Source organism: Clostridium sp. UBA871 (assembly GCF_002295255.1).
Lineage (GTDB): Bacteria > Bacillota > Clostridia > Clostridiales > Clostridiaceae > Clostridium_J > Clostridium_J sulfidigenes.
This window is the reverse complement of record NZ_DBFV01000011.1, coordinates 173,014-227,443: the sequence shown is the minus strand read 5'-3', so window position 1 is coordinate 227,443 and position 54,430 is coordinate 173,014. Positions and strand designations below refer to the sequence as shown.

The 54,430-nt window shown below is 30.0% G+C and carries 52 protein-coding genes and 4 riboswitches (1 of these 56 cut by a window edge); of the genes, 12 read left to right on the top strand and 40 right to left on the bottom strand.

Annotated features, from left to right (window positions below):
- The 4 genes from B3086_RS14230 to pepT form a co-directional block, all read right to left on the bottom strand.
- Window positions 1-3,166: collagen binding domain-containing protein (locus B3086_RS14230; RefSeq protein ID WP_346893680.1), on the bottom strand; the 3,166-nt coding region annotated here is incomplete at its 3' end.
- A gap of 73 nt (window positions 3,167-3,239) precedes the next feature.
- Window positions 3,240-3,321: riboswitch (cyclic di-GMP riboswitch) on the bottom strand.
- Between the two features lie 183 nt (window positions 3,322-3,504).
- Window positions 3,505-3,586: riboswitch (cyclic di-GMP riboswitch) on the bottom strand.
- A 207-nt stretch (window positions 3,587-3,793) separates the two neighbouring features.
- A riboswitch (cyclic di-GMP riboswitch) is annotated at window positions 3,794-3,876 on the bottom strand.
- A gap of 269 nt (window positions 3,877-4,145) precedes the next feature.
- Window positions 4,146-5,474: a S1C family serine protease gene (locus B3086_RS14225; RefSeq protein WP_346877633.1), complete on the bottom strand. Its 1,329-nt coding sequence runs from the start codon at window positions 5,472-5,474 to the stop codon at window positions 4,146-4,148.
- A 255-nt stretch (window positions 5,475-5,729) separates the two neighbouring features.
- Complete coding sequence (locus tag B3086_RS14220; RefSeq protein ID WP_346847087.1) at window positions 5,730-6,035, bottom strand: hypothetical protein; 306 nt, start codon at window positions 6,033-6,035, stop codon at window positions 5,730-5,732.
- 86 nt (window positions 6,036-6,121) lie between these two features.
- Complete coding sequence (pepT, locus tag B3086_RS14215; RefSeq protein WP_346894096.1) at window positions 6,122-7,339, bottom strand: peptidase T; 1,218 nt, start codon at window positions 7,337-7,339, stop codon at window positions 6,122-6,124.
- Window positions 7,340-7,618: 279 nt separating this feature from the next.
- On the opposite strand from pepT, the gene B3086_RS14210 reads away from it, so the two are divergent.
- A complete protein-coding gene (locus B3086_RS14210) occupies window positions 7,619-8,107 on the top strand; it encodes a thioredoxin family protein (protein WP_346877632.1) in 489 nt (162 codons plus the stop codon).
- A 99-nt stretch (window positions 8,108-8,206) separates the two neighbouring features.
- A complete protein-coding gene (locus B3086_RS14205; RefSeq protein ID WP_346878078.1) occupies window positions 8,207-8,818 on the top strand; it encodes a HutD family protein in 612 nt (203 codons plus the stop codon).
- Between the two features lie 119 nt (window positions 8,819-8,937).
- Here B3086_RS14205 and B3086_RS14200 read toward each other — a convergent pair whose 3' ends face one another.
- Window positions 8,938-10,110, bottom strand: a complete 1,173-nt coding sequence (locus B3086_RS14200; RefSeq protein WP_346878077.1) for an NAD(P)-dependent malic enzyme — start codon at window positions 10,108-10,110, stop codon at window positions 8,938-8,940.
- Between the two features lie 26 nt (window positions 10,111-10,136).
- A complete protein-coding gene (nth, locus tag B3086_RS14195) occupies window positions 10,137-10,778 on the bottom strand; it encodes an endonuclease III (RefSeq protein WP_346878076.1) in 642 nt (213 codons plus the stop codon).
- A 185-nt stretch (window positions 10,779-10,963) separates the two neighbouring features.
- On the opposite strand from nth, the gene hcp reads away from it, so the two are divergent.
- Complete coding sequence (hcp, locus tag B3086_RS14190; protein WP_346877629.1) at window positions 10,964-12,622, top strand: hydroxylamine reductase; 1,659 nt, start codon at window positions 10,964-10,966, stop codon at window positions 12,620-12,622.
- A gap of 64 nt (window positions 12,623-12,686) precedes the next feature.
- Here hcp and B3086_RS14185 read toward each other — a convergent pair whose 3' ends face one another.
- Both B3086_RS14185 and B3086_RS14180 read right to left on the bottom strand, forming a co-directional pair.
- Window positions 12,687-13,079 carry a bacteriohemerythrin gene (locus B3086_RS14185; protein ID WP_346847080.1) on the bottom strand — a complete coding sequence of 131 codons (393 nt, stop codon included), beginning with the start codon at window positions 13,077-13,079 and terminating at the stop codon, window positions 12,687-12,689.
- A gap of 161 nt (window positions 13,080-13,240) precedes the next feature.
- On the bottom strand, window positions 13,241-13,744 hold the full coding sequence (locus B3086_RS14180) for a FliG C-terminal domain-containing protein (protein WP_346847079.1): 504 nt from the start codon (window positions 13,742-13,744) through the stop codon (window positions 13,241-13,243).
- A 342-nt stretch (window positions 13,745-14,086) separates the two neighbouring features.
- Between B3086_RS14180 and B3086_RS14175 the strand changes: the two genes are divergently transcribed.
- On the top strand, window positions 14,087-14,746 hold the full coding sequence (locus tag B3086_RS14175) for an NAD(P)/FAD-dependent oxidoreductase (RefSeq protein WP_414632293.1): 660 nt from the start codon (window positions 14,087-14,089) through the stop codon (window positions 14,744-14,746).
- Window positions 14,747-14,860: 114 nt separating this feature from the next.
- Here the strand turns inward: B3086_RS14175 and B3086_RS14170 are convergent, their stop codons facing one another.
- Window positions 14,861-16,111 carry a serpin family protein gene (locus B3086_RS14170; protein WP_346893678.1) on the bottom strand — a complete coding sequence of 417 codons (1,251 nt, stop codon included), beginning with the start codon at window positions 16,109-16,111 and terminating at the stop codon, window positions 14,861-14,863.
- Between the two features lie 251 nt (window positions 16,112-16,362).
- Between B3086_RS14170 and B3086_RS14165 the strand changes: the two genes are divergently transcribed.
- A complete protein-coding gene (locus tag B3086_RS14165; RefSeq protein WP_346847076.1) occupies window positions 16,363-17,691 on the top strand; it encodes an MATE family efflux transporter in 1,329 nt (442 codons plus the stop codon).
- 64 nt (window positions 17,692-17,755) lie between these two features.
- Here the strand turns inward: B3086_RS14165 and B3086_RS14160 are convergent, their stop codons facing one another.
- From B3086_RS14160 to B3086_RS14130, 7 genes are all read right to left on the bottom strand, one after another.
- A complete protein-coding gene (locus B3086_RS14160; protein WP_346893676.1) occupies window positions 17,756-19,018 on the bottom strand; it encodes an MFS transporter in 1,263 nt (420 codons plus the stop codon).
- Between the two features lie 10 nt (window positions 19,019-19,028).
- Window positions 19,029-19,817, bottom strand: a complete 789-nt coding sequence (locus B3086_RS14155; RefSeq protein WP_346893674.1) for a zinc dependent phospholipase C family protein — start codon at window positions 19,815-19,817, stop codon at window positions 19,029-19,031.
- Window positions 19,818-19,987: 170 nt separating this feature from the next.
- Window positions 19,988-21,274, bottom strand: a complete 1,287-nt coding sequence (locus B3086_RS14150; protein ID WP_346847073.1) for a hypothetical protein — start codon at window positions 21,272-21,274, stop codon at window positions 19,988-19,990.
- Between the two features lie 2 nt (window positions 21,275-21,276).
- Window positions 21,277-21,837 carry a sigma-70 family RNA polymerase sigma factor gene (locus B3086_RS14145; RefSeq protein WP_346847072.1) on the bottom strand — a complete coding sequence of 187 codons (561 nt, stop codon included), beginning with the start codon at window positions 21,835-21,837 and terminating at the stop codon, window positions 21,277-21,279.
- A gap of 197 nt (window positions 21,838-22,034) precedes the next feature.
- Entirely contained in the window at window positions 22,035-22,190 is a 156-nt protein-coding gene (locus B3086_RS14140) for a rubredoxin (RefSeq protein ID WP_346893672.1), read from the bottom strand.
- A gap of 234 nt (window positions 22,191-22,424) precedes the next feature.
- Complete coding sequence (locus B3086_RS14135; RefSeq protein WP_346877620.1) at window positions 22,425-23,348, bottom strand: hypothetical protein; 924 nt, start codon at window positions 23,346-23,348, stop codon at window positions 22,425-22,427.
- Window positions 23,349-23,366: 18 nt separating this feature from the next.
- Window positions 23,367-24,746 carry a bifunctional metallophosphatase/5'-nucleotidase gene (locus tag B3086_RS14130; protein WP_346877619.1) on the bottom strand — a complete coding sequence of 460 codons (1,380 nt, stop codon included), beginning with the start codon at window positions 24,744-24,746 and terminating at the stop codon, window positions 23,367-23,369.
- Window positions 24,747-24,969: 223 nt separating this feature from the next.
- Here B3086_RS14130 and B3086_RS14125 point away from each other — a divergent pair, with 223 nt between their 5' ends.
- From B3086_RS14125 to B3086_RS14110, 4 genes are all read left to right on the top strand, one after another.
- Window positions 24,970-25,140 (top strand): spore coat associated protein CotJA, encoded by a 171-nt coding sequence (locus tag B3086_RS14125; RefSeq protein ID WP_150844121.1) that lies wholly within the window; start codon window positions 24,970-24,972, stop codon window positions 25,138-25,140.
- Window positions 25,141-25,154: 14 nt separating this feature from the next.
- Window positions 25,155-25,403, top strand: a complete 249-nt coding sequence (locus B3086_RS14120) for a spore coat protein CotJB (protein ID WP_035129619.1) — start codon at window positions 25,155-25,157, stop codon at window positions 25,401-25,403.
- A gap of 17 nt (window positions 25,404-25,420) precedes the next feature.
- Entirely contained in the window at window positions 25,421-26,008 is a 588-nt protein-coding gene (locus B3086_RS14115; RefSeq protein ID WP_346847068.1) for a manganese catalase family protein, read from the top strand.
- Window positions 26,009-26,179: 171 nt separating this feature from the next.
- Window positions 26,180-26,551 (top strand): hypothetical protein, encoded by a 372-nt coding sequence (locus tag B3086_RS14110; RefSeq protein WP_346847067.1) that lies wholly within the window; start codon window positions 26,180-26,182, stop codon window positions 26,549-26,551.
- A 153-nt stretch (window positions 26,552-26,704) separates the two neighbouring features.
- Here B3086_RS14110 and B3086_RS14105 read toward each other — a convergent pair whose 3' ends face one another.
- The 6 genes from B3086_RS14105 to B3086_RS14080 all read right to left on the bottom strand — a co-directional run bounded on the left by B3086_RS14105 (window position 26,705) and on the right by B3086_RS14080 (window position 31,845).
- Window positions 26,705-27,142 carry a GNAT family N-acetyltransferase gene (locus tag B3086_RS14105; protein WP_346893670.1) on the bottom strand — a complete coding sequence of 146 codons (438 nt, stop codon included), beginning with the start codon at window positions 27,140-27,142 and terminating at the stop codon, window positions 26,705-26,707.
- A gap of 19 nt (window positions 27,143-27,161) precedes the next feature.
- Window positions 27,162-27,608: a GNAT family N-acetyltransferase gene (locus tag B3086_RS14100; RefSeq protein WP_346893668.1), complete on the bottom strand. Its 447-nt coding sequence runs from the start codon at window positions 27,606-27,608 to the stop codon at window positions 27,162-27,164.
- Window positions 27,609-27,809: 201 nt separating this feature from the next.
- Window positions 27,810-28,811: an alpha/beta hydrolase-fold protein gene (locus B3086_RS14095; RefSeq protein ID WP_346879751.1), complete on the bottom strand. Its 1,002-nt coding sequence runs from the start codon at window positions 28,809-28,811 to the stop codon at window positions 27,810-27,812.
- Window positions 28,812-28,986: 175 nt separating this feature from the next.
- Window positions 28,987-29,844 carry a GNAT family N-acetyltransferase gene (locus B3086_RS14090; protein WP_346879752.1) on the bottom strand — a complete coding sequence of 286 codons (858 nt, stop codon included), beginning with the start codon at window positions 29,842-29,844 and terminating at the stop codon, window positions 28,987-28,989.
- A gap of 423 nt (window positions 29,845-30,267) precedes the next feature.
- Window positions 30,268-31,071, bottom strand: coding sequence for a GNAT family N-acetyltransferase (locus B3086_RS14085; RefSeq protein WP_346877615.1), 804 nt, complete (start codon window positions 31,069-31,071; stop codon window positions 30,268-30,270).
- Between the two features lie 276 nt (window positions 31,072-31,347).
- Window positions 31,348-31,845, bottom strand: coding sequence for an LURP-one-related/scramblase family protein (locus B3086_RS14080; RefSeq protein ID WP_346847062.1), 498 nt, complete (start codon window positions 31,843-31,845; stop codon window positions 31,348-31,350).
- A gap of 259 nt (window positions 31,846-32,104) precedes the next feature.
- Between B3086_RS14080 and B3086_RS14075 the strand changes: the two genes are divergently transcribed.
- Window positions 32,105-33,508 (top strand): APC family permease, encoded by a 1,404-nt coding sequence (locus B3086_RS14075; RefSeq protein ID WP_346847061.1) that lies wholly within the window; start codon window positions 32,105-32,107, stop codon window positions 33,506-33,508.
- 84 nt (window positions 33,509-33,592) lie between these two features.
- Here the strand turns inward: B3086_RS14075 and B3086_RS14070 are convergent, their stop codons facing one another.
- The 14 genes from B3086_RS14070 to yedE form a co-directional block, all read right to left on the bottom strand.
- Window positions 33,593-34,546 (bottom strand): L-threonine 3-dehydrogenase, encoded by a 954-nt coding sequence (locus tag B3086_RS14070; protein WP_346847060.1) that lies wholly within the window; start codon window positions 34,544-34,546, stop codon window positions 33,593-33,595.
- 107 nt (window positions 34,547-34,653) lie between these two features.
- Entirely contained in the window at window positions 34,654-35,847 is a 1,194-nt protein-coding gene (locus B3086_RS14065; RefSeq protein ID WP_035129643.1) for a glycine C-acetyltransferase, read from the bottom strand.
- Between the two features lie 185 nt (window positions 35,848-36,032).
- Complete coding sequence (locus B3086_RS14060) at window positions 36,033-36,731, bottom strand: lysophospholipid acyltransferase family protein (protein WP_035129646.1); 699 nt, start codon at window positions 36,729-36,731, stop codon at window positions 36,033-36,035.
- Window positions 36,732-36,766: 35 nt separating this feature from the next.
- Window positions 36,767-37,756: a tRNA epoxyqueuosine(34) reductase QueG gene (queG, locus tag B3086_RS14055; protein ID WP_346847059.1), complete on the bottom strand. Its 990-nt coding sequence runs from the start codon at window positions 37,754-37,756 to the stop codon at window positions 36,767-36,769.
- Window positions 37,757-37,833: 77 nt separating this feature from the next.
- On the bottom strand, window positions 37,834-38,811 hold the full coding sequence (locus B3086_RS14050) for an NAD(P)/FAD-dependent oxidoreductase (protein ID WP_346878062.1): 978 nt from the start codon (window positions 38,809-38,811) through the stop codon (window positions 37,834-37,836).
- Window positions 38,812-38,884: 73 nt separating this feature from the next.
- Complete coding sequence (gene modB, locus B3086_RS14045; protein ID WP_346847057.1) at window positions 38,885-39,550, bottom strand: molybdate ABC transporter permease subunit; 666 nt, start codon at window positions 39,548-39,550, stop codon at window positions 38,885-38,887.
- A 130-nt stretch (window positions 39,551-39,680) separates the two neighbouring features.
- On the bottom strand, window positions 39,681-40,472 hold the full coding sequence (gene modA, locus B3086_RS14040; protein WP_346877613.1) for a molybdate ABC transporter substrate-binding protein: 792 nt from the start codon (window positions 40,470-40,472) through the stop codon (window positions 39,681-39,683).
- A 241-nt stretch (window positions 40,473-40,713) separates the two neighbouring features.
- Window positions 40,714-41,613, bottom strand: coding sequence for a HAMP domain-containing sensor histidine kinase (locus B3086_RS14035; protein WP_346877612.1), 900 nt, complete (start codon window positions 41,611-41,613; stop codon window positions 40,714-40,716).
- 202 nt (window positions 41,614-41,815) lie between these two features.
- Window positions 41,816-42,580: an ABC transporter permease gene (locus B3086_RS14030; RefSeq protein ID WP_346847054.1), complete on the bottom strand. Its 765-nt coding sequence runs from the start codon at window positions 42,578-42,580 to the stop codon at window positions 41,816-41,818.
- A complete protein-coding gene (locus B3086_RS14025; protein WP_346847053.1) occupies window positions 42,573-43,496 on the bottom strand; it encodes an ABC transporter ATP-binding protein in 924 nt (307 codons plus the stop codon). The genes B3086_RS14030 and B3086_RS14025 overlap by 8 nt, the downstream gene beginning before the upstream one ends.
- A gap of 88 nt (window positions 43,497-43,584) precedes the next feature.
- Window positions 43,585-44,280, bottom strand: a complete 696-nt coding sequence (locus B3086_RS14020) for a response regulator transcription factor (RefSeq protein ID WP_035129662.1) — start codon at window positions 44,278-44,280, stop codon at window positions 43,585-43,587.
- Window positions 44,281-44,413: 133 nt separating this feature from the next.
- Window positions 44,414-44,650, bottom strand: coding sequence for a putative Se/S carrier-like protein (locus B3086_RS14015; protein WP_346847052.1), 237 nt, complete (start codon window positions 44,648-44,650; stop codon window positions 44,414-44,416).
- 1 nt (window position 44,651) lies between these two features.
- Window positions 44,652-44,867, bottom strand: a complete 216-nt coding sequence (locus tag B3086_RS14010; RefSeq protein ID WP_341349071.1) for a sulfurtransferase TusA family protein — start codon at window positions 44,865-44,867, stop codon at window positions 44,652-44,654.
- Complete coding sequence (yedE, locus tag B3086_RS14005; RefSeq protein ID WP_035129665.1) at window positions 44,851-45,948, bottom strand: YedE family putative selenium transporter; 1,098 nt, start codon at window positions 45,946-45,948, stop codon at window positions 44,851-44,853. The genes B3086_RS14010 and yedE overlap by 17 nt, the downstream gene beginning before the upstream one ends.
- A gap of 262 nt (window positions 45,949-46,210) precedes the next feature.
- Here yedE and B3086_RS14000 point away from each other — a divergent pair, with 262 nt between their 5' ends.
- Together B3086_RS14000 and B3086_RS13995 are read left to right on the top strand one after the other, a co-directional pair.
- The gene (locus tag B3086_RS14000) at window positions 46,211-47,386 is read left to right on the top strand and encodes an aminotransferase class V-fold PLP-dependent enzyme (protein WP_346879754.1); all 1,176 of its coding nucleotides are present in this window, start codon (window positions 46,211-46,213) and stop codon (window positions 47,384-47,386) included.
- A gap of 234 nt (window positions 47,387-47,620) precedes the next feature.
- Window positions 47,621-47,803: riboswitch (cobalamin riboswitch) on the bottom strand.
- Between the two features lie 353 nt (window positions 47,804-48,156).
- On the top strand, window positions 48,157-48,777 hold the full coding sequence (locus B3086_RS13995) for a DedA family protein (RefSeq protein ID WP_346847050.1): 621 nt from the start codon (window positions 48,157-48,159) through the stop codon (window positions 48,775-48,777).
- A gap of 81 nt (window positions 48,778-48,858) precedes the next feature.
- On the opposite strand, the gene B3086_RS13990 is transcribed toward B3086_RS13995, so the two are convergent.
- From B3086_RS13990 to B3086_RS13975, 4 genes are all read right to left on the bottom strand, one after another.
- Window positions 48,859-49,677, bottom strand: a complete 819-nt coding sequence (locus B3086_RS13990; protein WP_346847049.1) for a DUF4430 domain-containing protein — start codon at window positions 49,675-49,677, stop codon at window positions 48,859-48,861.
- A 67-nt stretch (window positions 49,678-49,744) separates the two neighbouring features.
- On the bottom strand, window positions 49,745-52,531 hold the full coding sequence (locus tag B3086_RS13985) for a DUF4430 domain-containing protein (protein ID WP_346893665.1): 2,787 nt from the start codon (window positions 52,529-52,531) through the stop codon (window positions 49,745-49,747).
- A 13-nt stretch (window positions 52,532-52,544) separates the two neighbouring features.
- Window positions 52,545-53,234 carry an ECF transporter S component gene (locus B3086_RS13980; RefSeq protein ID WP_346847047.1) on the bottom strand — a complete coding sequence of 230 codons (690 nt, stop codon included), beginning with the start codon at window positions 53,232-53,234 and terminating at the stop codon, window positions 52,545-52,547.
- A protein-coding gene (locus B3086_RS13975) for an energy-coupling factor transporter ATPase (RefSeq protein WP_346893663.1) crosses the window boundary here: on the bottom strand, window positions 53,221-54,430 show its 3' portion. It continues 470 nt past the right edge of the window; 1,210 of the gene's 1,680 nt are visible here — the last part of the coding sequence; its start codon lies beyond the right edge, outside the window; it ends in the stop codon at window positions 53,221-53,223. The genes B3086_RS13980 and B3086_RS13975 overlap by 14 nt, the downstream gene beginning before the upstream one ends.

Here is a 54,430-nt window from a genome sequence, read left to right as displayed (position 1 = left end):
TAGATATACTTTCAGGGTTTGTTTTTACTATCTTTCCATTTTCAGTGATAATAGCAGTTAGTATTTTCCCTGAAGGTATATATCCTTCTGGAGCTTTTGTTTCTTTTATTGCATACTCTCCATACTCCACATTTTTGAAATTTACTTTTCCATTTTCGTCACTTATAGCTATTGCTATAGGATTTGAATAGGAAGTGTCTGAAATCATATAGAGAGTAAACTCAGCTCCCTCAAGAGGGATATTATTTTCACCAGTTTTAAAGAATTCAATTTCACCTTTAATCTTTTCATCTTTATAATTATATGTTATATTCTTTTCATCTTTAGTATTTTTAAGTTGAAATTTATACAATTCACTACTTAATGTATATCCTGTTGGAGCAACCTTTTCTCTAACGTAATAGTCTATATCAAACTTCAATTTACTAAATACAATCTCTCCAGTTAAGTCTGTTGGTTCTGAAGTTTTTATAACATTTTCATACTTATCAAGAAGTTCAAATACAGCTCCTTCCAGTTTAATGTTTTCGTTATTTTTATCTACTTTTGCAACCTTAATGCTACCAGTTTCGCCAACTCCACCACCGCCAGCACCTTGGAATATAACATCAACATTTCCTGAAGAAGAAGTTCCCTCTATTCCTGTACCTTTAAAGGATATAGCGTTAGTAAATGGTGACTTACTTTTGTCCACTACATCAGTTCTAAAGGTTAAAATATATGCTTCTTCAGTTGGAGAAGGTAATATAAAGGTAAACTCTCTTGTTTCAGCATTATATTTTACATTGCTTTGATTTAAAACAACCTCTTCCCCTTTTTCAAGGTTTCCATCAGGTTTTAAAATCTGCTTATACAGTTTTATAGATGTGGTATCAAGTTCAAGTCCCTCTTGAAGGATATCTGTTAAAGCTGCATCCTTAATTAATATTTTGTTAGAGTTAATGGTTACATTCCAATCAATATAAGAATTACCTCTTTCATAGATAGCTTTTTTATCTATTAAAGTACTTTTTATAGTACCTTTTCCTGTACTTTCTACACCTCCAGGCACTAAATCAGTTATTAGCTTTGCAGTATTCTCAACCTGCTTTTCTCCATTAGTGTTAAATATAGAGGTATCTGTAATTTTAGTCTTAAAAGTTATTATTTGCTCATCTTTGATTTCACTAGGGAAATTATATCTTAAGGTTTTGGCAGTTTCATCATAAACATAATTTGATGGCTCTGCAAGAATTCCATTAATCAAAACAGAATTAGGGACAAACTCCTGCCCACCCTTAATATTATCTATTATATAAGCATTAGGAAGAATCATTTTATTTTTATTAACTACAATCTTCCAGGTAATTTCTCTTGTTATATAATCATAATCACTACTAGACTTATTTATAACTTCACTTTTTAAATACTGCCAATTAGAAGCATTAGATTCTTTAATATTGTCCCCTGTTAATCTAGCTTCATTGTAATAATTTTGATTATTGTAACTATATCCTTCCATATTTCCTGCATAAACCTTGGGATCTGTTACTTTTGTTCTAAAGGTTACTGTATAAGTTTCGTTAATATTACCATTAAAGGTATAAGTTAATGTTCCAGTTTTATTAGCATCACTCTCTGCTGCTTTCACATAGTTAAAGCTTCCTCCTGGAACCTCTTTATCTATAGTAGCAGAACCCTCTACATACTCTTTTCCTAATCTTATTTCATCAGTAACCACTGGATTTTTTATTGCTATCTTATTACTATTTATAGTAACCTTCCAAGTAATTTCTCCTGTAGCTGGATTATATCCTGCGCCTTGTTTAGAAATAATGCTAGTAGGTACTCCAACACCCTTTTCATCTGAAGCATCGCTTGGTACTCCATCACCAGTTAAAGTTGCTTTATTGTTATAGGTTTTCCCTGTATTGGAATTAAAAGCATCTCCATCAGTTACATCTGTTGAAAATTGGATTATATGTGGCTCATTAATAGCACTTGGGAAAGTATAGGTAAATTTTTGTCCAACTAAAGAGTAATTATCCTCAGTTTGGTTTCCATCCATCTTAACAGTACCATCTACAAAAGTTAACCCTTCTGGTATATCATCAGTAACTACAGCATTGGGAATATTTTGAGCATTCTTATTTATATAAATAGTCCAATTAATTCTCTTTGCCTCTACATCGTACTTTCCATCTTTTCTAATAAAGTCTGTATAAATAGCTACTGATGCCTCATTAGATTCTATAAAAGTTCCATCATGATTAAAGATTGCTTTATTCTTCTCATATACTGTAGCTCCCTCAGATTTAAAAACTTCTGGATTTACTACCTTAGTTTTAAAGGTAATTACTTGCTCTGTTTCTATTACACTTGGGAATTTATAAGTTAATCTATTATTGTTATAATCATAGTTATAATTTGCTGTATCTGCACTAACTCCATTTATAGTAACAGAACCAGGTATAAATTGTTGTCCCACTGAAATGTTGTCCACAATATCAGCATCATTAACCGTGACTCCTTCTGTATTCACAATTACTTTCCAAGTAATCTCATTTTTAGAAGGGTCATAACTTCCGTACTTTATAGCAGAAGCATCAGGAACTTCCGGTTGTTCAAAGTTTACGTTAATTATAACAGAAGAAGAATTTCCTCCAATTTCAAATGTAATAGGTACTGGACTAGGTCCTCCTATTTGGTCAGGATCAAATTGAGTATCAATAAAAAAGAATCCTGAAACATTGGAATTATTCTCTGCAAATTCATTAAACGTAATGGTAACATTACCATCAGTTTCTATTTTAACATTTGCAATTGTATCACCATTATCAAGAGTAATAGGGAAATTTAGTATACTTATTATTTGGATTTCCTTAGGTATTTTCAAAGTATAAGTATCACCATTTTTTACCGTCCCCTGATTTGGTATAGTAAACTTATAGGTTAGTTTTACCTCTTCATTTTTACTTATGGGATTTGATGACTCATTTATAGGATTCCCATCATTACCTGTTAATCTTACTTCAGTAATAAATGGGAAATCTCCTGTAATATCCATAGCACTAGCTTGCATTGTAGGAACAATATTTAAAACTTGACAAACTACAATAACTAAAGCCATAAAAATAGATAATCTCTTCTTTATCTTAGGTGCAGACATAAATTTCTTCTTTTTCATAATTCTCCTCCTTAATAATTTTTTTCAATAAAAAAAGACCGACCCTATACCAATCTTATATAAATATAAGATTGGTTATAAAGGTCGGTTGCACTACTTACTCCATATATACAAAGTGCCCAAATTAGTATATACTTCAATGTTTCCTTAAAACTATTAGTAAATTGTATTTAATATTTTATGGAACAAAATTAAATCAATCTATGCTTAAATATAAAAACAGATAGTTTCTTCTTTAGTTTGGATATGGATTTAAATTTCTTTTTTAATCTTCCTCCTTAATAATTTTTTGTAATAAAAAAAACGACCCCATACCAATCTTATATAAATATAAGATTGGTTATAAAGGTCGGTTGCACTACTAACTCCGTATATACAAAGTGCCCAAATTAGTATATACTTCAGTGTTTCCTTAAAACTATTAATAAATTGCATTAAATGGTTTGCAAATAGAGCTAATCAACTTAATATTTGTTATTATTTAATATATTTTACCACTTAAGTATAACTCTTTGTTTAGTATTTGTCTATACACTTTTAGGTTTTTATACTAATATTTTCTATATCCAAGTTTTAAACTTATATAACTAAAACCGACCCCATGCAATCTTATATAAATATAAGATTGCTTATAAAGGTCGGTTGCACTACTAACTCCATATATACAAAGTGCCCAAATTAGTATATACTTCAGAATTTCCGTAAAACTTATAATTAATTAATCTACTATTTTATAAGAGGATATTAGCACAAGTATATATAACAGTCAACAATTTAATTACATTAAATACATAATTATCTATAAATATGACTAAAAATAATATATGTATGTTTATTGTTTTAACCTACAATTTTATACATTAACAATATTATATTTTTACCTAAAAACAATAGGCATGAAACATTGATAACTCAAGCTTCACACCTATTTGAAATTTATAATATTATAATTAGGGGATAATTATAAGTATTAACTTTATTATTCTACTACTAAAGTAGCTTGCATTGTTTGACCCTTTCTTACGAATTCTATAGGAATACTATCTCCATCACTGTAGGCTTCTTTTTCCTTATTTAATTCTTCAACGGTCTTAACAGTTTTCTTACCTATTTTAGTAATTACATCTCCAGGTTGTAGTCCTCCCTTTTGTGCTATACTAAAATCTTCAATACTTTGAATATATATACCTACAGGTAAATTATATTGTTTTGATAAATCTTCAGTTATATTTCTAACTGCTATACCAAACTTTATTTTTTGTTTTACTAAGGCATCTAATTTTTCAGTGGCATCATTTATTGGAATTGCAAAACCTATTCCCTCTACTCCAGTAGAGCCTATCTTAGCTGTATTTATACCTATAACTTCACCTTGAGAATTTATTAATGGTCCTCCACTATTCCCTGGATTTATAGCAGTATCTGTTTGGATAAGGTTCATTTTCTCTCCACCTTCAGTTAAAGCTACTCCTCTATTAACAGCACTTATAATTCCTGTTGTTACAGAGCCTAGATATTCTTTTCCAAGTGGATTTCCTATGGCTATAACTTGTTCTCCTGCTTGAAGACTATCAGAATCTCCTAGTTCTACTTTACCTGGCATTTCAACATCATCAGTAATCTTAACAACTGCTAAATCTGCATCTTCCTGATAGTTTACAACCTTAGCACTTACTTCTTTACCTGTGCTAAAGATAACTTTAACTTGACTAGCATTTTTAACTACATGATAGTTTGTAAGTACATAACCATCATCTGAAAAAATAAATCCTGAGCCAATGCCTTCTTGTTCACCCATATCAAATCCAAATACATTAGTTGAAACTGAAGTGGTTGATACACCAACTACAGCTGGGGAAACCTTTGCTACTACTTCTGGTATATTCATACTGCTTATAGGATTAATATTTGTTGTTGTTCCACCGTTATTTGTTTTTGATTTAGCTTCCTTAATTGCTGATTGTATAGTGCCTCTCATAGCTCCATAAGTAACACCTGTACCAATTGCTCCTCCTAATATAGAACATATTAGAGCTATAGCTATATATGATTTAGCTGAACCTTTACCTTTATTCTTTTTATCTTTTTTCTTTTTTTCTTCTTCTTCTTGCCATGATGAAGCATTAACTTCATTCAATTTTAAGTCATCATTTGTTGTATATTCTACATCTTGAATCACAGTGTAGTTTATATTGTCACTAGTATTATTGTCATTATTATCTTTATTAATACCGGTGTTTTCATTTAAGTTATTATTGTTATTAATTTCATTATTATTTAATTCATTATTGTTTATATCTTTATCCATATTAAATCTTCCCCCTTATTAAAAGTTAAGTTGTTTACTATTCTTATCTATATATATTATTATCAACACTTATGTGTCAGTTAAGTGACTAAAATATGAATGAATTCTTAATTGTCCTTAAAGGATTAAAATTTAAAAATACCTATATGTAAATATAATATTCTAAAAAACTACTAAAGCCTTATAGCTTCAGTAGTTTCCTATGTGAACCCTAAATTAACTTAGAGGAAGAATAAATTCTTCCTCTAAGAAATATTAATATAATCTTTTCTTAGCATAATCTCCGTAATCATTACCATGATCACTCATGTCTACTTCATCTATAATGGAGTCAAAGTCAATTTCACTTTCGCTTTTTATATCTTCATTTAAATCATCAAAAGCAATTTCTTCACTAGTCTCCATATTGTAACTTCTTCGACTTTTTGTCTTTGCAGCTTCTATCTCAGCTTCTCTTACATTTTCCCAAACTGAATCAGACATAGGGGTTATGCTTCTAAAATCACCAAAATAGTTATGTGTATCTGGTGGATATATTGGTCTTGATTTATCATTACTCATATTATATCGCCCTCCTCAATCACTTTACTATAGTGTGTATTAAGGAGTTAATTTTTATGTATGAGTATTATAAATGTTAGAATTTTTTATTTTTCTGCATAAAGAGTTATTATCTTAACTATAGTTTCTACTGCCTTTTCCATAGAATCTACAGGAATGAACTCAAATTTTCCGTGGAAGTTATGTCCACCTGTAAATATGTTTGGTGTTGGAAGTCCCATGAAGGATAATCTTGCTCCATCAGTACCTCCTCTTATAGGAACTATAATTGGCTCGATAGCAAGAGCTTTCATTGCTTCAACAGCTGTGTCTACTACATGAATTACAGGTTCTACTTTTTCTTTCATGTTGTAGTATTGATCTTTTACTGAAATTTCTATAGTGCCTGCACCATATTTTTTATTAATAAGTTCTACTATTTCTTTAATTAAAGTTTTCTTTTCTTCAAAGGTATTTCTAAAGAAATCTCTTATGATATAAGACATAGTAGTCTTTTCTACAGTTCCTACCATATCACAAAGCATGAAGAAGCCTTCATATCCTTCTGTGTATTCTGGTCTTGCATTAACAGGTAATAATCCATTTAACTCCATAGCTATTTGCTGAGCATTTACCATTTTATTTTTAGCACTTCCTGGATGAACATTTCTTCCGTTAATAACTATTTCAACACCAGCAGCATTGAAGTTCTCATATTCGATTTCTCCAACAGCTCCCCCATCTACAGTGTAAGCAAAGTCTGCAGCAAATTTTTCTACATCAAAGTGATCTGCACCTTCTCCAATTTCTTCATCTGGAGTAAATCCAACTTTAATTGTACCATGTTTTATATCTGGATTTGCAATTAAATATTCCATAGCAGTAACAATTTCTGATATACCAGCTTTGTCGTCTGCTCCTAATAATGTAGTTCCATCTGTTGTGATAAGAGTTTTACCTATATAGTCGTTTAATTCAGGAAAATCTACTGGAGATAAAACTGTATTTGCATTTAATTTAATATCTCCACCTTCATAATTTACCATTTGAGGCTTAACATCTTTACCTGAATAATCTGGAGCAGTATCCATATGAGATATAAACCCAATAGTTGGTATTTTTTTATCTGTATTAGCAGGCAATGTAGCCATTACGTAATTGTTTTCATCAATAGTAACATCACTCATTCCGATTCTTTTTAATTCTTCAAATAAAACTTCACCTAAAACTCTTTGGCTAGCAGTACTTGGAGTTGTTCCCGTAGAATCACTTGATTGTGTATCATACTTAGCATATCCTAAAAATCTTTCTATAACTTTTGACATAATATCGCCGCCTTTTTTAAATTTTATAAATATTTCATATTGTTTATCATATTTATTTTGTCTCATAACCCTAGTATATAAAACTCTAATTTTTTTTACAAGTTAATAAATTGTATATATCTACTATTTATCAATTTTATTTGTTATAATAATCATGAACAAGTTATATCTATTCGATGCTAACATAATGTATTATATTGAATAATTTTAATTTAATACAATACATTCTAATTTATAAAAGACAAAATTTAGTTATAAGTAATTGGAGGGTAAGATAATATGTTAGATTTTAATAAAGCCTTAAGCTTTGAGGAGTATGTAGAAAAACAACATGCCAAATATGGAAATATCCAAGATAAAACCTATGCAGACACTGAACTTTCTAGTGATACTAAGGAAGAAATAAAAAAACTAGACAAGGTTGTTCATGCTGCAATATTTACAGAAGGTTTTTGCCCTGATTGTATCGTAACTATTCCTTTCGTACAAAAACTTTCAGAAGAAAACCAAAACTTAAAGGTTCATTTATTTCCTAGAACAGGCTACGAAGGTTTTCTTGAAGAAGCAGTAGGCTGCAAAAGTATTCCTGCAGTAATCACTTTTACTGAAGAAATGGATCCTAAGGGTGCCTATGTAGAAATGCCTAAGGAGTTATTTAGAAAACTTCCTGTAATCTCTAATGATGAGAGAAAAGTTCTTGTTGCAGAATATAGATCCGGAAAATACAATGATTTAATAGAAAAAGACCTTTTAGATATAATACTCTAATTTTGTGATACATTTTAAAACTCATTCCTATATTTATTCATATATGGATGAGTTTTTTGTATTAATATTATATATGTTAATTATTAATGGGGTGATATTATGGGTTATAAAACAGAAATAATAACAAAGGATAAAATAAAAACTTCTAATTGGAGTGGGGGAACTACTAATGAAATATATATTTATCCTAAAGACTCTAATTACAAAGATTTAAACTTTAAATGGAGAATTAGTTCTGCCACTGTAGAGTTAGAACACTCCACCTTCACTAATCTTCCAAAAGTTTATAGATATATAACAACTTTGGAGGGTTCCATGGATGTTTGTCACAATAAAGGTCCTCTAATTCACTTAGAACCTTTTGAAGTTCATGGATTTTCTGGAGATGTAAACACAGAAAGCTTTGGAACTGTTACAGACTTTAATTTAATGATAGGACCTGGATGTGATGGGGTAATGAATGCACTAACTTTAAGTGAAGGTTCTTTACTAAAGCTGAATTTAAACAAAAGGAAAAACAGATACTCTTATCATAATTATATATTTTTCTCACCTAATTCAGACCTAACCCTTACAATAGATGGGAACAATATATCTCTACCTAAAAATCACACCTTAATCATAGAAAGTTGTGAAAAGGATAGCCTTTCTTCTATAGAAATTGCCTCCTCACAACCTTGCAATATCATTAGTATAGAAGTAGGCTTTTAAAAGTTATTTATTCAAATCTATGGCTCTGTTGAAAATTACAGTGATAAAATATAAATCTAATTTTTATAAAGTATGGAGCATGTACTTTAATATAGGTACATGCTCCATATTTTTAGTCTCTACAGACTTGCTACTCCCATTTCTCTTGCTATTCTCATAACTTCCTCTGCTACTTTGCCTGACACTCTCTTGTCTAAGGCATTTGGGATTATGTTTTCTTCATTTAATTCTTCTTCTGGAATTAGGTTTGCTAAAGCTCTTGCTGCAGCTAACTTCATTTCATCGTTTATTTCTGTTGCTCTAACTGTAAGAGCTCCCTTAAATATACCAGGGAATACTAGAACATTATTAATTTGATTAGCAAAATCTGAACGGCCTGTTGCTATTACTCTAGCTCCCCCTAATTTAGCTTCATCTGGCATTATTTCTGGAGTTGGGTTAGCCATAGCAAAGATGATTGCATCCGAATTCATAGTTTTTACATCTTCTGAATTTATCATATTAGGTCCAGATACTCCTATAAACACATCAGCTCCTACTAAAACTTCTTTTAATGAACCTGATTCTTTATTTTTATTAGTAACCTTTGCTATTTGCTCATGAGACTCAAATAAACAGTTACCACCATCATAAATAGCACCCTTCCTATCACACATGATAATATTTTCTGCTCCCGCCTTTAAAAGCAATTTACAGATAGCAATTCCAGCAGAACCAGCGCCATTTATTATTATTTTAACATCTTTAATATTCTTCTTAGTTAACTTTAATGCATTATATAAACCTGATAATACAACTACTGCAGTTCCATGTTGGTCATCGTGGAATACAGGAATATTTAACTCTCTTTTTAAAGTTTCTTCTATATAAAAACATTCAGGAGCCTTTATATCTTCAAGGTTTATTCCTCCGAATACAGGACATATTAATTTTACAGTTTTTATTACTTCTTCTGGGTCTTCACTGTCAATACATATTGGGAAAGCATCTACTCCAGCAAATTCCTTAAATAATAATGCCTTTCCTTCCATTACTGGAATTGAAGCTTCTGCTCCTATATTTCCAAGTCCTAATACTGCTGTTCCATTTGATACTATAGCTACAGTATTAGATTTTATTGTATAATCATAAACCTTATCTCTATCCTTAGATATTTCAATGCAAGGCTCTGCAACTCCGGGAGTATACGCTATAGATAAGTCTTCTCTTGTATTAACAGGAATTTTACTTATAACCTCTAGTTTTCCCTTCTTCTCCTTGTGCATTTTTAAAGATTGTTCACCATATGACATAATTAAATCCTCCTAATTAAAATAATCTATTTTTTTGAAGATGCCTTATTTAAGTAATCACAATAAGGTGCTATAGGACATTCATGACACTTTGGCTTTCTAGCAGCACATATTTTTCTTCCATGCCAAATAATATAATGATGTGCATCACTCCACATGTTCTTTGGTATGTACTTCATAAGTTTTTCTTCAACAATTTCTACATTATCTCCAGGTGCAAAACCTGTTCTATTAGAAATTCTAAACACATGGGTATCTACAGCTATAGCAGGCACTCCAAAAGCATTAGATAAAACCACATTAGCCGTTTTCCTACCTACTCCTGGAAGGGCTATAAGTTCTTCCATAGTTCTTGGAACTTGACCATTATGTTTTTCTACAATGGATTTACATGCCCCTAATATATTTTTACTTTTATTTTTATAGAATCCACAACTATGAATCTTTTTACCTAATTCTTCTTCACTTAAAGTTAGTATAGCCTGTGGAGTATTATACTCCTTATATAATTCCTTTGTAACTATGTTAACTCGCTCATCTGTACATTGAGCAGAAAGTATAGTTGATACTAAAAGTTCAAAGGGTGTTCTAAAATCTAACCCGCAGGCAGCTCCTCTATAGGTCTCTTCTAATATTTCTAAAATTTTCTTTCGTTTTTCTTTATTCATAAAATCACCTCAATAAATTTCAATGATTGTAGTATTCCTAGTTAGTTCACTTCTATTATATCAGATTTTTATTATTTTACTTAATTAAATAAGAGTTTAATTAGTATGTATTTATTTATAAAAGAATAATATTATTTTATAAACAAATACTATAAAAAACTTAATACAATAAGGAGGATTATTAAATGGATAATGCAATGTTTTGTTATCAATGTGAACAAACTGTAGGGGGAAAGGGATGTACTAAGTTAGGTGTTTGCGGTAAAACCCCTGAAATATCAAATTTACAAGACTTATTAATTTATCAGTTAAAAGGAATTAGTTGTTATGCTAAAGATTTACTTGATAATGAGCAAGTTATAGATAAATCAGTTGTTAGTTTTGTAGAAAATGCTCTATTTACAACTTTAACTAATGTTAACTTTGATGCAGCAAGCCATTTGAATATGCTTAAAGAATCACAAAAAATTAAAGAAAACCTAAGAAGTAAGGCATCTACCGATAAGGCGTATCCTGATCAAGCAACCTATAATTTAAGCAAAACTAAAGAAGAAATGCTTAAGGATGCCGTTAAAGCTGGAATTATGTATGATGGAGATTTAGATGCTGATATACGTTCTTTAAGACAAACTATTGTTTATGGTCTAAAGGGAGTAAGTGCCTATGGACACCAAGCTAGATTTTTAGGTTACTATGATGACCAAGTTGATAACTTCTATTTTCTAGGATTAGAATGTACAACTAATGATAACTTATCTGTTGAAGAGTTAATTAGAATGACTATGAGAACTGGTGATATGAGTGTAGCTGTCATGAAAAAACTTGATGAAGCTAATACTGAAAGTTATAAAAATCCAACTCCTCATCTAGTTAATGTAAAAGTAGAAAAAGGACCTTTTATAATTGTATCTGGTCACGATTTAAAAGATTTAGAGATGCTATTAAAACAAACTGAAGGTATGGGAATAAATATATATACCCATGGTGAAATGCTTCCTGCTCATGGTTATCCTGAACTTAAAAAATACCCTCATCTAGTAGGAAACTATGGTAGTGCATGGCAAAACCAACAAACAGAATTTGATAACATTCCTGGCTGTATACTCATGACTACTAACTGTCTTATGAGACCTAGAGAAACCTATAAGGATAGAATATTTACAACTAACGTAGTTGGATGGGATGGAGTTAGACATGTCACTCTTAAAGAAGATGGAACAAAGGACTTCTCTGAAATCATAAATAAAGCTTTAGAATTAGGTGGATTTACTGCTTCTGAAGACAGAAAAGAAATTCTTGTAGGCTTTGGTCATAAGGCTACCTTAAGTAATGCTGGTAAAATTGTTGATGCAGTTAAAAAGGGTGAAGTGCGCCACTTCTTCTTAATAGGTGGTTGTGACGGTGCAAGACCTGGAAGAAACTACTATACAGATTTTGCAAAAATGGTTCCTGAGGATTGTATTATCCTTACTTTAGCTTGTGGAAAATATAGATTTAACAAACTTGAATTTGGTGAAGTAGCTGGATTACCAAGACTTCTTGATGTAGGTCAATGTAATGATGCTTATTCTGCAGTAAGAATTGCTACTGCTTTAGCGGATGCCTTTGAAACTGATGTGAATGGATTACCATTATCTATTGTACTATCTTGGTATGAGCAAAAGGCTGTAGCTGATTTACTAGCTTTATTGTCCTTAGGAGTTAAGAATATATTCCTAGGACCTTCTCTTCCTGCATTTATAAGTCCAAATGTACTTCAATACTTAGTGGACACTTTCCAATTAACTCCTATAAGTACACCAGAAGAGGACTTAAAAACTTGTCTTAAACAAAGAGTTAACTAATATATTAAATGGTAGCCCATAGGACTACCATTTATTTTTATATTTTTATATAGTTCACAAAAACTTACCCTTGTGCAATCAGCTTGTCTTTTTCAAGAATGTGACTTACTAACCACTGATTTACGAATTCTAATAAATCAAGAATATATTTATGTTGATTCTCATCAATTTTATTTAAATCTATTTCCTCTAATTTTTTTATAAAGTTATCATGATCTATTTTTTGAGTAAACATTTTTTTATAATTTATACTCTCCATATAGGCTTCTTCATCTCTAAAGTGAAGAGCAGCATACCCTTTTAATTCTTCAATTAAATTTACTATTCTATCATATTTATCAATAATGAACTCATTATTTAATAACTCATAAATTTTATCAGCTATTTCAAAAAGCATTTTATGTTCATTATCAATAATCTCTATTCCTGTTTTAAATTCTTCCTTCATTTCGTACATTTAAATTACCCTCCAACTTCTCTCAATAGTGCTAGTTAAATACGTTCAACATGAATTTTTTGAACTATTTCACTCTAGGACTACATAATACCATATAAGTCAATATTCTTCTATAACTTCAAGTAATAAAATGGTGTATAATCCCTTAACTTAAACTTTTATTACTTATTATTTATTTCCATTATTATCTTATCTTGAGCCTGAAGTATTTCATACAATTGAACACTTCCTAATTTTCTTCTCGCCTCTACAAAATCAATATCTGGAAATATATTTTGAATATAATAAATAACTCTTGGTGAAGCTCCTAATATAGCTTTACATAGAGTATCCATATCTAATTTACACAGAACTGTTTTCACTCTTTCCCTATCTATACTAATAATATCCTCAAAACTAAATAGTTTCATAGATATTTTGTTAAATAAATATATGTCATTTTCTTGTATTGTCATCATTAATCTAGATTTTTCAACATCTTCAAGATTCCTTAGTAATTCTATTATCTGTTCTTCAACACTTAAGAGTTCTTTGTATGTTTTTTCTAGATAGTAGGATATTTCCTTCCAAAGTTCTTCTGTTACTTGTCCATTCCTAATAATTTCTTCATAATATTTGGTCCTTAGTTCTACTGATAGCAATGACACAAAAAAAGTTAAATTCATAATAATTCCCCCATAAACCCCATTGGTATAAATAAATTTATAATTATATACTCGTACCACTTTCCTAAAAATGAAATAATAACCTGTATTTGTTTCAAATAATTAACAATTATTACTGAACTACTTTGTGTGTACAGACAAAAACCTACAATAGGAAATAAATTTAGTTCTCTTTTAAGTATTAAATAAAAATATGGCATAGTAGTTACATGATGACATTCATTCCTTTACAAATTTAAGTACCTTCATTATCATAACTCTTTTGAATTCAGCAAGGTCAAGTAGATTAGTTCTTATTAAATGAGGTATAATATATTTAAAAAATATAGGAGGCAATATGTTTTGGCACATTACGGGAATCTTCAAAAAATAAGGGATGGTAAAAGAAAATATGGTATAACACCTCATATTCCTGGAGGTTTTATAACTCCAGAAAACCTTGAAAAAATAGCTAAGGTAGCTAAGAAGTATAATGGAGTTATAAAAATAACATCTGGACAAAGAATCTTAATAACTAATTTAGAGGAAAATGATCTACCTCAAATATGGGATGAACTACATATGGAACCCGCTGTTAAAACTCAAAATTCCGTTAAAAATGTAGAGATGTGTCCAGCAGGATATTGTAAAAGATCAAAATTTAATACAATTGGTATAGGTATGAAATTATCTAAAAAATATCAATGGATGGATATGCCTTGTAGAACTAAAATAGGTGTAGCTGGATGCAGAAATGCTTGTGGAAGTGTTTATAGTAAAGATGTGGGTGTTATAGCAGATATTAATGGTAAACTCATGGTAACAGCAGGTGGTTCAGCTGGATATAACCCTAGGATTGCAGATATTATAGCTAATGATTTATCAGAAGAGGACACTTTAAATTTAGTAGATGCTATATTTGATTTTTATAAAGAAAATGCTCATGATGGAGAAAAATTAAGTTTTTTTATTGAAAGAATTTCAATAGAAAACTTTAAAAAAGAAGTTCTAAGTAGGTGTTAGAATTTTTTATGATTTTAGTAAATGATGAAGAAAAGATTAACCATGTATTATAAATAAGCTAATTAAAGGCAAATAACAGGAGTTTTTATTAACTCCTGTTATCTTTTCCCTTTATTATTTTTTCACTTCTTCTAGTTTACCCATGAATAGTATGGTTCCACTTTCTTCATCTTCTATAATAAATACAAAAGGTCTATCAGCTATAAACTCTTTAGGGTCATTAATTATTGGCATTGCAGTTTCCCTAACTTCAACTATAGTAACTGCAGCTGCTTCACTTCCCTTTTCATTTACTTCTATTTTCCCTTGATGTAAAACGCTACTAACATATATATTTTCCCTTATTTCACTAAGATTAGCTCTATCACTAAAAATATCCTTCATTCCTAGGGCCACTAGAGATCCTTTTAATTCTTTAGTTCCATATTCCATTTCAAACTTCGGAAAGCTTACATTAACAGCTTCCGGCTCTTTTCCAATGGATTTTTTTATAGAATTCCACTTATTCATATCTAAATTATTTATAAAATTATCTATACTTAAACCTTCCTTTGGTAGTACTGCATACATAGATACTTTTCCACTATCATAAGGCATTTTTATAATTTTAAAATCATCCTTTTCTCCATAAAAGGTTTTATCATCAGCCGCAACCTTCCTCATAAAGTCTATCTCTGTTTTATCTCCCTTTGAATTTGTAAACTCACCTATAGTATTATTGTTTGTATCAAAGGGTTCTTGCCATTGTCCCTTGAAATATATAGCATTAATTAAATACATAATAACATCACCATCAATAGGACCTTTTAGCATATCTTTAATCATGTTATTAGTAGATTTTTCAATCCAATTATTAATTTTATCCACAGATGAGGATTTAGAGAAGTCCAAGTTATCCACTTTTGCACCAAAGATATCCTTATTAATGTTTATAAATTCTTTATTTATATGCTGACCTTCTCTTATCCATATAGAGTTACTTAGATTTAGCTTTACATTTTCATCTACATTCTCCAAATAACTATGAAGAATTTTATAACTATTATTTATCTTATCATCATTCATTCCTTCATAGCCTAGTACCTTATTCATCTCTGCCTTTGTATTCTCTTTAGCTCCATTATAGGTCATAGTAAGTGCCATGGAAATGCTCAAAGGAGATATAAACACATTCTTATTATTTTCATCCTTTGAAATTTCTTTGAATATATTGAATGCAAATTTATTATTGCTCTCAACCACTTCTTTATCCACCTCTTTAGCTGAAATCTCTTCCTTATTTTTACTATAAAATTTCTCACATCCAATTAAAGAAGTAGCTATTATAGCTATAAGCATTAAAGAAATTATCTTTTTTAATTTCATAACCTCACCTCTAAATTTAGTTTCACTTTATATACGCTGTTAAAGTGTTATAGTGCTATTTTTTATATTATTATAAATCTAATAATCAATTGATTAAATTATTTTCTATTGTATAATGGACATGTAATGCCTTAATAATTACCTATATCTTGAAAGCATTTTACTAAATTTAAGTATAGGTATTACTAAATTATGATATAAAAAAATGTTAATGTAGAATAAAAATATTGAATTAATAAAGTGAGGTTTATATGACTAAGGATTTAACTAAAGGAAATGAAACCAAAGCTATAATAAGCTTTGCCATTCCCCTTATTATAGGAAATATATTTCAGCAATTATACAATATCGCCGACTCCATAATCGTTGGTAAATATATAGGAGCATCTGCTTTAGCGTCAGTTGGATCTTCTTTTACAATTATAGTATTTTTAACATCTATTATTCTGGGACTTTGTATGGGCGCATCCGTTGTATTTTCTCAATGCTTCGGAGCTAAAGATAATGCTAAATTAAAAAGTAGTATTTTTACTGCCTTTATCTTTATCGGCTTAATAACTATCATAATTAATTTATGTGCTATTTTCTTTACTGACAATATCTTAATTTTTATGAATACCCCACAGAGTTTATTTAATGATGCTAAACAGTATATAATTATAATCTTTTACGGTATAAGCTTTACCTTTATCTATAATTATTTTTGCTGTTTACTTCGTTCTGTTGGAAATTCCTTTATACCTCTTGTATTCTTAATAATAGCAGCCATAATTAATATAGTTCTTGATATTGTTTTTATAACTGTGTTTAATCTTGGTATTGCAGGGGCAGCTTATGCTACCATAATAGCTCAAGGCATCTCTGGAATTTTAACAGCCATATATTGTTTTATCAAACTACCTGAAATTAGATTTAAAAAATGCGACCTTAAAATAGATATAAAGATTTTAAAGTTAGTAGCAAATTATAGCCTTCTAACAAGTATCCAACAATCTATAATGAATTTCGGAATTTTATTAATTCAAGGCCTAGTAAACTCCTTTGGAGTATCAATAATGGCAGCCTTTGCAGCAGCTGTTAAAATAGATTCCTTTGCTTATATGCCTGTTCAAGATTTTGGTAATGCTTTTTCCACCTATATTGCCCAAAATAAAGGTGCCGGTGAAGCTTTAAGAATAAAAAAAGGAGTAAAATCTTCATTCAAGATTATTACCTTATTTTGCATTATAATATCAGCAATTGTAGTAATATTTTCAAAACAATTAATGACTATATTTATATCTCCATCAGAAGTTGAAATTATAGCTTACGGCTCTCAATATCTATGTATAGTAAGTGTATTTTACTTTCTCATTGGATATCTTTTCATGTTCTATGGTTTTTATAGAGGTATAGGTTCCACTAATATATCTATTTTTCTTACTATTATATCCTTAGGACTTCGTGTCGGAATTTCCTATTGGCTAGCTCCTACCTTTGGTATAACTGCAATTTGGTGGTCTATTCCTATAGGTTGGTTCATTGCAGATATAATTGGCATATCCTTTATAAAAAGGTTTATAAGGAATATAAATAAATAATAAAAACCTCTTACAGATTACTCCTTTAAGTATCTATAAGAGGTTTTTATATAATATTTTAAATTTATAAACTAATAGTAGTTTCTTTTTCTATAGATATATTTACTTTATCTGCTGCTTTAAATATTATAAGTCCAAAAATAAACATTACCACAATTCCTGCTACCCCAGCCTTAGAGTTTCCTGTTATATGGGTTGCTATACTCATAAGCATAGTTCCCATGAAAGCAGCCCCTTTGCCAAATATATCATATAGTCCAAAGTATTCACTAGATTTCTCCTTAGGAATAATTTTTGAGAAATAAGATCTTGATAATGCTTGAATTGCCCCTTGAAATACTGCAACACATACTGCAAGAATCCAGAATTCCCACGCTTTATCTAGCTGTAATGCGAATATGGTTATTGCTATATAACCCATAATTGAAGCTGCTATTAACTTATCACTTTTAAACTTTTTAGATAATCTTCCAAATAAAATAGCACAAGGAAAAGCAACTACTTGAGTTAAGAGTAATGCTAATAGTAAATTACTATCTGTAATTCCAACATCTTTTCCATAGGATGTGGACATGCTTATAATTGTATGAACTCCATCTATATAGAAGAAAAATGCAAGGAGGAATAAAAAAATCTTCTTGTTTTTTCTAATGTTTAAAAGAACCTTACCTAGCCTCTTAAAACTTTCTGCCACTGGCTTATTTCCTTTTTCAACATAATACTTTTGTTTATAGTTCTTTAGTAGGGGCATTGTTATTAGTAACCACCATAGAGCAGTTAATATAAAGGCTGTCCCCGTTGCCATGGCAGTTGTAAGTCCAATTTTATCTGCAAAAAGTACGAGAAGTAAACTTACTGTAAAAGGAATGCAACTTCCGATATACCCCCAAGCATATCCATGAGATGATATCTCATCCATTCTATCATCAGTAGTTATGTCGTTGAGCATGGCATCATAAAAAATAAGGCTTCCTGAAAAACCAACCTTTCCTATGACAAATATAGCTAGGAATACAATCCATGGTACTGGAAGAGCTAAAGCTGCACAACCTAGCACTCCAAACATCATGAATAATGAAAATAGTGGTTTTTTATAACCTTTAGTGTCCGCTACGGTTCCAAGTATAGGTCCAAGTATCGCTACAATAATTGTAGATAAGGATACAGCATAACCCCAGTAAGCTGTTGAATCTGCTGGTGAAATCCCTGATAAACTCGCAACATTTTTAAAGTAAATAGGAATTATAGTAGACACCAACATGGTGAAAGCTGAGTTTCCTACATCATATAGAATCCACTGCTTTTCTAACTTAGTAAATTTACTCATTTTACCCCTCCTATAGAAAATTTCTATTGAAGAATTCCCTCAGGTTGTCATTACTTTTTATAGCACTATAGTACTCTTCAACTCTATGTACTGCCTCATCTATAGCCTCTTCATAAAGCTTTAAAAGCCTTTTATTTATTTCTATACACTTTATATTTGGTTCTACATTAATTATCATACGGCTAAAGCCTTCTCCACCTTTAATTAAGCCTAATAAGCCTTTTATAATCTTTCTTTTCAAATTGTTTTCACATAATAGTAGTTTATTATAAAACCTTACAGACTTAAGGCATTTATATATTTCTTTTCCACTAACATTATCATAAATGCTAGCAATATGTGCTGCTATAACCTTATTAGGAATAATATGAGCTCCTGCACTATGCCTTTGTGGACTTAAATTATTTCTCCTCATTAATGCTCCATCTAACTCTGCTTCTATTTCAGCATGAGATATATTACTTTCCTTCATAGCTTCTGCAATAAAAGGATGACAACTACTATCAAGGACAAAGTGACATACAAATCCTAAAATATAAGAGAGACAAATCTCATCCTTACTTTCTTTAATATACTTTTTCGACCTTTCTAAAAATCCATAGGCCTTTTCATCATGTAATCTATGTCCATACTTAATTATTTCATTCTTAAATAAGGGCTTATAATAAAAAAGTATATCTGGACCATTAAGCCCTATATAATATGCTTCTTTATTTTGGGTTATAATATCTTTTATCCCATGGGGCAGTTTTTCTAAGACAGTATGTCCAAAACTATAGTGAGTATAACTTGCGGGCATATAAATCCACCTTTCAAATTCATTAAATATTCTGACTTCTGTTATAATTATATATTTCTTATGTTTTAAGTGAGTTATATTAAGGTAAAATTCTTGTAAATCCTTATACTATTAATATTCCTAATTTAATTATAAAAGCACCAACTAATTAAAGCTAGTGCTTTTATAATTTATTCCACTATGAACTGCCAATTACCCTCTTGATGAACTAAAATATTATTTACATCTATATATATTTTTCTTAAAAATCTTTCTGTAATACTTAAATCTTCATTATCTAGGTATACCTCACCTTGCTGATTTTCCATATCACCCATGGCACCACCAGTTCTAAAATTTTCTCTTACCATAAATATTGTTCTACTTTCATCATAATTATTACTAAAATAAAAGTGTATAGTATACTCTCCACCTTTATTTGTGATAGAAGCAGCTTTAATACTATCTTGAAGCCCTTTAAGTTTAAGGTCTTCATTTATTTCAGAAGTTTCACCCTTCTTAGGAATTTTTATAGCTAATTTACCTCCTTCTTTTAAAACATAATTTATATCTATATCCTTTATTTTTATATCTAATTTGCCTTTGTAAGGATCTAATATTTTAAAAGCTCTCCCAGTTCCATCATTAGCATTTTCTATAGATAGTAAAGTACCTTCTTCATCCCTAACTTCAACTTTTCCAATGGCATCTAAACTAATGGTGTAATCTTCACGCTGCTGATAATCTATATTGCTCCATATTTTAAAATATCTTTCTCCCTCTTCATAATAACTAGTTGCCCCTAAAAGAACTTCTTTATCTATGGCATTTCCACCAATTTCATCATAACTATTTTTAAAATCTACCTTTTTTAAATTAAACTCACCTATATCTTTATCCTTATAGTGCAACTTAAAATCTGTTATTAAACCCTCACCCTGCTGAAAAGCAAATCCTGCATACCCTCCACTTGCAAAGCTAGTTAATCCTACATTATACATATTTCCATCACTAGTCTTTAATTTTAAGTTGTTTATTATTTCTCTTTGATTCCCAATGTCTTCAGCTTCTGCATCCTGGTTAAACCACATTTCAACATATATATTCTCACCATCATTTGTAATACTTTTTACTAATGCAGAACTATCATCAATATTAATTCTTACTGGTTCTTCTAGCATATATAGCTCTTTATCTACTTGCTGTTTTATAATGCCTTGGGAAGGAGTAAATATTAGTTTTTCAGCTATCTGCGCAATGACTTCCTTGCCTAAAGGTGACATGCCTATTAATAGGGCTAATATAGCAACCACTGCAGCCACTTTATACTTCTTCATAGACTTTTGCATTTTCCCGTTTTTCTCCTTCAAGGATTTCTTCAATCTCTGTTTTTCAACTTCATCCATAGGAATTTCTTCAAACTCACTTATATCAAAATCAATCTCATTAAATTTATCATATATATCCTTATTATCCATAACTATACCCCCTCCCTAGCTTCCTTATAGTACTCTCTTCTTATCCTTTCTCTGCCTCTACTAATTCTAGTATTTATATTACTTACAGAAAGCTTTAATGCTTCACTAATGCTTTTACTCTTCTCTCCAAGTAAAAATTTCATTATAAATATAGTTTTATCTGGTTCCTCCATACTTTCTATAATACTTACTAACCTGCTATTTTCTATATCATCAAGATAATGATCTTCTGCACTTTTACCATCAGTGATGGCTTCATCCATAAGCTGGTTATTTTCTTTTTTACCATACTTTCTGTAGTAATCAATTGCTTTAAATTTTGTGATAGCCCCTATCCAACTTTTAAACTTAGAACTATCCCCAGTAAACTTATACCCATTAACCCAAATTGCCATAAATACATCTGACATACATTCCTCAATTAAACCTTTATCCTCTACAGAACATAAGGTTTTAGATATAATTCCTTTTACTAAGGGCCCATATATATCAATGATATAATCAAGAGCTTTAGGATTTTTTCTTTTTAATTCTGCAATAAAATTGTCTTTATCCACCCTCATTAAATCTCCTCCAAATTTCCTTCTTCACCCTATATATCGAAAGCAATATAGCTTTTCTTACAAAATTATAAAATTAAATATAAAAAGTGTCTTAAAATATACTATACTTTAGTTTTTACTAAAATATAATCCAATATTTTAAGACACTCTTAAATTAAACATTATTTAATTATTTACTTCTCTAATTACTTACTTATCTAATCTACAGAATCTATTTCCTCTAATGGTTTAAAGAAACTTTTATCCCTTTTACAAACAGGACATCTCCAGTCTTCTTTTAATTCTGCAAAAGATACCTCTTCTTGGCTTTCATCATACAAGTAGCCACATACACTACATTTATAAATTTTCATATCAATTCCTCCTCAATATAAAATTATATTAATAAACTCCTTATGTTAGTTAAATTACCAACTCAGGATTATTAATCTCTTACCCTTTGATGTAGCTTTAGTCATCCTATTTAAATTGTAAATCTCCTTAAAGTCCCATGAACAAAACAACTATTTAACTAGTTATATATATTCCTAGTTGTAAAGTTTTATATTTTTATATTTACATAGTTATATACTTGCCTTTTCAAGATTCTATGGCTCTACCTGTATAAAAGTATTTCCCCCAGAGGACTCCAACTTATTAAGTGTACCATTATTATTAATTGACGTCATAGGGTAATATTTATATTTAAATCCATAGGTGTCTTGAACCTCAACTAACACATCTAACATATCTCCATTTTTTAATTTATATTTCTCTTTGATAGTTCCAGTATAATTACTAACTTCACTTGAAGATTCATTACTTTTTTCTAATTTAATTTCATCTATAACTTCCTCATTTATTCTTATCTTACATGAAGCTTCTTCTACAGAATTTCCTTTTATAGAACTTGGATAAATGACACTTTCAATCCGTCCATCAATTATAACTTCATCACCCTTTGTTTCATATTTCCCTTTAAAAGGTTGAGGCATAATTTGAAGTTGATACTCCATTTGATCTATATATTCATCTTCCCATGTTTCTTTTTTCACTTCTTCTCCATAGTCTAAAGTAAATCCAAATTTAACAGTACTCCTTATGGGAACTGCTATCTTTGCACTATAGTTTAAAGCTTTATCTAATTTACCTTCAACACTCTTACTATCTCCATCGCTACAGTCATAGTTAAAATAAAACTTTAATCCTTCTTTATATACCTTAGGAGTTCCTTTAAGATTAATACTAATGGTTTTGTTTTCTGCATCTAGCCCTTCTACTGAGTAACTAAAGTCACTTAAAATACTCCCTTGCTTTTTTAGGGTTTCTCCTACGGTGGTATTAATGCTACTTAAGGATGTCCTCATATCATTATACTGATTATAAATATCACCTCGTAAGCTATCTAGGTCTTGTCTAAGAGAATTAACTTTTAACAAACCCCACAGATTAAGCAATATCAAAACTATAAATCCTATAATAACTCTTCTTTTTACCTTTTTATTTTTCTCTAATAATTTATTATCTTCCACTTCAATCCCCTTTCATAACTATATTCTTATCCATCTATCTTCTAATGCTTTATTAACCATATCTTCATCACATAAATATTCTCTTAATATATCTCTTATGTATCTATCATCATATTTATGATTAGAATTATTCTTTAAATCTTTATATCCAGAACCTCTATGAAGATAATCAGAGCTACTTACCCTGTAAACTTTATCTTCCTTAAGGGGTTGTCCATTTATAATAACTTCTAGTACTTCTCTTTCCCTATATTTAATCTTTACATTTCTAGAAAAATGAAGTCTTCCTACATATTTTCCTCTAAAACCTGGTCCCCTACCATCAGCTAAAACTATGTCCCCATCTAAACTTTCCTTAATAGCTTCTAATATATATTTACCTTCAATTTCAAAGTATGTAGGATTTAATGGAGATGGCTCTATTTGTAATAGCTTAAGATTAGTTACTGCACCTTTTTTTATTCCTCCATTTAATACTCCACTATTTATGAAAGCAAAATCACAATTATAAACTTTAGATAGTCCATCTGCTAATAAGTTAGTAATAGGATTTTCTTCTATTACATCATGCCATAAATTTTCTTTAACTTCATATAGTGGTATAGAAAGATTATTTAAAGCTATCTCTTTATTCTTCTTTAATACTTTAATTATACCTTTATCCATATCTAAGCCTTCTATATTTATATTTTCGCCTTTTACTAAACTTACTTTATTATCTTTTATAGATAGTTTCAATACTCCCAAGTGTTCTCCAAACTGTCCTGAGGTATTGATTATGGTATTATTTATGATCTTAGGTTCATCCATAAGGATATGAAAATGTCCTCCTATTATTACATCTACCTCTGAAATTTTTGTTGCAATCTCTTCATCCTTATCCATACCTAAATGGGATAGAACTATACATATATCATATTTACCCTTATTATTATTTATCTCCTTATTTATTCCCTGAAGATAATCTAAAATATCTAATCCACAGCTTGTACTAAACTCATTTAAATTTGGAGAAGCACCTATAATTAATATCCTTAATCCTGCTTTATTAATTATTATACTTTTGCTTAGCCCTTCTATTTCCCCACCATTGAGTTTTCTTATATGACAACTCAAAAAAGGTATCCTTCCATCAGAGGTTAATCCTTCTAAAGTATGAATTCCATCAAAGGTCTCATTATTTCCAATGGAAATAGCATCATATTCAGCTTCCTGAAGTAAATCTATTGCAACCTTCCCCTTAGTTCCATTAACTTCTACTCTTTTAAAATCTGCTAGATCTCCTGCATCTAATACAATTGTATCATCATTTTTTAACTCATTAATTTTTGTAGTTATTCTTGCTAAATTTTCAAAATTGCTATGTATATCGTTAGTATGTAATATTTGTAATTCCATAATACATCTCCTTTGTATATGTTAATAAATCGTTATAAAATTTACATAAAAATATTTTTAGCTAAATCAACGAACATTATATATATCCATATATATAAATATTTTACAACATACCATGGAATATTTATATAAAAACTTCGTTGAAATTGAAATTTATTTTCACAAATATTACATATATAACATAACATACTATTAGGTAGAAATTAATTCAAGGAGAAAACAAATGAGCAATTATAGTAATTACTCACATAGAAAAATGGAATACGCTTGTGCTTTTGTATTACCTCAAGCATATGAAAATTTATTTTTAGTTAAAGATGCTCTATCAAAGGGCACAATATTTAAGGATTTATATAAACCTTACAACGAGAAGAAAAACTCAAGATGGGAATAGAGGGGTGAGATATTATGTATGATCAAGAATTATTAAATAATATAAGAAAACTTCAATTTTATTGCATAGATTTAAATCTATATCTAGATAACTTCCCTGATAACGAGGAAGCTACTAAGGATCTACAAGCCGTATCTCATAAGCTCGGAATATTAGTACGTCAATATGAAGAAAAATATGGCCCACTTACTAATTTCGGCTCAGCCTCTGTTGAAAGTCCAATGTGTTGGACTTCATTACCATGGCCTTGGGAAAATTATTAACACAGGAGGATTATAATATGTGGTATTATACAAAAATGTTAGAATATCCAATAAATCTTAAATCTAAAGATCTTAGAATGGCAAAATTTCTAGTAGCTCAATATGGTGGCCCAGATGGAGAATTAAGTGCAGCACTTAGATATTTGAATCAACGTTACACTATGCCTACTGGAAAATCTAAAGCACTACTTACTGATATAGGTACAGAGGAGATGGCTCACGTTGAAATGATAGCTACTATGATTTATCAACTTATGAGCAATGCTACTCTAGAAGAGCTTGAAGAAGTAGGACTTGGTGGTCACTATACTAATCATGGAAGAGCTTTATTCTACACAGACCCTAATGGAGTACCTTGGACAGCAGCTTATATACAAGCTAAAGATGATGTAGTTGCAGATCTTCACGAAGATTTAGCTGCAGAAGAAAAAGCAAGAGCAACCTATGAGTGGTTAATAAATCAAAGTGATGATTATCAAATTAAAGAAATTTTGAAATTCTTAAGGGAAAGAGAAGTTGTTCACTTCCAAAGATTTGGTGAAGCTCTAGATGACGTGCAAGACTGTTTTAAAAGAAAACCATTACTAGATCCATTGAATAGATAAATTAAAAATTTATATTCTAAGTGAATATACTTATATAAATAAGGGGCTTGCAAAACAAACTAATTTTATATATTTTGCTAAGATCTCTTATTTTAATTTTACTAGATAACATTGTTATGATTACTATAAAATTTCATATAATATAATAATCAATAAAAAAGGAGATTAATCATGGATAAGAGTCAAATTAAATCCTTAATTAAATGTGTTGTTTGGGGAATAATCTGGTCTATTATCTTAGTGTTAATTGGATTAGGTATTGTTCATTTTACTGCCCATAACTTAAAGGATGTTTTATTTATTGAAGGTATAATATTAGTTATTTTAGGAATTTCTTCTTTCCTAGGAGGAAATCCAACGGGATTATCTCTTCAAGGACTTTGTCAAGCCAATGCTCAGTATATAGCAAATGCCAATCTTGAAGTAACCAAAATGGAAAAAGAAAAAACTAGTACTATTAAAAAGAATTTTAAGGCTAGCATAAATACTATTTCACTAGTTATGGGTGGTGTAATATGTATAATAATCAACTTTATTATTTAGATTTTAAAAATATTATAGGGGATATCAATAAATAAACTTCTAATCTTTCACTATGTTGAGCTTGTACTTATATTAGATGACAAGCTCGACATTAATTTAAGATTTAGCTTATTTTGAGATATCCCCTTTCTTAAATCAGAAGTTTTAACTATATTATAGTTGTATCTCCATTACTACTTCTCCCCACATTATCTTTCCAGTTTTTCTAAAACCTACAGCTTCATATAATTTTTCAGCGACACTATTTTCTGGTTCAAAGCTTGTATAAACTTTTATATTTCCATGTTCTTCTTTTAATAGTTCTAATAGTTTTAATATAGCAGCTCTACCATAACCCTTACCTTGATATTTCTTGTCCATCATAAGTCTACACATCCACCAGCTATTATCATCACTATCAAAGCTGTACATTAAAAATCCTACCATAACTTCTCCATCATATATTGCCAACGGATAGTTTCCCTCTTCAAACTTAGACTCTAATATAGAGTATGCATTTGATGCTACGAAACACTTCTGGTTTTCTTCTACAGAGAGCTCAATACACTCGCTCCAATTGTCATTATCTATTGCTTTAAAAATAATCTCCATAAATATTTTCCCCCTAATATTATATTTCTTTCTTATAAAAAACCTCATCCTCAGCTTCAAATCCAGTTATAAACTGTTTAAAGCCAAAACTAGAGTATAGATTTTTTGTTACTATATTCTCTGGATGAAAGCTTAAATATATGGTTTTATATTTAGACTTTTTCTTGATATCTTCTAATACTAATGCTAATGCTTTTCTCCCATAACCCTTTCCTTGATATTTTTCATCTACCATAAATCTTCTTAATTCGGCCATTTCATCCTCATCTTCTTCTCCATGCATAGCAAATCCAATAATTTTATCATCCTTATAGATTCCTAACAGTGTATAATTAGGATAAAATCTGGATTCTGCAATAGACTTTAAATTAGAATGAGGCAAGTATGTCTCTTGCTCCTTTGATATTTTTAACTTAGCACATTCTTCCCAATTTTCTAGATTTATATCTTTAATGCTAATATTCATTTATTCACCTACCTAGAACTATTTAATTTTGAAAACACAACTCTATACTCATATTTATCAGTTGCTTTGTTATAAACTTATTCTCTACTTATCCCTTCTCTTATATGTCTTCAATTTTGTCTCCTATTAATTCTATAAGTCCTGTTCCCAGAGTTTCTCCCCAACTTAGATAATCATGCCCTGATGGAAAGTTTTCATAACTTACTTCATATCCTTTTTTATTAGCACATCTCTAATATTATTTATTACATCCATCATTATAGGTTCAGTATCATAAGGAGCATCTTCTAACACTCCAGCATTTAAATAAAATTTTATTGGTAACCTTTCGCTCTCTTTAAATTTATTTGTAAGCCACTGCTCATCATACCAATAAGAGCCTGACTGAGATAATACATTTCCAAAAATACTTGGATTTTTATAAGCCATATAAGTAGCGGCTAAACCTCCAAGACTCACCCCTCCAATAATAGTATCCTTTGGACTCTTGCTTACATTGTAATTTTCATATATCCATGGTATTAATTCCTTAGCTATAAAATCAGAATATTTATCACTACAAGTTAATTCTTCATACCTGTTCTTTGTACTTTCAATTAGTACACAAATTACATTAGAAATCTTTTTATCATTTATTAAATTATCTAAAACTGTAGCAGCCGAAATACTTAAATATTCAAAACCATCACTAAGAATTAACAGTTTACATGGCTCTTTAATTTCTTTATACCCATAAGGTACATATGTCCATATTCTCCGGCCACCTCCTAGGATATCACTATTAAGTCTATATAATTTTACTTCACCCTTCCTTGTATATTCCCTAAATTCTGTCCATAGCTCTGTCTTAACCTTAGGCATCATTACTAAAGACGATATTAACTCTTCTGATTCTGAACTTTCTTCATCCTTTGGAAACACAAATTGATTTGGATTTAATATATCTATAACAGAATTCTTCTTTATCTTTTTATAATCATCATTAAATTCATAATTGAGTGAAAAATTGTATTTAAACTTTACACCATTTCTTACCTTGTATGTTCTAAACCAAACATCAGTGTTTTCTATATTCTCCATAATATTTTCATTATATCGAAACCCTGGAACTCCCCCATAAATCATCACATTATTAATATCTTTTCCTCTATATAAAAAAGTTACTAATGCATTATTATCATCCCCTTTAATATTCTCTATCAAGGGAGTACCTTGTTCTTCTACGTATTTCCAAAACTCCTCTATAACATTAAATCTTTCAGTTTCTATATTCTCAATTAATTTTTTATTCTGCTACTTAATGTATCTTCCATACTATCATCCCCATTCATAAATACACCTTCATTATTACACAGCTAACTATTTTTAAGGCTACTTATTACTGAATCAAATATCTATAATAATCTAATTGTGTTTTAATCTTAAATCCATTATTAATATAAAGGTTATATGCTGTATGATTTTTGCTATCCACCTCAAGATATATATCTTTAATATCCAAGGTCAACGCCTTCTCTATTCCCTTACTTAATATCTCTTTTCCATAGCCAAGTCCTCGATACTTAGTTGAAATTCCTAATCCACAAATAAACGCATTGCCACCTTCTAAGCTAATACTACATATACCAACAATTTCATCATCTACTTTAGCCATATAGGATATCCTATCTTTAGATTCTATTGCTCTATTAACAATTGCATTTCCTTCTTCCAAAGTTTTATTAAAAATGTCTATGTGTAGCTTTGCTATTTCATCTACATCTTGATTAATTATTTGATATAATTTTAGCTTGTTCTGTGCTTTAGTAAATTTATCCTTTTTATAGACTAAGAGATACTCAGAAAAATCATATTTAACATTAAATTTCCTTAAAGTTAACCTACCATCATTGCTTGAAGGCTCATGCACAAAAAGTATTTCTCTAACATCATACTTTCTTAGCTCATTAATAGCACTTTCTAAAAGTATTTTAAAGAAACCTTTCTTTCTCTTCTCTGGCAATGTATATGTAGAAATCTCTGCCTGCTGTGATGTTGGTATAAACATAGCTAGAAAGCTTACAAGTATTTCTTCTTCATATAATAGGAAAAAACAATTTATTTCCTTATTAAAGTTAATTTCGTTTGATAGAAATGCACCTCCTTTAGTTTTATCGTAGTTTTTGCAAGCCTCTTCTAAGTTTTCAATATCTTCAATCTGCTTCTTATCTAGTTCTCTTAACTCTAAAATTTGCATTAATTCTAACCCCCTACATAAAAATGGCCATATCCTTCACCGCAGATGATAGGATATGGCTAACTAGCACATATTTGCTTTAAACATAGTCTTAAACTTAAATATTACTTTTAAGTTCACTATGCTATTTAAAATATTTAGATATAAAAAGCCCTAGGAATACCCCTAGGGCTTAATTACAAATTAATACTTTAAATTCAACTTTAAAAACCTATAATTTCAGGTAGGGCGTTATTATATATTCTATTTAATTTTATATTATTTTTATAAAAATCTCTGTTCATAAACAACGTATTCCCACCTTTCTCATTACTTATATTTACATTATAAGTTTTATTTGTATCACTTGTCAATATATTTATTCTCAATCCCAAATAAACCATGCTGCTTCTAATTTATTCCCCTCAAAATCTTTGAAATAGATTAATTCCCTCCCTTGTTATCTTTAAATTCCACTCTTAAAAGTCTGGTCTTACTTACGAATCCGCTACTTTCTAAAGTTTTTTTAGAATTTGTATTATAGTACCAACATCCGCAAATTGGAATTTCTCCTTGCTTATAGCAAAGTTTCTTTAGCTCTGCTATAATAGTTCTTCCAATACCCTTTTGTCTATATTCTTCTCTAGTAAACATACCTATACTAGTATATCCTTTTAGTACTTCTCCTTTTTCTTGTATACCAAAACCTAACACGTTAGTACCCTCTTCAAAAATATATAATTCTCCATCTTTAACCTGTTTGTATACGTCTTCAAAGAAGTCACCACTGAATTCCTTTATCACATCAATATCTTTATCCTCTGCTTTTCTTAGATTACCATTGTTATAATACCTTATTTTCTCTGGGTTACCTTTATGATCCTGGAAAAAATAAGCTTGATTTTTTACTTCTTTATTTTCTATATCACATATACAACTTAAATATAACTCGTCTCCTGTAAATACATAGGCTGATTTTGGATTAAACTTTTTTAATATAGCATTAAAATACTTTTGAGCGTATTTTATATATTTACATTTGATATAAAACAGTGTTAATAATTCATCATCATATATAGCAAAATATCCTATATACTTTGAATTCATAACTATTCTATAAAACTTAGATTTAATTATATGGTCCTCTAAATATGAATCGAAGGGTGAAGACAGGGTTTTTATATAATCTTTTAAAAACTTACTTATATCATCACAATTAGTTAATTCGAAGCTTATACTTGTTTTCATATGTTTCCTATAATCTCCAATAAATTAAACCCCTGTACCCTTATTAAAATACCTTCTTTTATGCTACAGCTTATATGTCGCATAAATAATCTTTCTTTAATAATTTTACTCATTTTTACCTAGTAAGTACCTGTTAATAGTACCACTAAATTCCCCCCTTTTTATTTTATTTACCCCAGTTATTTTCTTTACTTAGTAGCTTGTCTTTCTTTTATTGCAATAATAGTTCCCCCCTAGTAATTTTTTAGGTTACTAATTTACTATCTAATTTTAAACTTAGTTACCCCTATTATTAGCAGTACACATTTCACAGTCTATAGCTAAAACTATAGCTAAGCATAATATTTCATCAACCTGATCAGATATATTTAGTACATAGCTATCTCCCCAAGTAAACCATTCCTTGCTCACCGTCATAACAGCATATTCACCTTGATATAATGTATAATCATGGGCCCAAAAATCACCTGTTAACCTTAAGTCAGTTCCATCTAGATAATAATTTTGATTAATAAAAGTAAATTTTTTTATCAAATCTCCAATTACCATGCCATTTATGATAATTTCAAACTTAGGCATAAAGGTAAAGAGTTTCTGCCTTATATAGCCCACTTCCTTATGACTTATATCATAAATATGAAGTTTATGCCCCATGGAAAACATTTCACCTTCAACGAAATATTTATCTTCCTCTTTTTCATCTTTAACTATAAATCTATCAGTAAATGAAAATACTTTTTGCTTAATATATAATTTCATAGCTTCCTCCGTCATATATACTCATTATTAATATTATCTCATAAATTTTAGAACATTAATACAAATTTATGTAATTATACACCCAATTATTTTAATATGTTATTACTAATAAAATTATTCAGATTATATTTATAGATAAATGTTCAATAATATTTAATAATTTCTATAATATTTTAAAAATAATTCGATTAATATGAAAATATTTTATTTTAAATGTAAAAAGAATGTTTCCCATGATATAATAATATCGTAATTTAATATAGGAGGGAAATTTATGTCTGAAAAAAAGGATAAACAAATTCTTTGGTACACCTTAGCTTTTATGGCATTTTCAACAGTATGGGGTTTTGGTAATGTTATTAACGGCTTCTCTGAGTACAATGGACTTAAAGCAATTGTATCTTGGGTATTAATTTTTACTATTTATTTTGTACCTTATGCACTAATGGTAGGTGAATTAGGATCTGCATTTAAAAACTCTGGTGGTGGAGTTAGTTCTTGGATTCATGAAACCATAGGACCAAGAATTGCATACTATGCTGGATGGACATACTGGGTAGTTCATATGCCTTATATTTCACAAAAACCATCTGGTTTTATGATTTCAGCTAGCTGGGCAATTTTCCAAGATAAGCGAATCAGTAGTATGAATACAACTCTATTACAATTATCTTGCTTAGTAGTATTTTTAATTGCATTATATATTGCATCAAAGGGATTAAATCCATTAAAAAAGATAGCTACCTTTGCAGGAACATCTATGTTCGTAATGTCTATTCTATTTATCATCTTAATGTTAGCAGCTCCAGCAATTACAGATGCTAATCTAAATGCTATAGATTGGTCATTTAAAACTTTTATGCCTACATTTGATGTTAAATTCTTTACCAGCTTATCAATCTTAGTCTTTGCTGTTGGTGGATGTGAGAAAATATCACCTTATGTTAACCAAGTTAAAGACCCTGAAACTGGTTTTTCAAAAGGTATGATTGCATTAGCAATTATGGTTGCAGTATGTGCAATTTTAGGAACTATATCATTAGGTATGATGTTTGATTCAAATAATGTTCCTAAAGACTTAATGACTAATGGAGCATATTATGCTTTCCAGAAGTTAGGTGAATACTATCACATAGGAAATACTTTCGTAATTATTTATGCTATTACAAATCTTATTGGACAATTTGCAGTACTTATAATATCAATTGATGCACCTTTACGTATGTTACTTAATAGTGCTGATAGAGAGTTCATACCTGAAAAATTGTTTGTACAAAACAAATATGGTGCTTATACAAACGGACATAAACTTATATTAGTTATTGTTTCAATTTTAATAATTCTACCTGCTTTTGGTATAGGAAGTGTAGATGAATTAGTAAAATGGTTAGTAAAACTAAATGCTATATGTATGCCTCTACGTTATTTATGGGTATTTGTTGCATATATAGCTTTAAAGAAGGCAGGAGAAAAATTCAATCCTGAATACAAATTTGTGAAAAATAAAACACTAGGTATTATTATCGGAGCATGGTGTTTTGCATTTACCGCTTTCGCATGTATTGGTGGTATATACTCTACAGATCCATTCCAATTAGTACTTAATATTGCCACACCATTCTTCTTAATAGGTTTAGGATTAATTCTTCCTTATATTGCGAAGAAAACTAATCATTAATTTTATAGTTATATAGTACAAGCATATAAAAATAAAGGACTGAATAAAGATATTTTATCTTCATTCAGTCCTTTATTTTTATCTCTATTTTATGCCTTTAGCTTTTAATTTTTCAAGCATATCTGCTGTCATCTTAGCTAAGTCATATTCAGCTTTAAAGCCCCACTCTTCTTTAGCAGCAGATGGGTCTATTGAATCTGGCCAAGTGTTTGCAATTCCTTGTCTTACTGGGTCTACATCATAAGACATTTCAAATTCTGGAATATGCTTTCTAATTTCTGCAGCTATTTGCTCTGGTTCAAAGCTCATTGCAGTTATATTAAATGCATTTCTGTGCTTTAATTCACTTGGATCAGCTTCCATTAAAGTGATTATTGCATTTATAGCATCTGGCATATACATCATATCCATGTAAGTTCCTTTACCTATGAAAGAAGTATACTTACCAGTTTTTAATGCTTCATAATAAATATCAACTGCATAATCTGTAGTTCCACCGCCTGGTAATGCTACATAAGAAATAAGCCCTGGGAATCTTACTCCTCTTGTATCTACACCATACTTAGAGTGGTAGTAATCACATAATAACTCTCCAGAAACCTTAGTTACACCATACATAGTGTTTGGTCTTTGAATAGTATCTTGTGGAGTATTTACCTTAGGTGTAGATGGTCCAAATGCACCTATTGAACTTGGAGTAAAGAATTTACAATTTAATTCTCTAGCAACTTCTAAAGCGTTTACAAGACCACCCATGTTAATAGTCCATGCAAGTTGTGGTTTTGCTTCTGCAACTGCTGATAAAAGTGCTGCAAGATGAATAATAGTATCTACTTCATGTTTTTTAGCTATTGATAAGAATTCGTCATAATTTGTTACGTCTAAAGTTTCAAAAATTCCACCTTCAACGATTGGATTTCCTTCTGGTTTTCTTACATCTGTAGCTACTACATTATCTACTCCGTAAACTTCTCTTAATTTCGTTACTAATTCCGTACCAATTTGACCTAAGCATCCGCTAACTAATATTCTTTTCATATTGATTCTCCCTATCTAATGTTATTTAAATTTTATTTAAATGTTTTTTTAGTTAAAATCTATAACCTCTAGAGGAGGATATTCCTCCTCTACTTTTAATACAAATATTATTTTATTAAGCCCATTTCTCTTCCTACTTTTGCATATTTAGCAATAGCTTCATCTAACAATTCTTTTGTGTGAGCAGCTGATGGCATGTTTCTTACTCTAGCTGTTCCCAGTGGTACTGTTGGAAATACTATTGATTTAGCATATACGCCCTCTTCATATAATCTTCTACTGAATTCTTGAGCCTCAGCAGCCTCTCCAATTATGCATGGAGTTATAGGTGTTTCACTATGTCCAATATCAAATCCTAATTCTTTTAAGCCCTTTTTAAGGTAATTCCCATTTTCCCATAATCTATCATGAAGTTCCGTACTTTCAGTTAATATATTTACAGCCTCTATACAAGCTCCTGCTGCTGCTGGAGTTAATGATGTAGAGAATAGGAATGGTCTACCTCTAACCTTTAACCAGTCGATAAGGTCTTTAGATCCTGCTACATATCCTCCAACTACACCGATAGCTTTAGAAAGTGTTCCTATTTGGAAATCTATTTTGTCTGATAATCCAAAGTGGTGAACTGTTCCAGCACCTTTTCCTAGTACCCCAGAACCGTGAGCATCATCAACATAAGTAATTAAATCAAACTCTTCTGCAATCTCAACAATTTCAGGAAGTTTTGCAACATCTCCATCCATTGAGAATACACCATCAGTGATTACCATTATTTTTTCATATAATCCTGATTCTTTTGCTTCTTTAGCCTTTGCTCTTAAATCATCCATATCAGAGTGTTCAACTCTTATGATTTTAGCTCCTGATAATCTACATCCATCTATAATTGACGCATGATTTAGTGCATCTGAAAGTATTGCATCTTTTTTGTTCATTACAGCAGATATTGCTGCCATATTACAGTTAAATCCTGATTGGAAAGCTATTGCAGCTTCAGTATGCTTAAATGCTGCTAACTTCTTCTCTAATTCTATATGTATGTCTAATGTTCCATTTATTGTTCTAACAGCACCAGCACCTACACCGTACTTTTCTGTAGCTTTGATTGAAGCATCAATCATTCTCTTGTTAGTGGCAAGTCCTAGATAGTTGTTTGAAGATAGGTTTATTAGCTTCTTTCCTTCTATTTCTATCACAGGTCCATTTTGTCCTGTAATAACATTAATTTCATTATAAAGCCCTTTACTTTTAAGGTCCTCTAAATTAGTTTTAAGGAAATTGTTTAAAGATTTGCTTCCCATTTGATTACCTCCATTTAAATTATATTAAATAAAATTTACTATACATGCTAATATATTAATAACACATATAAGTATATTTATACTCCATAATAATATTTTTTAACACTTACCTTTATAAATCAGCTACTTATACTTTCCCTTTACATAATTAGAATATCATCTACTATAAGTTTTTCAATGAATCCTTATTTATATACACCTCTATATTTTTCTGGTAAAAGAGCAGCTATAGATTTCATAACTTCCAACATAGCTCTTTCATTATATTCATTCTTATCTTCTTCTTTAAGTTTTTCAGGTAAATATATAGGTTCTCCAAACCTTACAGTAACTTGAGCTGTTTGGAAGTTTTCTTCCCCCATATCACCATCATTTATAGGTAAAAATTCTTCTGTGCCTGCTAACCCAATTGGAATTATCTTAGCCTTAGATAGCTTAGCCATTAGAAGAAATCCCTTCTTGCCTTCTATCATTGAACCACTTCTACTTCTTGTTCCCTCTGGAAATATCATAATATTTTCTCCAGCTCTAAGTTTCTTTACAATTTTACTAATGGCATCCTTATCTGCAGAATTAGGTTTAATTGCTATGGTCTTTATAAACTTAAATCCATTCTTAGTAAAATCGTTATTGGAAAGCTTTACTCCCGCAATGAATGTGGGGTCAAAGTCTTTTAATAGTTCGTTAAGTATTAGTCCATCAGCATTACTTAAGTGGTTACATATAAATATTATTGGGCCCTTTATACCTTTAATTTTTTCGTAACCTTCAACCTTCATATTAGCATACTTTTTTATTGATGTCTTTACATAACTTCTTGCTAATTTTCCAGAAAGACTCTCTGGTAATTTATTTAAAATTTTTGTTAATATATCTCTTTTCATAGAAATCTCCTTTATACCTAAGACTTACCTCCATACTACTTCTTGAATAATCTGTTATAATACTCCTTTATGTATGGTGAGTTAATACTCTCTTCTATATTATCTATATCTTCATTATACCTCAAATAATAATTGATAAGCCCATTTCTTATTAATAAATTCTTTCCACGCCATCCACAAGAATGCATGATATACTTTTCTTTAAAGTTTTTATTATCAAGATTTATAAGCTCTAATAAATCAACCTTTTCCATATACTCCTTAGGTAGAAATTCTTTAATAGGTGAAACTTCCACATTTAAATTATGTGGACATACTTTTTGACAATTGTCACACCCAAAAATCTTGCCTTTAACCATATTTAATTCTTCATTATTTAAGTGCTTTTTTTGAGTTAAATAAGAAACACATTGTGAAGAATTAAACTTTTTAACATCTTCTATTATAACATTTGTTGGGCATTTTTCCACACATAAATTGCACCCTTTACAGCCATATTTTTTTGATTTATCCCCTTGTAGCTTAAGATTTGTTATTATTTCTCCTAAAAATACATAGGAGCCATACTTTTCCGTAATAAGAGTATTATTCTTCCCTATAAATCCAACTCCACTTATAGCTGCGATATATCTCTCTGGTAATGGGTTACTATCTACAAACCATTTAGCCTCTCCTCCTAAGGATTCTATATAATCACATATTTCCTTTAAATATTTTTCTACTACTCTGTGATAATCTAGCCCCCTTGTATATAGAGAAAATTTATCTCCTTCTCCTTTATCACCATGATAATAAGGAAAAGCTATTGATATAATAGTTTCTCCATTTTCCATTAAAAGCTTTGGATTAATCTTTTTTTCTATATCTTCCTCTTCAAACTCATTAAAAAGATTATTTTCTTTTCTATCTATGAAAAATTCTTCTAGTTCATTAAATCTTCTACACTCTGTAAACCCAATAGTATCTAAAGAAAGTTTCTTTGCATAGTTTATTATTTTCTGTTTTTTATCTATATATTCTCCCATTGATTTATATATTTCCTACTTTCTCTTTTACATATATCCTATCCATATCCTGAGCTCATTATTAGTTTACCCTTGCTCTATTGTACTCCACACAAATACTCTGCTGCATACTTAGCTGCTAATTTTCCTTGATTCATAACCTTCTCCACATTAGTATACCCATCAACCACTGCACCACAAGCAAATATTCCTTTCATTGAGGTCTCCATTTTATCCGAAATAAATATACCACCCTTTTCTTTCTCTATATCTATTCCCATTTTTTCTGCTATTGCAGTATCTGATTTTAAGTTCATACATAGCACTAAAGTATCACAATCCACATATTTACTAGTTCCTTCAATAACATTATATTCTTCATCTAGATGTACGATATCTACACCAGTAACTCTATGGGTACCATATATCTTTACTACTCTATGGTTAAAGAGTACAGGAATATTAAAGTCTTCAACATATTCCTTAGCTTTATTACTTACAGCTCTAATAGCTCCACTGGTTTCTATCATACTTATTACATTGGCTCCCTCTAAAACTAAAGTTCTCGCTGCAAGTATTCCTATATCATCTGAGCCTAATACAATGCATCTTTTTCCTGGTAATACACCTTTTCTATTAATATACTTTAGCGTTGAGCAAGCTGTGGTAATTCCGGCCAACCCATAACCCAATATGTTTTTATAACCAAAGGGTCTCTCCCTTGAGCCCATGGCAAAAATGATAGACTTAGCTTTTATAGTCTTTATTCCTTCCTTACTATTTACCATAACAACTTCTTTATTCTTTTTTATTTCCAAAACTGTAGTATCGCACTTAATAATTAAGCCTAAATTTAAGGCATCATTTACTAATCCTGATATTAATTCAGGGGCAGCTAAATTTTCTTTTATACTCTTATAGTAAAAACCTGCCTGAACACATGAAAGCATAGCTCCACCAGGTTCTATATCCCTATCTATTACAATAACCCTATTTACTCCTCTAGATTTGGCCTCTACCGCAGCCATAACTCCACTTACTCCTGCACCTATAACTATTAGGTCAAAAGCTTCCATGAAATCCCCTCCTATTCCCAAAACGCTATAAAATCTACCTAGATTATTATACTATTATTCTTAGTATTTATCATTATTTTCTAAGTTTCTTCCATCTATTCAACCAAAATACCATAATAAAACTAAATACAACTACAATTGCTACCAGCACATTTCCCTGAGTTCTATTTCCACTTTCCATAGCAAAATATATTGCTATTGGTATAGTTTGAGTTTTTCCTGGTATATTACCGGCAACCATAAGACTAGCTCCAAATTCACCTAAAGCTCTAGTGAATGCTAAAATAACTCCACTGATAATACTATCAAAAGCCATAGGTAATACTATATGAAAAAATATATAACTATCACTGGCACCAAATATTCTAGCTGCCTCTATACATGTAATATCTACGTTTAAAAAACCAGCCTTAGCACTTTCATACATTAATGGCAATGCCACAATTGCAGCTCCAATGGCAGCACCTTGCCACGTAAATACTAAAGTACCTCCAAATACAGCTTCAGTAAGCTTTCCTAAAGGACCATTTCTACCCATGACTATTAGCATTCCATACCCTACTACTGTAGGCGGAAGACACATAGGCAAGAGTATTATTGTTTCTAATACTGACTTCCCCTTAAAACTATATCTACAAAATATCCATGCTAATGCTATACCAAAAATAATAACTATCCCTGTGGCAACAAAAGCTACTTTAAGCGAAATCATCACTGGTGTTAATATGGATTCCATCATATATTTATCATCCTCATCTTATATTGTTTATATATACTATAGGAATGCTGTTTTGTATAACATGTATAATTTATAAGCTTCATAAGGCAATTGTTTCCTATGAAACTTATAAATTATCCTTGTTTAATAACTAATTAATCTTAAAACCATACCTTTCCAGTATTCTTTTACTTTCACTAGTAGCTAAGAACTCTAAAAAACTTTTAGCCTCAGCTTTAACTTCAGAAGTCTTTATTACCCCTCCTGGGTATATGATCTTTTTATGACTTGATGTATCAAAAGTAGTGACCACAACAGAATTTTTTATACTAACTGTATCAGATTTATAAACAATACCACAAGCTGCTTCACCATTTTCTACATAACTAACAACTTGTTTAACATCCTTTGCAAAAACAATGTTATTCTCTATGATATCCCACTTATTATAGTGATTTAAAGCTTCCTCAGCATATTGTCCTGCGGGTACAGAGCCTATTTCGCCTAAAGCTATATGTCCATCTAGGTTATCCAAATCATCTAGCTCCTTTATTTTATCTTTATATTCATTATTAACAATTAAAACAAGTTCATTTTCTACTATGTCTTTCTTACTTCCACTTTCTATAAGTTCCTTATCCTCTAGAGCTTTAAATTGCTTTTCTCCTGCAGACATAAATATATCTACCGGTGCCCCTTCCTCAATTTGTTTTTGAAGCGCTCCTGATGCCCCAAAGTTAAAAGTTAAAGTTATATTATTTTTTTCTTCATAGATCTTTTTAATTTCCTCCATAGATTCTTTAAGACTTGCCGCTGCTGAGATTATTATTTCTTTTTTTTCTCCACTATTATTAGTTTCTTCTTTATTAGCTTGTCCATTTGAACATCCAACAAAGGCTATAGCTAAAACTGTAATTACTATTATACTTCTTAACTTTTTCAAATCACTTCCACCTTTTTCCACAATTATGTATTAATTATACATCTTATTGTATAGATTTAAAATACATTTTAACCATTTTATTGCTATTGTTAAAAATGTTCTTTTTATCCTCATATAGAATATGCTGATTTTTTAAGATTGAGTTTAAAGTCATATATTATACATAAAAAAGAACAATCATAAACTGTCTTCTCAGCCTTGAATGTTCTTTTCTTATTTAAAACTTATATATTTTATACTACTATTTTAATTTGAATCTAATCTGAATTGTAAAGACTTCATCCTCTAAACTAGCAGAAACCTCATGTCCCATACTTTCTGTAAGTTTCTTTACAATAGTTAATCCAAGACCTGTATTTTGTCCTGTCCTCATTCTGTCTGTAGTAAAAAATCTATCAAAAACATGTTCTAAGTCTTCCTGTGTAAAGTTTTCTACCCTATTACTAAAAGTAGAAATAATTACTCCATCTACTTGCCTTTGACATATAGACATAGTTTTACTACCATGCTTTAAGGCATTTTGAAATATATTTGTAAAAATTCTAATTACAGCATTTTCATCAGCAATTATAGCTGGTAATTTTTCTTGTAGATCAACTTCTACTTCAAAGTCTTTATCAACAAAATCATTATAAAAAGCTGCTACAATTTCACGCAATAAACTTTCAACATTAACCTTTTTAAATTCTAGGTCATATTCATTGGCTTCTAATCTAGATAAATCATAAAAGCTAGTAATAAGATTTTGCAACACCTTAGAGCGTTTTTCTATAATATCTAAGTACTCCTGTTTTTCTTCTTCACTAGTAGACTCATCCCTAATTAGCTGTACATAGCCTAGAATAGATGTAAGAGGAGTTCTTAAATCATGAGATATATTAGCAATTTGCTTTCTTAATTCACTTTCACTCTTTTCATGAGCTATTCTATCATTTTGACTTTTTTCTAATATAAAATTAATTTCACCTATCATCTCTTCAATATTTTTATTAGGGGCTGCTAATTTTAATTGTTCATTGGTTTTTATATTTTTAAGCTTCTTCAATTCCTTATTTATATTGTTTATATTATAGCGATTTAGTAGAAAGAGCACTATAAATAATGCTGCTATACCACCAAATAAAATAGTTATATATATCATTTAATGCTCCTCCCAAGACTTACGCCCTAAATATATTTCTTCAAATAACGAAACCCTCTTAACCCCCATAAACAGAACAAATAGTTAACTATTTTAATATTTAACTATATTCCTATTTTACTATTTAACTAGGTTTATATTTATATAGTTTCATATTTAAATAAGTATGAATTTATATATGTGTGAATTTAAATAATTAATTCTATTTTATCTCTCTTCTTCTAAAGGAAATAATTCCTATAACCGTTATTAAAGTAATGTATACTATACCTAGTACATAAAATTTTGTAATATCCTCAGAAAGAACCCTGTCTTGACCTACTATAAATTTAATGTTGTAAGAAACTAAATATAATTGTATTTTTGCAAATATAGGTTTATAGTAACCTAGGAGCTTAATTATTCCTGGAAATATAGCTACTACCCCTAGATAAGCAAAGGCAAATATATTATTATTCTTAATATTAAAAGCAAGTAAGTTTGCAATAGCAATTCCTGTTAACCAAAGTGGGAATACAGCAATGAGTTTATTCCCAAAATTACCAAGTGTTTCTGCCATAGTTGCTCCACCTAAACCAAGACATATATAAGAACTTAATATTAACACAGTGGCAACTATAATTAAAGATACTGTGGCTACAATCACTTCTACAATAAATTTCCCTAAATATATTTTTGTTCTATTAATCCCAAAGGATACTGTATTTTTTAAAGTTTGATGCTTATGTTCATCTGAAAATACAATATCTACAATCATAATTACAGAATAATAAATCAATGTAAAAAGACCTGTTGAAATCATTAGCATATCTGGCATTGTTATTCTGTTAATTGCTTCTTGGTCTTTCATAAACCATAATGCTAATACATTAACTAGAATACATATCAATGAAGAAGTTCCAACTAAAACATAAGGATATTTACGATGAGTAGTTCTATATAATTCACTTTTTATATAATTAAGCATTGATAACACCTCCAACTAATGAAACAAAGTATTCTTCTAAATTGGTTCCCTTTATATTCATAGAATTTAACTCTACCCCATTTTTAACAATTGTACTGCTTACCATGGAAGGTGTATCTTTAAATTTATAAATTCGAATTATGTTATTAGGTAATACCTCATATTCATGACAATTTAGTTTATCCTCTAACAGTACTGCTGCCTTCTCAGCATTATCTACTGATATCTCTAAACATTCCTTACACTTCTCCTTAAGTTCTTCTGCAGAAATCTGTTCTACCATCTGTCCTCTCTCAATAAAGCCATATTCCGTTGCTATACTAGCTAATTCACTTAGTATATGACTAGAAATTATTATGGTAATATTCTTCTCTTCATTTAGTTTTAAAAGAAGATTACGAATTTCAACAATCCCCATTGGATCAAGTCCATTTATTGGTTCATCTAAAACTAAAAAGTCCGGATTATTCATCATTGCAAGAGCTAACCCTAATCTCTGTTTCATACCTAAAGAAAAACTCTTAAATTTTTTCTTTTTAGTATCTTCAAGTCCTACATCTTTAAGTAATTGTTTTATGCATTCTGAACCAGCTATTCCTCTTTGAACTCTATAATACTCAAGATTTTCCTCCGCCGTTAAATATGGAAAAAAACTTGGAGTTTCAATCATTGCGCCTATTCTTTTTCTTGAAATCTCTAAACCTTTTTCTGTAGTTTCTGAGAATAATTGTATCTCACCACTAGTTATCATAGTTTGGCCTGCAATCATCCTTAATAAAGTAGTTTTACCAGCACCATTTTTTCCTACCAATCCATATATTGAGCCTTTTTTTATATTTATATTAGTATCCTTTACTGCCTCAAATTTTCCGTAGGATTTACTTAAATTTCGCGTAATTAATATACTTTCTTCCATAAATCTCACCCTTCCCTTTTCTTATTGTCTTTATTATAAAATTCAAAACTCAATAAACACTTAAGAAAAGTTAAAGAAATCATAAAGTTTATTCAGCCATAGTAAACCCTATACCCCAAATAGTTTTTATATACTCTGTATCCTTATCTAATTTTGATATCTTAGATCTAATATTACTAATATGCACATTTACAGTATTATCTTCTCCATAGAACTCTTCATTCCATATATTCTTATACAAGTTTTCTCTAGTAAATACTTTTTTAGGATGAGTTAGTAAAAGCTCTAGTATAGAAAACTCTCTTACCGTTAGTGTAAGGTCATTTCCATTCACTGTGACCTTCATAGCTTCCTTATCCAGCTCTAAATTCTTATAAGCTAAGACCTGCCCCTTATCCTCTGAAGTACTAAATCTTTTATATCTTCTCAGTTGGGCTTCTACTCTTGCAGCAACTTCACTTATCTCAAAGGGTTTAGTAATATAGTCATCTGCACCTAATTTCAGCAGCTTTACCTTATCTGAAATCTCAGTTTTCGCAGAGATAATAATAATTGGCATAGTTTTTGATTTTCTGATTTCTCCTATCAACTCTTCTCCAGTTAATCCTGGTAACATTAAATCTAAAAGAATCAAATCATAATTATACATGTTAATGCACATTCTAGCTTCACTACCTGAATATGCACTACTCACCTCATAATTTTGCTTTTTAAGAATTTTGCATAGTAATCCATTTATATCTACATCATCTTCTACTACTAAAATAGATATTCTTTCTTCCATATATAACACCCCTCTTTATTAGTATCGTAATGGAACTTACATATATATTCTCTATATACTTTATATCACATAATTAACTATAGATAAACAGAGTAAAAAAGAACCTATCCTGTTACAGATAGATTCTTTCTATTTATTCACATTCATATACAAGAATGCTTTCATTACCCTCAATTTTAAATATCTTTTCAATATCTTCAGTTATCATATTGTTTATATCTCTGTCTGTAATAAATTTAACCCCAATTCCACAGTTAGAGCTAAGTCTTCTTGGAACTGGCATAGTTTCATTAGCAATTTCAATACTATCTAAATATCTGTGATATTTTATAGCCCCTGAATGGGTGAAAAAAACTCCAATATACTGCATTTTATTTAACTGCCTTTATTAGAAAATCTTCTTCTACTTCTGTAACTACAGCATTTAAACCTGCATTTTTAATAAACCTTGAAACATTTTCCTTAGCCACATTATTATCAACTAATATTTCAAATCCATCTTTGTTTGCACTTAATGCTTTTTTAGCCATTAAAACTGGTTGAGGACAGCTCATTCCCCTTGCATCTACCTTAACCAATAGAAACACCACCTTTGCTATCAGCCTTACTCTTACTTATGTTAAATGATTTATTCATACAGAAATAAGAAATCCCTAATAATATTGCTATTCCTATAAATATTGCAATCTTTCCATTGCCAGTAGGACCTTCTCCTGAAGATGCTAATTTGAAGTTATGTGCAAAAGCTGCTCCAACAATCATCCCCATTACTGTGATTGCAGAATCTGCATTTCCTTCCCCAGCAAGTATTAATTGTCTTAATGGGCATCCTCCTAAAAGTACTGAACCCCAACCTGCAACTAACATACCCATAAAGTTCCATAGTGCATCATTATGAGCTATAGGTTGTTCAACAAAGCCTAGTTTGAAATCTCCTAGAACTAAGTTTCCTATTAATGTTACTACAAATATTGATATAAATCCCCACATTAAATAACTATCTTTAAACATGATTAAATCCCTAATTCCACCTACCATGCAAAGTCTTGTTCTTTGTGCTACAATTCCTATAATAAGTCCTGCTGCTAAAGCAAACCATATAGGTGCATGCATAGAACCTGGACCCTTTGCACTAAAGAATATAAATGCTGGAGCAGATATTAATAATACTAATAACATTATTGCTATTACTGGCATTGCATATCCTTCAGCTGTAGTTAAATTATAATTTCTCTTTAAAGTAAAGCCTCTGTTTAAAAATTGAATTCCAACAAATATCCCTGCTGCAAATCCAAGTAAGCCTACTACAGCATTTAAGTCTCCACCAGCAATTCTAAGAACCATTCTAAGTGGACATCCTAAGAATACTAGAGCACCAATCATCACTATAGCACCAAGAATAAATCTTAAGAATGGTGAAGAACCACCCTTTACTTTGAATTCCTTTGTAAATAGTGCAATTATAAATGCCCCTAAAACTATACCAATTACTTCTGGTCTTATATACTGTACAACTTCAGCTCTATGTAGTCCTACCGCACCTGCTATGTCTCTTAAGAAACATGCTATACAAGCACCCATGTTTTTAGGATTTCCTAAATACACCAAAGCTACAGATAATAGACCAATGATTCCACCAGCAAAAATTATGCCTCTTTTTTCTTTCATGGTTTACTCCCCCCATATATTTGATAAATATAATAAATTTTGATAATAACTCATCCAAAGTAAATTTTAACATATACTTATATTTTTATTAAATTTTTATTACGAATAGACGAAGAACAATCTATTTGTTTTTTTAATACTTATGTAACCCTAATATATAAAACCTTTATATTTAATTCTCTATGATATAATAATGTAGGAAAAAATGTTTATTTTTAAAGCTTTAATTAGATATAGGATATATAGATTTCAGGAGGTAATTATGAGAAAAGTATATTTAGATAATGGTGCTACATCCTTTCCTAAGCCTAATTCTGTAGCTGAAGCTATGACAAATTATATTGTTAATGTAGGTGGAAATGTAAATAGGGGTAGTTATGATAGTTCCTTTAATGCAGAAAACATAGTCTATGAAACTAGAGAACTACTCTGTGAACTATTTAATTTTTCAAAACCTGAAAATGTAATTTTTACTAGCAATATAACTCATAGTCTTAATGTTATTTTAAAAGGATTTTTAAAGGCTGGTGACCATGTGATTACTTCTTCTATGGAACATAATGCAGTACTTCGCCCTTTAAACGCCTTACAAAGCAAAGGTATAGAGCACTCTGTAGTACCTTGTAATTCCCTAGGACAGTTAAATCCATCTGATTTACATAAATACCTTAAGCCTAATACTAAAGCTGTAGTAATGACCCATAGCTCTAATGTATGTGGAACTATTATGCCCTTTGAGGAAATAGGACAGTTCTGCAAGGCAAATAATATTTACTTCATTGCAGACACAGCACAAACAGCTGGATCAATTCCAATAGATATGGAGAAAATGAATATAGATGTTTTATGTTTTACTGGTCATAAGGGACTTCTTGGACCTCAAGGTATAGGTGGGTTTTTGATAAAAGATGAATTAGCTAAAATAACTACTCCTCTTATAGAAGGTGGTACTGGTAGCTTCTCTGAATATGAAATTCAACCTGATTACATGCCTGATAAATTTGAAGGTGGTACTCCAAATATACCTGGAATATTTGGCTTAAATGCAGCCTTAAAATATCTAAAGGAAAAAGGACTTAGTAGTATAAAAGATCATGAAATGAAATTAACTAAACTATTTTTAGATAACATTAAGGATATAAAAGAAATTAAAGTTCTGGGACTACCTTCTGCTGAAAATAGGATTTCTGTAGTATCCATTGATTTTCCTAAGGGTGATAATGGTCAAATATCCCATATGCTATCCAAAAACCACGGCATATCTGTGAGATGTGGGCTTCATTGTGCACCATCAGCTCATAAGACCCTAGGCTCTTTCCCTAACGGAACAGTAAGATTCGCCTTTGGCTCCTTTAACACTGAAGATGATGTATTATATGCTGTTAATGCTATTAAAGAAGTAATTGCTTCATCAGATAATAACACTCTATGGTTTTAGCAATATAATAATTAAAGGCTCAAAGATGCAATATCTTCAAACCTTTAATTATTATATATAAATTTTTTATAGGGCAATAATTACTAGGGATTTAAAGTTATATATTTACTCAACAACAAAACCCCTTAACTCTTCAGTTAAGGGGTATAAAAATCACAGAAAATTACATTAAAGTATATGCTATGCTTTAATATATCCATTCTTTTATAACACCCCTCCATCTACCGTAGAGTATCTAGTGTATTAATATAGGCAGGTCTTCTGACTTTGGTTCACAGTTGCTTCAGCCTTCCCAACATTCGTCAGTGGCGCTTTAAGAAGCTTCTCCCCATTACAGCGGCGGGACCGTATAAGATTTTCACTTACTTCCCTTTTAAACAAAGTATTAAACTTTGTACCTCTATTATTTTTATATTAAATTTTCTCTTTATTAATCAGCTTATGTAAGCTAATGCTATATATTGTTTTTTAATATAATATAGTGTATCAACTACAATATCATTATACTACTTTTACCCATGTAATTCAAGGATTTTCCTTGATTTTCATTTAGTATCTTATACAATACACTTATTATTCTTATTAATTTCCTTCAATATAAAAGTATAAGTAATCTATACATAAAAGTTATATCCTTAAGCCTTTAATAATATATTACAATATATTGTATTTAACATAAACTTAACTTAATTAAACTTTAAGTTTATACACTTTAAGTTTATAATACACTTGTTTAAATATATCTTAAAATATAAATTTGAGGTGCTTATATGAATTTTGTAAATGATTTTTTAAATACAATAATAACTACTATACAAGGATTTGGATATCCTGGTGTATTCTTAGCGGTATTTTTAGAATATTCCTGTTTTCCATTGCCTAGTGAAGTACTGTTACCTTTTATAGGTCTTTTAGCTTCTTATGGTAACTTTAGCTTTATTGGAGTTATTCTTCTTAGTACTGGAGCAGGATTAATTGGTTCAACTCTTTGCTATACCATTGGATACTTTGGAGGCTCTCCTATAATAAATTGGCTTTGTAGTAAATCATCTGGTGCAAAAAAAAGTTTCAATAAGTTAGATTTATTTCTTGATAAGTATGGAAAACCTGCTGTGTTTCTAAGTAGATTATTCCCTTTAACTAGAACTTACATATCACTAGCTGTAGGGGCTGTAAAAATGAGTTATTCTCAATTTATATTATACTCCCTTGGGGGTATAACTATTTGGAACATAATTCTTATATCTTTAGGATATTTTTTAGGTGAAAATACTGACCTAATTCAAAGGATTTTGAAAGATTATTCTATTGTAGCTATAGCTATTCTAGTAATTTGTTTTGGATTCATAGCTTATAAATTCATGAAAAAAAGAAAGAATTCCTTGGAGTAATTAAAAAATAAGAAAGTACCTTCAGTGATAATAGGTACTTTCTTATTTTATATATTTAACTAATGTTGGCATTGATAAAAATTAATTATTAACTCCATCCTCCCAATATTTCCATATCACAGTATCACCTTTATTATAAATCCAACTTCCGGTTCCCACATTAGGTTTAACAAATCCATTACTCCCACTTTTCTTTACATAGTAGCACCATCCACTTAAAGGACCAGCAGCTTTTTCTCTAAGCCCTGCAATAGATGCAAAGTATGTTGTATCGTTAAAGCCTGTAGTTCTATATTTTATCCCTAACTCATCTAAAACCTTGAATGTTAATTGAGCAACAGTAATATTATCATAATCTACATATTTAGAAGCTAGTGTTTTATTACTTATTGTATCAATTACTATAAAGTTTGGAGTTTCATCTTTTACCGCTGGAGTTGGCTCCTCCTTTTTAGGTTCTACAGTTGCTTTAGAACTATTGGATGAATTTGATGATTCTTCCTTTTTACTTGCAGTTTTTTTCTTTTCAGTAGATGAATTTTTCGAATTATAGCTATTAGCATTAGATTTCTTTTCAGTGTTAGAATCAGAATTATCTTTAACTTTAGATAAATCATTAACTACAACATTTTCTTTATCATCAGTCTCTTTATTGCTTTCATTAACCTTACTATCTTCTTTATTATCAGTCTTATCCGTACTAGTTTCCTTATCACTTACTTCCTTATTAATTTTATCATTTTTGCTGTCTTCTTTATTTTCTTGCTCAGCTGTGATTGTAGCTTTTTCAGCAATTGTATTATTGAATGACTTTTGAAGTTTTTGTGCAAAAACAAACATTCCCGCAAAAATAATAAGAGCGGAAATTATAAGTAATATCTTATTTTTCCCCTTCAACATAGCACCTTCTCTCTAAATTCTAATAAATACACAAGGAAGCCTACAGCTTCCTTATGTATTTACTATTTTAGTTATTACTAATTCTTTTTCTTTTTATTAAAACAATCCCTGATACTATACAAATCAATGATCCAACTACTAATAAATTCAAATTCATAGGTTTTCCTGTTTTAGGAAGATCGTCTGCTTTATTACCATTAACGGTATTGGACTCACTCTTACCACCATTGTTTGTTTTGTTATTTGTATCATTATTTGTTTTATTATTTATTTCATTATCTGTTTTATTATTTGATTCCTCATCTGTTTTATCACTATTATCCTTAGATTCATCATCTTTAACCATCAAGCTATAAATACTAAAATGTGTAGTTTCAAAGGTAAATGTTAAATTATTATTATCAAATTTACCACCATCTATTTTTTCCCACTTAGTACCATTGTAATAATATGCTGCTAATTTTGAAACATCTATTCCCTTTATATCATCTTTTGATAATTTTATTACGACCTTTACTTTATTGCTACCAAAATCTTTTATTTCAGTTATCTTTCCTTTATTATCTTTTACTGACATAGTATAATCAAAAACCTTACCTATGATCTTAGTTCCATTTTCTATATTTAATATATTAGAATTTTTATCTAAAACTTCTCTTTTTAAGATAACCTGATAATCTTCTAAAATTCCTGTATATGAATCAAAAATCTTAGATGGTATATTCAAAGATGTATCATTCCAATTTACTACTACTTCATTTGACTCTGGACTCTTAATTATACCTATAGGTATTTTGATATCATCTGTATCTTCTGGAACATTAACTACAGGAGTATTATTACCTTCAACATATACAGGTAATAATTTTGCATCAATATTACTCTTATAATAATTGTATTTACCATTTCCTCTAAATTGCTCTAAGGCAATTAAAGCTCTTAATGCCTGCTCACTTGACATGTAATTATTATTAGTATCTGTTGTATGCTTAAATTGACCATCAGTGCCCTTAAATGTAAGCAGGGCAGAAACTAAATTATTTAGGTCTTCTCCATTTGATTTAGTGAATAACTCACCAGCTGGGTCAACACCTATTGATGTAAGTCCTAAAATTGTAAAACTAATACTTTCACTAGCTTCACTTCCCCAAGCTTCATAACATCCATTTTCTTTTTGCATTAATGCTAATGTTTTAACTGCTTTATCAATAGTATCTTTAATTTCTTTATTATTATCATAATAGCTTGATAACGCATTTATTGCAGCAGCAGTTGTATCAACATCTACATCAGAACCCCATATATTCCATCCACAATATTCATCTCCATCTACATCATAAACTACTTTACTATTAACTAACTCCTTAGCTAGTATATCTTTTGTAATTTTATATTCTCCACTTACATTACAGTAATCGTAAACCATCAGTCCAAATATCTGTGCATATCTATTAAATTCTTTTACATCTCTGTTAAATAACTCCTTAACCAAGTCATGACCTAAGAAATTATAAGGATTATAACCTTGGCTAGTAACATACATTATCATTTTTTCAAGATCTGTATCTTTATAAAAATACTCAGATAACCCATCTTCCTCTACTCCACTCTTAAATTGCTTAACTATATTGTTAAAGCTTTCTTTATTACCTTTGATTCCAAACTTACTTAAACTTAAAGCTGCCCACTCATCACCATTATTAGCAATCATATAGTTTTTAGTTTTTTCTAATTCACTCTTAACATCATATGAATCAATAGATGATAATTCTTTATAGTTAACTACTATAGTCTTCTTTCCTTCATTTCCAGCCTTATCTACTGCTTTAACAGATATTCTATTTTCGCCCTTAGAAAGATTAACAACATATTGTCCATCTTCATTAGGTTCAATAACATTTTCCCCTAATTTAACTTGACTATTAACCTTACCATCAACATCATCAATGGCAGATACTATAAATGTAAACTCACTTTTTGTCACTGTTGTTTTACTTATATTTGTTGTTATTTGTGGAGCAACTTTATCCTTTTGTTCAACAACAATTTTACAGTATGGTCTTGCTAGCATTCTATTGTCAAGAACTTTATCTTTAAAGGGCCTGCCAGTTTTACTGTAGTCAAAGGGATCACAATCCTTTACCCTTTTATCTGCAGTAACAATGTAGGTTCCTGGTTTATCGAAGTTTAGTTTTACTTGTCCATTTTCATCAGTAATATATTGGGTTTCTTTATCATTAATAATTATTTTTGCCTTATCTACTAAAGCCACATCATTTGGTATTCCACCCGGGAAAAAATATTTACCAGTTAAATCTAGTGAAATATCTTCCCCAGTTTTTGCGCTAACTGCTTTCTTATTAAAGTAACCATAACGTGCGTACACATAATTTTCCATGTGGAATAGTACTATACTGTCCCCATCTACTAAATCATGACCACCAACTAACTTATCTGTATAATTATCATTAACATAATATCCCCAACCATCAAATGACCCAAATGATCCCTGAGATACTCCATCAATATTGGATATATAGCTTCCACGTCCAAAGTTAAATTTGCTTTGATCTTTTGGATTAAGACCATTGGCTTCTAAAGCTTTGATTATAGCATGTATTGCCTTAGGCTCACCGCTAACTTCATTACAGTTATAAGGTTCTAACTCAAAATTTGTTACATCCACTTCTGTTTCTGGAACGATAGTATGGTCACTAGCTTCAATCCTAACCTTCACCTTTACAGATTTATCAGCAGCTTCAACTTTTTGTGTAAAAATTGTAGAAAACTGAGTAAATCCAATTAGTAATGCAACTAATAAACATAATAGATTCTTTTTAAATGTCTTCTTCATAAAATCCCCTCCATTAATTTTTTATATAAGTTATATCAAGCCTTCTTTTGTATCTTAAAAGTACATCAATAAAGCTATCATAGAATATAATTGAAAAAATAAAGCTACCTCCTCCATGTAAAATATCAAATGTTAATCCTGACAGATAAGCCATGATAACACTTTGTATTGTAATTGGTTTTACAAAACCCAAAACATACCAAAAATTCATGATCCAATCAAACATAAATCCATAGATAAAACATATAATTGAAAATTTTAGAGCCCTTACTCTTTTTCCCTTTCTACCCCAAATACCAGATATAATTCCCACAAGTCCCCAGGAAAACATCTGCCACGGTGTCCATGGTCCCTGACCAAAAAATATATTAGATAAAAATGCTGATGTACTCCCAATAAGAAATCCTTCATAGGGCCCAAATACAAAACCTGATAATGCCACAAGGAATGTTACAGGCTTCACATTTGGTATAGGAGCAAAGGCAATTCTCGATAGTGCAGTAAATGCACTTAAAGTTGCAATTACTGCAATCTCCTTTGTACCCAGCATACTTTTCTCAAAGTAAAAATAACTTAAAAACAGTATTCCCAAAACCCCCAATGTAGAAAGTAGGGCAAAACTATTTTGGATATCCTTTTGCAGTGTAAGTATCATAAGAACTAAAATAATAAGGGAGGTTATTATTAAACTAATTTTTTTCATTTGCTTCTCCCTCTTTTAGTAAATATTTTTTTCCTTCATCAAGTGTAAAAATCTTCTCATTTACATTCTTAAAAAGTTTATTTATGGAAGTTGTATAGTAAATTCCATGTCTTAGTACCTCATCTCTACTTCCCTTTGATACTATTTCTCCATTAAACATAAGAGCAAAACTTTTGCAAAAATCACAGGCAAAATCCACATCATGGGTGACCATAACTATTGTAGTTCCATTATTATTTAAATTTTTAAGAACCTTACCTAATTTATTTTTAACTTCAAGGTCAAGGCCTCTTGTTGGCTCATCAATGAGAAGTATTTTAGGCTTCATCACTAATATAGAACCTATGGCTACCCTCTGTTTTTGACCTCCACTTAAATCCCTTGGATTTTTATCCTTAAGTTCATAAATATCTAAATCTTTTAAAACCTTTTCTAATTCTTCCTTATCAAAGGAATTATAATTATCCATTGTAAACTTTAGTTCTTCATACACCGTTGATTTCGATATGTAATCATTCGGATTCTGTGATACATATCCAATGATACTTGCCACATTATTAACAGTTAATTTTTTCACTTCATTACCAAATACCTTAATACTACCTTTATACTCTTTAAGCCCAATAAGAGAATTTAAAAGTGTACTCTTACCGGCCCCATTTGCTCCCATAATAACTATGAAATCTCCATTTTCAATATTTAATGAAAGATCTTTTATGGCATGAATTGAATTGAAGTAACAATTTAATTTTTCTATTTTTATTGCATTATTACCATATTCGCAAACTTGTTTCTTAACATGATTTTTATCTATTTTAAAATCTAAACAATCTATGCTAATGTCAGAATATTTATCATCAATTCTACATCTAGTTTCTTTGAAATTATTAGGCATATTACCCCATGAAAGGTTTTTGCTAAGCTTCAAATAATCAGGTAAAAAATTAATAACTTCTTCTTTAGATTCTTTATAAAAATCATACCTACTATTATAAAAATTAACTTTACCATCATTCATAAAGGCAATTTTATCAGCTATATCAAACCATTTATTTACTCGCTGCTCTATAATGATTATTGTTATTCCTAATTCTTCATTTATTTTTCTAATTAGATTCACAATGCTTTCTGCCGCAGAAACATCAAGCTGAGAGGAAGGTTCATCAAAAATAATACATTTTGGCAAATATGCCACT

What these genes read in the sequence shown, in the direction of transcription:
- B3086_RS14225 (WP_346877633.1), bottom strand. Translation starts at nt 5,474, where the DNA reads ATGGATAAAGATATAAACAATAATGAATTAAATAATAATGAAATTAAT.
- B3086_RS14220 (WP_346847087.1), bottom strand. Translation starts at nt 6,035, where the DNA reads ATGAGTAATGATAAATCAAGACCAATATATCCACCAGATACACATAAC.
- pepT (WP_346894096.1), bottom strand. Translation starts at nt 7,339, where the DNA reads ATGTCAAAAGTTATAGAAAGATTTTTAGGATATGCTAAGTATGATACA.
- B3086_RS14210 (WP_346877632.1), top strand. Translation starts at nt 7,619, where the DNA reads ATGTTAGATTTTAATAAAGCCTTAAGCTTTGAGGAGTATGTAGAAAAA.
- B3086_RS14205 (WP_346878078.1), top strand. Translation starts at nt 8,207, where the DNA reads ATGGGTTATAAAACAGAAATAATAACAAAGGATAAAATAAAAACTTCT.
- B3086_RS14200 (WP_346878077.1), bottom strand. Translation starts at nt 10,110, where the DNA reads ATGTCATATGGTGAACAATCTTTAAAAATGCACAAGGAGAAGAAGGGA.
- nth (WP_346878076.1), bottom strand. Translation starts at nt 10,778, where the DNA reads ATGAATAAAGAAAAACGAAAGAAAATTTTAGAAATATTAGAAGAGACC.
- hcp (WP_346877629.1), top strand. Translation starts at nt 10,964, where the DNA reads ATGGATAATGCAATGTTTTGTTATCAATGTGAACAAACTGTAGGGGGA.
- B3086_RS14185 (WP_346847080.1), bottom strand. Translation starts at nt 13,079, where the DNA reads ATGTACGAAATGAAGGAAGAATTTAAAACAGGAATAGAGATTATTGAT.
- B3086_RS14180 (WP_346847079.1), bottom strand. Translation starts at nt 13,744, where the DNA reads ATGAATTTAACTTTTTTTGTGTCATTGCTATCAGTAGAACTAAGGACC.
- B3086_RS14170 (WP_346893678.1), bottom strand. Translation starts at nt 16,111, where the DNA reads ATGAAATTAAAAAAGATAATTTCTTTAATGCTTATAGCTATAATAGCT.
- B3086_RS14165 (WP_346847076.1), top strand. Translation starts at nt 16,363, where the DNA reads ATGACTAAGGATTTAACTAAAGGAAATGAAACCAAAGCTATAATAAGC.
- B3086_RS14160 (WP_346893676.1), bottom strand. Translation starts at nt 19,018, where the DNA reads ATGAGTAAATTTACTAAGTTAGAAAAGCAGTGGATTCTATATGATGTA.
- B3086_RS14155 (WP_346893674.1), bottom strand. Translation starts at nt 19,817, where the DNA reads ATGCCCGCAAGTTATACTCACTATAGTTTTGGACATACTGTCTTAGAA.
- B3086_RS14150 (WP_346847073.1), bottom strand. Translation starts at nt 21,274, where the DNA reads ATGGATAATAAGGATATATATGATAAATTTAATGAGATTGATTTTGAT.
- B3086_RS14145 (WP_346847072.1), bottom strand. Translation starts at nt 21,837, where the DNA reads ATGAGGGTGGATAAAGACAATTTTATTGCAGAATTAAAAAGAAAAAAT.
- B3086_RS14140 (WP_346893672.1), bottom strand. Translation starts at nt 22,190, where the DNA reads ATGAAAATTTATAAATGTAGTGTATGTGGCTACTTGTATGATGAAAGC.
- B3086_RS14130 (WP_346877619.1), bottom strand. Translation starts at nt 24,746, where the DNA reads ATGGAATTACAAATATTACATACTAACGATATACATAGCAATTTTGAA.
- B3086_RS14125 (WP_150844121.1), top strand. Translation starts at nt 24,970, where the DNA reads ATGAGCAATTATAGTAATTACTCACATAGAAAAATGGAATACGCTTGT.
- B3086_RS14120 (WP_035129619.1), top strand. Translation starts at nt 25,155, where the DNA reads ATGTATGATCAAGAATTATTAAATAATATAAGAAAACTTCAATTTTAT.
- B3086_RS14115 (WP_346847068.1), top strand. Translation starts at nt 25,421, where the DNA reads ATGTGGTATTATACAAAAATGTTAGAATATCCAATAAATCTTAAATCT.
- B3086_RS14110 (WP_346847067.1), top strand. Translation starts at nt 26,180, where the DNA reads ATGGATAAGAGTCAAATTAAATCCTTAATTAAATGTGTTGTTTGGGGA.
- B3086_RS14105 (WP_346893670.1), bottom strand. Translation starts at nt 27,142, where the DNA reads ATGGAGATTATTTTTAAAGCAATAGATAATGACAATTGGAGCGAGTGT.
- B3086_RS14100 (WP_346893668.1), bottom strand. Translation starts at nt 27,608, where the DNA reads ATGAATATTAGCATTAAAGATATAAATCTAGAAAATTGGGAAGAATGT.
- B3086_RS14090 (WP_346879752.1), bottom strand. Translation starts at nt 29,844, where the DNA reads ATGCAAATTTTAGAGTTAAGAGAACTAGATAAGAAGCAGATTGAAGAT.
- B3086_RS14085 (WP_346877615.1), bottom strand. Translation starts at nt 31,071, where the DNA reads ATGAAAACAAGTATAAGCTTCGAATTAACTAATTGTGATGATATAAGT.
- B3086_RS14080 (WP_346847062.1), bottom strand. Translation starts at nt 31,845, where the DNA reads ATGACGGAGGAAGCTATGAAATTATATATTAAGCAAAAAGTATTTTCA.
- B3086_RS14075 (WP_346847061.1), top strand. Translation starts at nt 32,105, where the DNA reads ATGTCTGAAAAAAAGGATAAACAAATTCTTTGGTACACCTTAGCTTTT.
- B3086_RS14070 (WP_346847060.1), bottom strand. Translation starts at nt 34,546, where the DNA reads ATGAAAAGAATATTAGTTAGCGGATGCTTAGGTCAAATTGGTACGGAA.
- B3086_RS14065 (WP_035129643.1), bottom strand. Translation starts at nt 35,847, where the DNA reads ATGGGAAGCAAATCTTTAAACAATTTCCTTAAAACTAATTTAGAGGAC.
- B3086_RS14060 (WP_035129646.1), bottom strand. Translation starts at nt 36,731, where the DNA reads ATGAAAAGAGATATATTAACAAAAATTTTAAATAAATTACCAGAGAGT.
- queG (WP_346847059.1), bottom strand. Translation starts at nt 37,756, where the DNA reads ATGGGAGAATATATAGATAAAAAACAGAAAATAATAAACTATGCAAAG.
- B3086_RS14050 (WP_346878062.1), bottom strand. Translation starts at nt 38,811, where the DNA reads ATGGAAGCTTTTGACCTAATAGTTATAGGTGCAGGAGTAAGTGGAGTT.
- modB (WP_346847057.1), bottom strand. Translation starts at nt 39,550, where the DNA reads ATGATGGAATCCATATTAACACCAGTGATGATTTCGCTTAAAGTAGCT.
- B3086_RS14035 (WP_346877612.1), bottom strand. Translation starts at nt 41,613, where the DNA reads ATGATATATATAACTATTTTATTTGGTGGTATAGCAGCATTATTTATA.
- B3086_RS14030 (WP_346847054.1), bottom strand. Translation starts at nt 42,580, where the DNA reads ATGCTTAATTATATAAAAAGTGAATTATATAGAACTACTCATCGTAAA.
- B3086_RS14025 (WP_346847053.1), bottom strand. Translation starts at nt 43,496, where the DNA reads ATGGAAGAAAGTATATTAATTACGCGAAATTTAAGTAAATCCTACGGA.
- B3086_RS14020 (WP_035129662.1), bottom strand. Translation starts at nt 44,280, where the DNA reads ATGGAAGAAAGAATATCTATTTTAGTAGTAGAAGATGATGTAGATATA.
- B3086_RS14015 (WP_346847052.1), bottom strand. Translation starts at nt 44,650, where the DNA reads ATGCAGTATATTGGAGTTTTTTTCACCCATTCAGGGGCTATAAAATAT.
- yedE (WP_035129665.1), bottom strand. Translation starts at nt 45,948, where the DNA reads ATGAAAGAAAAAAGAGGCATAATTTTTGCTGGTGGAATCATTGGTCTA.
- B3086_RS14000 (WP_346879754.1), top strand. Translation starts at nt 46,211, where the DNA reads ATGAGAAAAGTATATTTAGATAATGGTGCTACATCCTTTCCTAAGCCT.
- B3086_RS13995 (WP_346847050.1), top strand. Translation starts at nt 48,157, where the DNA reads ATGAATTTTGTAAATGATTTTTTAAATACAATAATAACTACTATACAA.
- B3086_RS13990 (WP_346847049.1), bottom strand. Translation starts at nt 49,677, where the DNA reads ATGTTGAAGGGGAAAAATAAGATATTACTTATAATTTCCGCTCTTATT.
- B3086_RS13985 (WP_346893665.1), bottom strand. Translation starts at nt 52,531, where the DNA reads ATGAAGAAGACATTTAAAAAGAATCTATTATGTTTATTAGTTGCATTA.
- B3086_RS13980 (WP_346847047.1), bottom strand. Translation starts at nt 53,234, where the DNA reads ATGAAAAAAATTAGTTTAATAATAACCTCCCTTATTATTTTAGTTCTT.